This window comes from Staphylococcus sp. HMSC061G12, assembly GCF_001838465.1.
GTDB classification, from domain to species: Bacteria; Bacillota; Bacilli; order Staphylococcales; family Staphylococcaceae; genus Staphylococcus; species Staphylococcus simulans.
In genome coordinates this window covers 10279-67949 of sequence record NZ_KV837127.1, presented here as the reverse complement: position 1 = coordinate 67949, position 57671 = coordinate 10279, and the positions used below count along the sequence as shown (strand labels likewise).

General features: G+C 36.5%; 48 protein-coding genes and 1 pseudogene (1 of these 49 running past the window's edge). 33 read left to right on the top strand and 16 right to left on the bottom strand.

Annotated features, from left to right (window positions below; genetic code table 11):
- A protein-coding gene (locus HMPREF2937_RS08595) for an ABC transporter ATP-binding protein (protein WP_070864393.1) crosses the window boundary here: on the top strand, nucleotides 1-1575 show its 3' portion. The gene continues 213 nt to the left of window position 1, outside the view; the window shows 1575 of its 1788 coding nt (coding positions 214-1788); the start codon falls outside the window, past its left edge; the stop codon is at nucleotides 1573-1575.
- Nucleotides 1568-3349, top strand: coding sequence for an ABC transporter ATP-binding protein (locus HMPREF2937_RS08590; RefSeq protein ID WP_373879073.1), 1782 nt, complete (start codon nucleotides 1568-1570; stop codon nucleotides 3347-3349). The genes HMPREF2937_RS08595 and HMPREF2937_RS08590 overlap by 8 nt, the downstream gene beginning before the upstream one ends.
- Nucleotides 3350-3422: 73 nt before the next feature.
- On the opposite strand, the gene HMPREF2937_RS08585 is transcribed toward HMPREF2937_RS08590, so the two are convergent.
- Nucleotides 3423-3704, bottom strand: coding sequence for a GNAT family N-acetyltransferase (locus HMPREF2937_RS08585; protein WP_002479808.1), 282 nt, complete (start codon nucleotides 3702-3704; stop codon nucleotides 3423-3425).
- Nucleotides 3705-4047: 343 nt separating this feature from the next.
- On the opposite strand from HMPREF2937_RS08585, the gene HMPREF2937_RS08580 reads away from it, so the two are divergent.
- The 3 genes from HMPREF2937_RS08580 (at nucleotide 4048) to melB (ending at nucleotide 7850) form a co-directional block, all read left to right on the top strand.
- Entirely contained in the window at nucleotides 4048-5115 is a 1068-nt protein-coding gene (locus HMPREF2937_RS08580; protein WP_070864392.1) for a metal ABC transporter solute-binding protein, Zn/Mn family, read from the top strand.
- 158 nt (nucleotides 5116-5273) lie between these two features.
- The gene (locus tag HMPREF2937_RS08575) at nucleotides 5274-6167 is read left to right on the top strand and encodes a VOC family protein (RefSeq protein ID WP_070864391.1); all 894 of its coding nucleotides are present in this window, start codon (nucleotides 5274-5276) and stop codon (nucleotides 6165-6167) included.
- A 279-nt stretch (nucleotides 6168-6446) separates the two neighbouring features.
- Complete coding sequence (gene melB, locus HMPREF2937_RS08570) at nucleotides 6447-7850, top strand: melibiose:sodium transporter MelB (RefSeq protein ID WP_070848186.1); 1404 nt, start codon at nucleotides 6447-6449, stop codon at nucleotides 7848-7850.
- 93 nt (nucleotides 7851-7943) lie between these two features.
- Here the strand turns inward: melB and HMPREF2937_RS08565 are convergent, their stop codons facing one another.
- Complete coding sequence (locus HMPREF2937_RS08565; RefSeq protein ID WP_081600380.1) at nucleotides 7944-8804, bottom strand: AraC family transcriptional regulator; 861 nt, start codon at nucleotides 8802-8804, stop codon at nucleotides 7944-7946.
- An 87-nt stretch (nucleotides 8805-8891) separates the two neighbouring features.
- On the opposite strand from HMPREF2937_RS08565, the gene HMPREF2937_RS08560 reads away from it, so the two are divergent.
- A complete protein-coding gene (locus tag HMPREF2937_RS08560) occupies nucleotides 8892-11840 on the top strand; it encodes a glycoside hydrolase family 2 TIM barrel-domain containing protein (protein ID WP_070864390.1) in 2949 nt (982 codons plus the stop codon).
- A gap of 105 nt (nucleotides 11841-11945) precedes the next feature.
- Here the strand turns inward: HMPREF2937_RS08560 and HMPREF2937_RS08555 are convergent, their stop codons facing one another.
- Nucleotides 11946-13898: a fructose-bisphosphatase class III gene (locus tag HMPREF2937_RS08555; protein ID WP_002479802.1), complete on the bottom strand. Its 1953-nt coding sequence runs from the start codon at nucleotides 13896-13898 to the stop codon at nucleotides 11946-11948.
- Between the two features lie 198 nt (nucleotides 13899-14096).
- Here HMPREF2937_RS08555 and HMPREF2937_RS08550 point away from each other — a divergent pair, with 198 nt between their 5' ends.
- Together HMPREF2937_RS08550 and HMPREF2937_RS08545 are read left to right on the top strand one after the other, a co-directional pair.
- Nucleotides 14097-14954 (top strand): ABC transporter ATP-binding protein, encoded by an 858-nt coding sequence (locus HMPREF2937_RS08550; protein WP_070864389.1) that lies wholly within the window; start codon nucleotides 14097-14099, stop codon nucleotides 14952-14954.
- A complete protein-coding gene (locus tag HMPREF2937_RS08545) occupies nucleotides 14951-15613 on the top strand; it encodes an ABC-2 transporter permease (protein ID WP_070864388.1) in 663 nt (220 codons plus the stop codon). The genes HMPREF2937_RS08550 and HMPREF2937_RS08545 overlap by 4 nt, the downstream gene beginning before the upstream one ends.
- Before the next feature lie 74 nt (nucleotides 15614-15687).
- On the opposite strand, the gene HMPREF2937_RS08540 is transcribed toward HMPREF2937_RS08545, so the two are convergent.
- On the bottom strand, nucleotides 15688-16302 hold the full coding sequence (locus tag HMPREF2937_RS08540) for an undecaprenyl phosphate transporter UptA (protein ID WP_002479799.1): 615 nt from the start codon (nucleotides 16300-16302) through the stop codon (nucleotides 15688-15690).
- 350 nt (nucleotides 16303-16652) lie between these two features.
- Between HMPREF2937_RS08540 and HMPREF2937_RS08535 the strand changes: the two genes are divergently transcribed.
- The 5 genes from HMPREF2937_RS08535 (at nucleotide 16653) to HMPREF2937_RS08515 (ending at nucleotide 21698) form a co-directional block, all read left to right on the top strand.
- Nucleotides 16653-17927 (top strand): pyruvate MFS transporter, encoded by a 1275-nt coding sequence (locus HMPREF2937_RS08535; RefSeq protein ID WP_002479798.1) that lies wholly within the window; start codon nucleotides 16653-16655, stop codon nucleotides 17925-17927.
- Nucleotides 17928-18088: 161 nt separating this feature from the next.
- Nucleotides 18089-18391 carry a putative quinol monooxygenase gene (locus HMPREF2937_RS08530; RefSeq protein WP_002479797.1) on the top strand — a complete coding sequence of 101 codons (303 nt, stop codon included), beginning with the start codon at nucleotides 18089-18091 and terminating at the stop codon, nucleotides 18389-18391.
- A 94-nt stretch (nucleotides 18392-18485) separates the two neighbouring features.
- Nucleotides 18486-19193: an acetolactate decarboxylase gene (gene budA / locus HMPREF2937_RS08525; protein WP_031262481.1), complete on the top strand. Its 708-nt coding sequence runs from the start codon at nucleotides 18486-18488 to the stop codon at nucleotides 19191-19193.
- A 131-nt stretch (nucleotides 19194-19324) separates the two neighbouring features.
- Nucleotides 19325-21250: an FUSC family protein gene (locus HMPREF2937_RS08520; RefSeq protein WP_002479795.1), complete on the top strand. Its 1926-nt coding sequence runs from the start codon at nucleotides 19325-19327 to the stop codon at nucleotides 21248-21250.
- Between the two features lie 43 nt (nucleotides 21251-21293).
- Complete coding sequence (locus HMPREF2937_RS08515; protein WP_002479794.1) at nucleotides 21294-21698, top strand: DUF2188 domain-containing protein; 405 nt, start codon at nucleotides 21294-21296, stop codon at nucleotides 21696-21698.
- Between the two features lie 191 nt (nucleotides 21699-21889).
- Here the strand turns inward: HMPREF2937_RS08515 and HMPREF2937_RS08510 are convergent, their stop codons facing one another.
- Nucleotides 21890-23089, bottom strand: a complete 1200-nt coding sequence (locus HMPREF2937_RS08510; RefSeq protein WP_070864387.1) for a GTP-binding protein — start codon at nucleotides 23087-23089, stop codon at nucleotides 21890-21892.
- Between the two features lie 261 nt (nucleotides 23090-23350).
- On the opposite strand from HMPREF2937_RS08510, the gene HMPREF2937_RS08505 reads away from it, so the two are divergent.
- The 7 genes and pseudogenes from HMPREF2937_RS08505 to HMPREF2937_RS08475 all read left to right on the top strand — a co-directional run.
- Nucleotides 23351-24061 carry a GTP pyrophosphokinase gene (locus HMPREF2937_RS08505; protein ID WP_002479792.1) on the top strand — a complete coding sequence of 237 codons (711 nt, stop codon included), beginning with the start codon at nucleotides 23351-23353 and terminating at the stop codon, nucleotides 24059-24061.
- Nucleotides 24062-24662: 601 nt separating this feature from the next.
- Complete coding sequence (locus tag HMPREF2937_RS08500; protein ID WP_002479791.1) at nucleotides 24663-26762, top strand: AAA family ATPase; 2100 nt, start codon at nucleotides 24663-24665, stop codon at nucleotides 26760-26762.
- A 163-nt stretch (nucleotides 26763-26925) separates the two neighbouring features.
- Nucleotides 26926-27612, top strand: a complete 687-nt coding sequence (locus tag HMPREF2937_RS08495) for a GntR family transcriptional regulator (RefSeq protein WP_070864386.1) — start codon at nucleotides 26926-26928, stop codon at nucleotides 27610-27612.
- A 12-nt stretch (nucleotides 27613-27624) separates the two neighbouring features.
- Complete coding sequence (gene gntK / locus HMPREF2937_RS08490; RefSeq protein ID WP_070864385.1) at nucleotides 27625-29160, top strand: gluconokinase; 1536 nt, start codon at nucleotides 27625-27627, stop codon at nucleotides 29158-29160.
- 136 nt (nucleotides 29161-29296) lie between these two features.
- Nucleotides 29297-30658 (top strand): gluconate:H+ symporter, encoded by a 1362-nt coding sequence (locus HMPREF2937_RS08485; RefSeq protein WP_002479788.1) that lies wholly within the window; start codon nucleotides 29297-29299, stop codon nucleotides 30656-30658.
- A 70-nt stretch (nucleotides 30659-30728) separates the two neighbouring features.
- Nucleotides 30729-31508, top strand: a complete 780-nt coding sequence (locus HMPREF2937_RS08480; RefSeq protein ID WP_070864384.1) for a hypothetical protein — start codon at nucleotides 30729-30731, stop codon at nucleotides 31506-31508.
- Nucleotides 31509-31549: 41 nt separating this feature from the next.
- Nucleotides 31550-32806 (top strand): annotated as a pseudogene (locus HMPREF2937_RS08475) (acetylornithine deacetylase); the annotation flags it as partial.
- A 96-nt stretch (nucleotides 32807-32902) separates the two neighbouring features.
- On the opposite strand, the gene HMPREF2937_RS08470 reads toward HMPREF2937_RS08475, so the two are convergent.
- Both HMPREF2937_RS08470 and ppx read right to left on the bottom strand, forming a co-directional pair.
- Nucleotides 32903-35071, bottom strand: coding sequence for an RNA degradosome polyphosphate kinase (locus HMPREF2937_RS08470; RefSeq protein ID WP_070864382.1), 2169 nt, complete (start codon nucleotides 35069-35071; stop codon nucleotides 32903-32905).
- 206 nt (nucleotides 35072-35277) lie between these two features.
- On the bottom strand, nucleotides 35278-36807 hold the full coding sequence (gene ppx / locus HMPREF2937_RS08465) for an exopolyphosphatase (RefSeq protein WP_031262477.1): 1530 nt from the start codon (nucleotides 36805-36807) through the stop codon (nucleotides 35278-35280).
- A gap of 345 nt (nucleotides 36808-37152) precedes the next feature.
- Here ppx and HMPREF2937_RS08460 point away from each other — a divergent pair, with 345 nt between their 5' ends.
- The 6 genes from HMPREF2937_RS08460 to HMPREF2937_RS08435 all read left to right on the top strand — a co-directional run bounded on the left by HMPREF2937_RS08460 (nucleotide 37153) and on the right by HMPREF2937_RS08435 (nucleotide 42461).
- Nucleotides 37153-37614, top strand: a complete 462-nt coding sequence (locus tag HMPREF2937_RS08460) for a DUF1307 domain-containing protein (protein WP_002479783.1) — start codon at nucleotides 37153-37155, stop codon at nucleotides 37612-37614.
- Nucleotides 37615-37797: 183 nt separating this feature from the next.
- On the top strand, nucleotides 37798-38586 hold the full coding sequence (locus HMPREF2937_RS08455) for a CPBP family intramembrane glutamic endopeptidase (RefSeq protein ID WP_002479782.1): 789 nt from the start codon (nucleotides 37798-37800) through the stop codon (nucleotides 38584-38586).
- A 188-nt stretch (nucleotides 38587-38774) separates the two neighbouring features.
- Nucleotides 38775-39530, top strand: a complete 756-nt coding sequence (locus tag HMPREF2937_RS08450) for a CPBP family intramembrane glutamic endopeptidase (protein WP_070864381.1) — start codon at nucleotides 38775-38777, stop codon at nucleotides 39528-39530.
- A gap of 151 nt (nucleotides 39531-39681) precedes the next feature.
- Nucleotides 39682-40350, top strand: coding sequence for an ABC transporter ATP-binding protein (locus tag HMPREF2937_RS08445; RefSeq protein ID WP_023015085.1), 669 nt, complete (start codon nucleotides 39682-39684; stop codon nucleotides 40348-40350).
- The gene (gene fetB, locus HMPREF2937_RS08440; RefSeq protein ID WP_002479779.1) at nucleotides 40347-41126 is read left to right on the top strand and encodes an ABC transporter permease; all 780 of its coding nucleotides are present in this window, start codon (nucleotides 40347-40349) and stop codon (nucleotides 41124-41126) included. Before HMPREF2937_RS08445 ends, fetB begins: the two co-directional genes overlap by 4 nt.
- A 171-nt stretch (nucleotides 41127-41297) precedes the next feature.
- Nucleotides 41298-42461, top strand: a complete 1164-nt coding sequence (locus HMPREF2937_RS08435) for an MFS transporter (protein ID WP_070864380.1) — start codon at nucleotides 41298-41300, stop codon at nucleotides 42459-42461.
- A gap of 38 nt (nucleotides 42462-42499) precedes the next feature.
- Here HMPREF2937_RS08435 and HMPREF2937_RS08430 read toward each other — a convergent pair whose 3' ends face one another.
- Complete coding sequence (locus HMPREF2937_RS08430; protein WP_070864379.1) at nucleotides 42500-43879, bottom strand: carboxylesterase family protein; 1380 nt, start codon at nucleotides 43877-43879, stop codon at nucleotides 42500-42502.
- 82 nt (nucleotides 43880-43961) lie between these two features.
- Nucleotides 43962-45599 carry an APC family permease gene (locus HMPREF2937_RS08425; RefSeq protein WP_002479776.1) on the bottom strand — a complete coding sequence of 546 codons (1638 nt, stop codon included), beginning with the start codon at nucleotides 45597-45599 and terminating at the stop codon, nucleotides 43962-43964.
- 476 nt (nucleotides 45600-46075) lie between these two features.
- On the opposite strand from HMPREF2937_RS08425, the gene HMPREF2937_RS08420 reads away from it, so the two are divergent.
- From HMPREF2937_RS08420 to HMPREF2937_RS08395, 6 genes are all read left to right on the top strand, one after another.
- The gene (locus tag HMPREF2937_RS08420) at nucleotides 46076-46672 is read left to right on the top strand and encodes a YdeI/OmpD-associated family protein (RefSeq protein ID WP_070864378.1); all 597 of its coding nucleotides are present in this window, start codon (nucleotides 46076-46078) and stop codon (nucleotides 46670-46672) included.
- Nucleotides 46673-47139: 467 nt separating this feature from the next.
- Nucleotides 47140-48354, top strand: a complete 1215-nt coding sequence (locus HMPREF2937_RS08415) for a betaine/proline/choline family ABC transporter ATP-binding protein (protein ID WP_070864377.1) — start codon at nucleotides 47140-47142, stop codon at nucleotides 48352-48354.
- Complete coding sequence (locus HMPREF2937_RS08410; RefSeq protein ID WP_002479772.1) at nucleotides 48354-48983, top strand: ABC transporter permease; 630 nt, start codon at nucleotides 48354-48356, stop codon at nucleotides 48981-48983. Before HMPREF2937_RS08415 ends, HMPREF2937_RS08410 begins: the two co-directional genes overlap by 1 nt.
- A gap of 31 nt (nucleotides 48984-49014) precedes the next feature.
- Nucleotides 49015-49959 (top strand): osmoprotectant ABC transporter substrate-binding protein, encoded by a 945-nt coding sequence (locus HMPREF2937_RS08405; protein ID WP_002479771.1) that lies wholly within the window; start codon nucleotides 49015-49017, stop codon nucleotides 49957-49959.
- On the top strand, nucleotides 49959-50648 hold the full coding sequence (locus HMPREF2937_RS08400; protein ID WP_002479770.1) for an ABC transporter permease: 690 nt from the start codon (nucleotides 49959-49961) through the stop codon (nucleotides 50646-50648). The genes HMPREF2937_RS08405 and HMPREF2937_RS08400 overlap by 1 nt, the downstream gene beginning before the upstream one ends.
- A gap of 93 nt (nucleotides 50649-50741) precedes the next feature.
- A complete protein-coding gene (locus HMPREF2937_RS08395; protein ID WP_023015080.1) occupies nucleotides 50742-51509 on the top strand; it encodes an alpha/beta hydrolase in 768 nt (255 codons plus the stop codon).
- 113 nt (nucleotides 51510-51622) lie between these two features.
- Here the strand turns inward: HMPREF2937_RS08395 and HMPREF2937_RS08390 are convergent, their stop codons facing one another.
- The 7 genes from HMPREF2937_RS08390 to HMPREF2937_RS08360 all read right to left on the bottom strand — a co-directional run bounded on the left by HMPREF2937_RS08390 (nucleotide 51623) and on the right by HMPREF2937_RS08360 (nucleotide 57088).
- A complete protein-coding gene (locus tag HMPREF2937_RS08390; RefSeq protein WP_002479768.1) occupies nucleotides 51623-52165 on the bottom strand; it encodes a TetR/AcrR family transcriptional regulator in 543 nt (180 codons plus the stop codon).
- Nucleotide 52166: 1 nt separating this feature from the next.
- The gene (locus HMPREF2937_RS08385) at nucleotides 52167-52529 is read right to left on the bottom strand and encodes a DUF3147 family protein (protein ID WP_002479767.1); all 363 of its coding nucleotides are present in this window, start codon (nucleotides 52527-52529) and stop codon (nucleotides 52167-52169) included.
- A 19-nt stretch (nucleotides 52530-52548) separates the two neighbouring features.
- Nucleotides 52549-52908, bottom strand: a complete 360-nt coding sequence (locus HMPREF2937_RS08380) for a DUF3147 family protein (RefSeq protein WP_002479766.1) — start codon at nucleotides 52906-52908, stop codon at nucleotides 52549-52551.
- Nucleotides 52909-53142: 234 nt separating this feature from the next.
- A complete protein-coding gene (gene lrgB, locus HMPREF2937_RS08375; protein WP_002479765.1) occupies nucleotides 53143-53844 on the bottom strand; it encodes an antiholin-like protein LrgB in 702 nt (233 codons plus the stop codon).
- Nucleotides 53841-54302, bottom strand: coding sequence for an antiholin-like murein hydrolase modulator LrgA (gene lrgA / locus HMPREF2937_RS08370; protein ID WP_002479764.1), 462 nt, complete (start codon nucleotides 54300-54302; stop codon nucleotides 53841-53843). Before lrgA ends, lrgB begins: the two co-directional genes overlap by 4 nt.
- Before the next feature lie 249 nt (nucleotides 54303-54551).
- Nucleotides 54552-55322 carry a response regulator transcription factor LytR gene (locus tag HMPREF2937_RS08365; RefSeq protein ID WP_002479763.1) on the bottom strand — a complete coding sequence of 257 codons (771 nt, stop codon included), beginning with the start codon at nucleotides 55320-55322 and terminating at the stop codon, nucleotides 54552-54554.
- Nucleotides 55319-57088 (bottom strand): sensor histidine kinase, encoded by a 1770-nt coding sequence (locus HMPREF2937_RS08360; protein WP_070864376.1) that lies wholly within the window; start codon nucleotides 57086-57088, stop codon nucleotides 55319-55321. Before HMPREF2937_RS08360 ends, HMPREF2937_RS08365 begins: the two co-directional genes overlap by 4 nt.
- Nucleotides 57089-57332: 244 nt before the next feature.
- On the opposite strand from HMPREF2937_RS08360, the gene HMPREF2937_RS08355 reads away from it, so the two are divergent.
- The coding region (locus tag HMPREF2937_RS08355) for an MFS transporter (protein WP_142351426.1) at nucleotides 57333-57671 on the top strand (339 nt) is incomplete at its 3' end.

The following is a 57671-nucleotide window of genomic DNA, read 5'->3' as shown; positions in this document are numbered from 1 at the left end:
ATTCTACGCTACTCTTGGCGTGTTCTGATTTTTGGAACAAGTAATAAGCTAGGGAAGATTTTACGTAACCGTTTATATGAGAAATATACTTCTATGAGTCCATCTTTCTTCCAAAGACGTCGAACAGGTGACTTGATGGCCCATGCGACCAATGATATTAATGCTGTTCAAGGTGCTGCAGGTCCAGGGGTGTTAATGATTGGCGACTCTTTAATTACAGGAACATCAATTTTAATTACGATGGCACTGACAATCAACTGGAAATTGACGTTGATAATTATGCTGCCTTTACCTATTTTAGTCTTATTAACAAGTTATTATGGTCGTTTGATGAGCAAAGGCTTTAAAAAAGCACAAGCGGCATTCAGTCGTTTAAATGATAAGACACAAGAAAGTATTGCTGGTATTAAAGTTACTAAAACAATGGGTTATGAAAAAAGTGACCAAAAGGATTTTAAAGCTATCAGTGATGATGTGGTTCGAAAAAATTTAAAAGTTGCGCAAATTGATGCCTTATTCAGTCCAACGATTATGTTAGTGATTGGTACAAGTTACTTCCTTGCATTAGTGTTTGGGACATTTATGATTTTCAATCATACAATTACGTTGGGTCAGTTAATTACCGCAACAACGTATCTCGGTATGCTAGTATGGCCGTTACTTGCGTTAGGTTTCTTCTTTAATATTATTCAAAGAGGTCATGCATCCTATGAAAGAATTAGTGGTATTTTAGACACAGAAAATGAAATAGATTTAACTTATAAAGTAAATGGTTATCCATCAGGACCCATCACTTATCAAATTGAATCTTTTACTTTCCCGGGCAGTGAACTTCCTTCATTAAGAGATGTACACTTTACTATTGAAGAAGGTATGACTGTCGGTATAGTTGGGCGTACAAGTTCAGGAAAGAGTACGTTATTACGATTGTTAGTACGCGAATTTGATACGCAACGTCCTGAAGATATTACTTATGGCGGTATTCCAATCCGTGATTATGAAATCCAACATTTACGTGCAATGTTTGGTTATGTACCGCAAGACAACTTCTTATTCTCTACAACTATCCGAGAAAATATTGCCTTTGCGGTACCGAATAGTACAGAACAACAAATTCAACAAGCAGCTGAGACCAGCTATGTTCATCATGATATTTTAAATTTCCCTCAAGGGTATGACACGATTGTTGGAGAACGTGGTGTTTCATTATCAGGAGGCCAAAAACAACGTGTTTCTATTGCACGTGCAGTCATTTCGGATCCGCCTGTCTTGATGTTTGATGACTCTTTGTCAGCGGTTGATGCAGATACAGAAGAACATATTCTTAATAATATGAGAGACCAAAGACAAGGCAAAACGAATATTATTACTGCACATCGTATGAGTGCAGTGAGTCATGCGGATTTAATTATCGTGATGGATGAAGGTACAGTGGCAGAACAAGGGACACATGAACAATTGATGCGCAATCAAGGTTGGTATGCGAAAACTTATCAGTCACAACAATTACGCGACCAATTAACTAAAAAGTTAGATGAAGCGGCACATGAAGAGGAGGGTGATTATCATGGCTAGAAGACAGAAAATGCATGGTGATAATCAACTCAGTGCGCGTGATCAGTGGCATACATTAATGCGCTTGATGCGTTATACCTTTCCGTTTAAATGGTTGATTTTAGCTGCCTTTGTGATGCTTGGGATTTCCACAGCAGCAGGTGTGGCGGTGCCTTATATTGTGAAAGTGTTTATTGATGATTACTTAACACCAAGACACTTTCCACAACATGAAATCATTTGGATGATTGTTATCTTTATCGGCATTGAATTGATTGGTGCGATAACAACATATATTAACATTTATATGTTCCAAAACTTCGCATTTAAAATTATCCAACAATTACGTATTGATGCGTTTGATAAAATGGGCGAACTCGGCATGAAGTATTTTGATGAGGTGCCAAGTGGAAGTATCGTGTCACGATTAACGAATGACACAGAAGCTATCGTTAACATGTTTGTCGGGGTGTTTTCTTCCTTTATGATGGCATTATTTACAGTCATTTCAAGTTTTATTATGATGTTTATTCTAGATGTCAGACTTGCGTTAATGGCTTTATGTTTTATGCCGATTATTATCATTATTTTAGCTTTATATCGTAAATATGCTTCAATATTCTTTGCACAAGCACGTCAACGGTTATCTGATTTGAACGCGAAACTTGCCGAATCTATTGAAGGTATCCGTATGATTCAAGTCTTTAACCAAGAACGCAGACTACAAAAAGAATTTGATGAAATTAACGAAGAGCACTATCAATATAACTTGAAAACGATTCGCCTAGATGGTCTATTATTACGTCCAGCTATTGGTATGTTAAGTATCTTTGCGACAGTGATGATACTAAGTTATTTCGGATTATTAAGCTTCTCTTCGACTGTGACGGCAGGGGTTGTTTATGCGTTCGTACAATATATGCAGCGCTTCTTCGAACCTATTAACCAAGTCAGTCAAAATTTGAATATATTCCAACAAGCTATTGTCGCAGCTAACCGTGTCTTTACGTTACTAGATAACGACACATTAGAACCTAAACAAAATGAAATTGCTGATCATCATATCACAAAAGGTAAAATTGAATTTAAAGATGTAACCTTCAGTTATGATGGAGAACATAATGTATTAAAACATATTACATTTACTGCTGATCCTGGTGAAACAATAGCACTTGTTGGACATACAGGTTCTGGTAAAAGTACGATTATTAATTTATTTATGCGCTTTTATGAATTTCATCAAGGTGAAATTTTAATAGATGGTCAATCTATCAAATCAATTCCAAAGCAAGAATTGAAACAAAAAGTAGGACTAGTTCTGCAGGATCCGTTTATCTTCTATGGAACAGTTTTATCTAATATACGTTTATATCACCCAACAATGACATTCGAACAAGCAAAAGCTGCTGCAGAATTTGTGCATGCAGATCGCTTTATTGAACAACTGCCAGATCAATATGAGCATAAAGTAATAGAGAAGGGTAGTGCATTCTCTAGTGGTGAACGTCAGTTAATCGCATTTGCGAGAACGATGGCAATTGATCCTAAAATTCTTATTTTAGACGAAGCAACTGCTTTTATTGATTCTGAAACAGAAGAACAAATTCAAAATTCATTGAAAGATATGCGTAAAGGACGTACAACGCTCGCAATTGCACATCGATTGTCGACGATTCAAGATGCTAATCAAATTTTAGTGTTAAATCAAGGTGAGATAGTCGAACGGGGTACTCATGAAGAATTACTTGCGCAAAAAGGCATCTATTATAATATGTATTTGCTGCAAAATGGATAAAAGAATAAGCGTAACAAAAGAAGCACCTAAAGCCGTTTGAACTTTAGGTGCTTCTCTTTAGTTTATGTAAGTGTTATTCCTTACCAGCTAAGAATAGTTTAAACTCTGGGAATTGTTCAATCACACGTCTTGCGAATGAACAGCTCGCAGTGATTTTAAGTTGATTTGCATTCGCGTAATCTACTACTTTTTCAACGAGTTTCGTTCCGATACCTTGGCCGCCTAATTCATCACTGACAGCAGTATGGAAAATATCAATCACATTTTCTTGCTCATCTCTGAATTCAATGATGGCGCTCGGTGAACTTTCTTCCCCAATAAAGAACTTATGGTCGCCTTGCTTTAAATCTGTCATAGTTATAATCCCCTTTATCTATTTAATGTTACTCCTATGTAAATGGTACAAAACAAAGCGGGTCAGAAACAAGGGTTATTACAAAAATTATATGTTTTCTTTAATGTAAGCGTTTTCTTTAATTTATAAATTTACAAAATAATTAGCGTCAAATTAAAAAGAGTGCTTTTCTCTTTAATGTGTATATGAATAGTGAACCTAACTGTTTTTTAATTATAAAATATTAGGTTGAAAATTTCAGAATTCTGAGAATCTAAAAGATTTCATGAATACCATTGCAATTTAGTGTATTTAAGGGTATAGTTTAAAACATAATGATTACGATTTGGAGGGACCTTTTAAGATGAAAAAGACACTTTTCATAATGTTATCTTTAGTCTTAACAGTTGTATTAGCAGCTTGCGGTAATGGTGACAGCAGCAAAGACAGCGGTAATAAAGACAGTAAAGATGCTAAGTACAGCGAAAGCAATAAGATGAAAGTTAACACAACTGTATTCGCATTCCAAAGTTTTGCGGATCAAATCGGCGGTAAATATGCAGATGTGAAATCAATTTACCCACCAGGTACAGACTTACATAGTTTTGAACCAACACAAAAAGAAATCATGAACATTTCTAAAGGCGACTTATTTATTTATACAGACAAAGAAATGGACCCAGCAGCGGGTAAAATTGCGAAAACAATTAAAGACAACAAGAAAGTGCTTGAGTTAACAAAAGGCTTAGACAAAAACGCGATTCTTCCTGGTGAAGAACATGAGCATGAACACGAACATGAACATGGTGACCACGAAGAAGGTGAACACCACGAACACGGTGATCATGAAGAACACGGTGAACATGAAGAGCATGGTGATCACGAAGAACACCATCATCACCACGGCAAATACGATCCACATATTTGGTTAGATCCAGTAGCAGATAAAACATTTGCGAAAGAAATCAAAGATGAATTTGTGAAAAAAGACCCTGAGCACAAAGATTACTACGAAAAGAACTACAAAAAATTAGTTCAAGACATCTCAGATGTAGATAAAGAATTAAAAGACGTTTCTAAAAACAAAAAACGCGACAAAGTGATTATCTCTCACGATTCATTAGCTTACTTAGCTAAACGTTATGACTTCGAACAAGAAGGTATTAACGGCATGAACAACGATGAACCAACACAAAAAGAATTAATGGCTATCGTTTCTGATATCAAGAAAGAAAAACAACCATATGTATTATACGAACAAAACATCACTTCTAAAGTGACAGATATCATCAGAAAAGAAACTAACACGAAACCATTACCATTCCATAACTTATCAGTTTTAACAAAAGATGAATCAAAAGATAAAGATGTTACTTATCAATCATTAATGAAGAAAAACATCGAGTCACTGAAAAAAGCTTTAGACAACTAATGTGATTAACGTTTATGATACGCATTTCCGGTTAAATCGGAAGTGCGTATTTTTTTATTTACATGAAACAAAATAATGGTATAAAAATTATACTGGTGTTATAATGAGTTTAACAAAGTAAGTATAATAATTATACTGAATAAAGGAGGTTTCCATATATGGAAAATATTAAACGTATACATCATATTTCAGCAATTGTAGGTGACGCACAAGAGAACTTAGACTTCTATCGTAATGTACTTGGCTTACAATTGATTAAACAAACAGTAAACTTCGATGACCCAGGTGTTTATCACTTATACTTCTCAAGACAAGATGATGACAAACGTATGGTAATGACATTCTTTAACTGGCCAAACCAACATAAAGGTCGAGTGGGAAGCGGACAGGTTGGACGTATCGCATTCAGAATTCCTAAAGGCTCAATGGATGCTTGGGAAGCACATTTAAATGAACAAGGTATTGAAACTAAAATTTCTGGTTTATTCGACGAAGCAACATTAGAATTTAATGATGTGCATGGACTAGCTTTAGCATTAGTTGAAGGACAAGAAGAAGCTGAAGATAATGCTATTATAGGTTTCCACGGTACAGAACTATTATCTGCAGATCCAGCAGGTACTCGCAGTACATTAGTTGATGATATGGGATTAAGAGTTGTTAACGAAAACCCTTCTAAAATCCACTTAGAAACAGAAGGCGAAGAAAAACACCAAATCATTATGTCTGCACAACCATTGCCAAAAGGTTTATTCGGTGTAGGTACAGTGCATCATGTGGCTTGGTCTATCCCAACAGAAGCAGAACATTTAGAATGGCAAAAACACATGGAAGACCATGGTTACTTTGTGACAGAAGTTAAAGACCGTAACTACTTCAAAGCGATTTACTTCAAAGAAAAAGGTGACATCGTATTTGAAATGGCGACAGATGGTCCAGGTTTTGCGGTAGATGAGCCGAAAGATCAATTAGGTCAACATCTTCAATTACCGCCACAATACGAAGATAGACGCGAAGCTTTAACGCAAAATCTTAAACCATTGAAATTATAATATCAGTTATATAAAAGAACTCCTGTGCTTACTTATTTAGAGTAAGTGACAGGAGTTTTTTTCGTTTGAATAATGATAATAACAAGATGAGGAATTAATTTTTAAAGGTGCAAAGTGCCATAAATATTTTAACTTCGAAACATTTGGATATATAAAAGAAAGATTTGGATATTCTATTGTTTTCAGAAAAATGATAACGTTTACATGAATAGAAAATTAATTATTTGAAGGTACAAAGACAACACCAGAAATAACAATCTATAGATAGAGGTGAAAGGATTGGAAAGAAAATTAACGCGCTTTGAAAAGTATGCATTTGGATTCGGAACAGTAGGAAAGGACGCCATTTTTAATATTGTCAGTTTGTTTTTAATGTTCTATATTACGGACATTGTTGGACTCTCACCCGCATTCGTCGGAGTGTTGTTCTTCGCAGCACGTATTTGGGATGCGATTAACGACCCGATTATGGGCATGATTGTTGATAATACACACAACCGCTTCGGCAAATTCAAAACATGGCTCGTTATCGGTACATTAATTAACGCTGTCATCACAGTATTACTCTTCACAAACTTTGATTTCGCAGGCAACGGCATGTACATTTACATCTCAATCATGTACATCATATGGGGTATGACTTATACCATTATGGACATCCCATACTGGTCTTGGTTGCCAAACTTAACGAATAACCCACGTGAACGTGAAGAAGTTGCGGTAGTGCCACGTTTCTTTGCGAGCTTTGCGGCTTTTGTGATCGGAAGCTTCGGTTTAATGTTCATCCATAAATTAGACGATTTCTTAGGTCAACCGTTCAGAGGTGCAGGTATTTTTGCGCTTGCAATCATCTGTAGTATTACATTTATCATTACTATCGGTATTACAGTATTCTTCGTTCATGAAGACACTGAAATTGAAAGACAAAACGCAATTAAAGTCCGTTTTAAAGATATTTGGCGTATTCTCTTTAAAAACAAAGAGTTGCTTGCGGTAATTGGTGTAATCTTAGCATTCAACTTATGTGGACAAATGATTAACGCAATTATCTTGTATTACTTTAAATATGTGGCTGGCGTAGAAAGCTTATTCTCTGTCTTTAACACAATGATTCTTATGGAAATGGGTTCATTATTAATTTTCCCTTACTTAGTTAAGAAAGTCGGACGTAGTGCAGTATTCAACTACGCTGTATTTGGAATTATTATTGGTTTAGTAGTTATCTTGCTTGCAGGCTTTATTGCGCCACACGCAGCAATCTGGGTAATTATTGGCGGTGCATGTATCCGCTTCGGTACAGGTACACTTGTCGGAATCAACACAGTCGCGTTAGCTGACGTAATCGACTACAGTGAAGTGAAATTCGGTCAACGTAACGAAAGTGTCATCACATCAACACAAACATTCTTAGTAAAATTAGCACAAGCATTTGCGGGATTAAGTGTCGGTGTCGGTTTATCAATGATTGGTTATGTGCCAAATGTTGAACAAACAACAGATACAATCTGGGGTATCAGAATCGGTATGATTGGAGTACCAATCTTCTTTATCATCATTTGTAGTATTTTATATCATAAAGCCTTCAACTTAAAAGGCGATTTCTTACGTGATATTCAACAAACACTTGAATTTAAACGTAAAAGAGAAGGACGTCCGCCGATTCATAAAGAAGAAAAACTGTAACAATACAATAAGCAGTGTTAGAGACTTCATTCATAACTCTATCCACTGCTTTTGTTTTACAGCAACAAAAAAGTAGCTGCTTGATAGTTTCATTTATTCAGATTGCAATGCTTTTCTGGCCTTATAATTTTTGCGGTATTGCGTAGGTGGACAGTTAAAGTACTTAGAGAAAGCCTTGGAGAAAGCAAGTGACACATCATAATTAAGTTCATCTGCAATGGCTTGCACAGTTTTATTTGTGAATTTCAGCTGTTCAGCCGCAAAAGCCATACGAAGATCGGTGAGATATCTACTTGGTGAAGCGCCAAATTGCTTTTTGAAACGTTTATAGAGCTGACTACGGCTCATGTTTGCGACTTGAGCAGCATTATCAACAGTAGTATCTTTGCTTTTGAAGTTGTCATTGAAATATTCTAAAGCATCTTTTAAATCTGTTGCTTCACGTTGATCAGGAATTACAATTTCTTTTTGGTTTTGTTGTGTTAGGAAATATAACAATTCAAATAGTCTTATCTTTAGTAAGATATCGTGGGTGTCCTCAGGGGTATGGCTGTTTGCCAGAATGCAGATTTTAAAGATTAATTTAAACAGTGTTTCAGTGTTTTGATTTAAGAGGACGAATTCATCTGATAAAGAAGTACGTGTAATAAAGCTGATGGCATGCGTGCCGCTGAAGCCGACCCACATATAATGCCAAGGTGTTTCTCCTGTCGCATGATATTTGACATGCATGCCTTTGAGCAATAAGAAGACATCACCTTTCTTTAAATGGTAAGTCGTATCATTCACAGTAAAGGTGCCGGTTCCTTGTGTCACGATATGCAAGACAGCAGGTTTAGTGACTTCATATTCATAGCCGTTACCTACGTATAAGTTTTCTTTGCCGCATTCATCAACTTGGGCTTCGTAGCTTGTTTTTTTAAGTTTTGTCCAAAAGACTTGCACTTGTCTCACTCTCTTTCTCTCTATGATAGAGCCATTATAACACGTATATTTAACAAAATTATATAATTTTTGAAAAATACTTAGGAGGGTCATACCTTGAAATTAGATTTACACTATAACTTAGAACAATTACATGTTAATACATTACCTTATGCCGCTTATTTTATCCCAAAGCCGCAACAACACAATACTTCTGTAACACAGTTATCTGGTGACTGGAACTTCGGTTTCTTCAACAGTGTGGCAGAGTTCGAAGCAAGCCGTCATAAAGCGACACAAACTTTACCGGTACCGTCTGTGTGGAATTTACATGGATTTGACCAAACACAATATGTCAATATTAAATATCCAATCCCATTTGATCCGCCGTATGTACCAGAAGATAATCCATGTGGTTATTATGAACGCAACTTTACCATCGATTCTATCTATGACAATGACCATCAATTTGTGTTGAACTTTGACGGTGTCAGCAGTGCGTATTATGTATGGATCAATAATACATTTGTAGGCTACAGCCAAGTTTCACGCAGTGCGTCACGTTTTGATGTCACATCTTTTGTTCAAGAAGAGGACAATACGATTCAAGTATTAGTCGTTAAATATTCAGATGGTACGTATTTTGAAGATCAAGATATGTTTAGACATTCAGGTATCTTCAGAGATGTGTATATTGTAGAACGTCCTAACAATCGTATTGAAGATTATACGATTCAAACGACAGTCGATACAGCTGTACAAACAGGTGCAGTCCATTTAGATGTGACGCAAGTAAATGGTAAACCTGATTATACAGTAGCGCTGCTTGACCAAGAAGGTGGCGTCATTACTGAACAAAAAGGGACAAATGAAGATGTTTTAGTATTAAATGTAGAAAATGCTGCTTTTTGGAGTGCTGAAACACCTTACCTTTATACGCTAGTCATCACAACTGCGGATGAAGTTATCACTGAACAGGTCGGTTTACGTGAAGTTGAAATTAAAGATCAACAGTTATGGATTAATGGTAAATCTGTGAAATTGCGTGGGGCTAACTATCACGACAGTAACCCGGAAACGGGATATGTCTTAACTGAAGCGCAAATGCATGAAGATTTGACATTAATGAAACAAGCTAACTTTAATGCGATTCGTACAGCACACTATCCGAAAGCGCCTCGCTTCTATGAGTTAGCTGATGAATACGGGTTCTATGTGATGAGTGAAGCGGATTTAGAAACACATGGCGTAGTGCTGTTTTATGGAGATGAAAATACTAAAGACTTTAATATTATCGCTGATGATCCGCAATACGAAGCACCGATTTTAGATCGTATTGAAGCATCTATTGTGCCGCTACGCAACTTCTCATCTATTATTATGTGGTCATTAGGTAATGAATCTGGATATGGTGTCAATATTGAGAAAGCAGCTGAACTTGCGAAGGATTTAGATGCAACACGTCCAGTCCATTATGAAAGTGCCTTTTACGCAGAAGGTGGGGAAGATTTCTCTAAACTGGATATGATCAGTCGTATGTATCCGTCACCTGAAGAAATTAAAGAGCGTTATTTAGATAATCAAAATATTACACAACCCTTTATCTTATGCGAGTATGCACATGCGATGGGGAATTCACCAGGCGGTCTTTTAGAATATCATGAATTATTAGAAGCGTATCCAAGCTTTATTGGTGCGTTTGTTTGGGAATGGTGCGACCACGCAGTAAATATCAGTCAAGATGAAGCGCAACCAGTCTTTCGTTATGGCGGAGATTTCGGAGAAGATTTACATGACGGCAACTTCTGTGTAGATGGTATCGTGTCGCCAGATAGAACGCCGCACGAAGGTTATTATGAATTCCAACAAGTGAATCGTCCGGTGATTTTATCTCATTATGATAAACAGACGTTAACGTTTTATAATCGTCTCGATTTTATTGATGCAGATGAAGTCTTGCAATTACGTTTTACGATTACGACATTATCAGGTGAACAATATGAAGAGTATGCAGATTTAACAGGATTTGAACCGCATACTGAAATTTCTGTGGAACTGCAGACGTTTATTGATGAAGCGATTTTAAATCAAATCAGTGATATTTTAGTAGAGTATATTTCACTTAAAGATCAAACAATTTTAGGTCATGATCAAATCGTTCAAGAACGTTTGGAATTTGAAACAGTAACAGAGCATGAAGCTGCTTATCAAGTTTCAGTGGATGATACAGCGCATACTATTCACATTTCAGGAGAGAATAGTGACTATGCGTTTGATACACAAACTGCTTCATTAACACATGTTACACAAGCAGGTAAGCTCGTGCTACATGAACCTACTGCAATCCGTATTTGGCGTGCACCGACAGATAATGACATTAATATTCGTAAGCAATGGGAAGAAATGGGTTACGAACATGCGCATACGCGTGTATATGATTATTCGATTGTCGAATCTGAAGGCGGCGTAAGTATTCAATTCCAAATCAGTATTGTGCATAAACGTGTGCCGAAAATCTTAACGGGTACTTTAACTTGGTTAGTGCATGCGGATGGTAAGATTGAAGCGGATTTAGAACTTGAGAAGAATGCACGTATGCCGTTCTTACCGAGACTTGGCTTAGAATTCAAGTTATCAAATGACTATCAAAAATTAGCATACTATGGTCATGGACCCTTCAGCAGTTATGATGATAAGCAGCTTGCGAGTCATTTAGGTTACTTTGTTTCTACAGTCAATGATAATTTCTGGCCGCATATCAGACCGCAAGAAGACGGCAGTCACAATAATACAACGCATGTGACATTAAATAATACAACAACACAAGTTGCGTTTAACGCTGAAACACCATTTAGTTTCAATGCGAAACATTATTCAGATGCGCAACTTACAACAATAGAACATGCGGATCAATTACACTTAGATGGTTACACATATATTAATATCGATGTCGGTCAAAGTGGTATCGGTACAAACAGTTGTGGACCGGAATTACCAGAACGTTATCGTATGGATGATGCAGAGTATCACTTAAACTTTACATTGCAGTTCAATACATTATCTTAAATCCTAGTACACGAGACAAATCACAAGCTATAAAAATAAGATATAACCACAAAAAAGCAGAAGGTGACGTTTAATCAGTCAACCTTCTGCTTTTCTTTATGGTTATTAATCTGTATAGCGATGAGACATAAGTTCTTTTAAGTTGCGGATTTCTTCTTTGATGAATTGTCCTGTGTTCGTATCGCGGATACGTTTACGTTGAAGTTCTTTATCGACAAGACGTTTTGTAGATAATTCATCTGCACCGTAACGTAATACGTTTTCTTTCGTGTTGAAGTGTTGGTGTGCCACTAGCTGCATACCATAAGAGTTGTACAGTAACGTATAACCTGCAATACCTGTTGTAGATTGATACACTTTAGAGAAGCCGCCATCAATGACGATCATTTTACCGTCGGCTTTAATCGGATCTTCACCATCAATTTCTTTGACTGGTGTATGCCCGTTAATGATATGACCTTGTTCAGGATCTAAATCAAAGTCTTCTAAGAGTTTGCCTACAACTTTAGGATCTTCACGTAGTGAATAATATGGGTTCTTTTCTTCTTTATGAGTTGCTTTATCTTTAATGAAATAACGTTCGAATGTTGTCATGGCACGTTTTCCGAATAACGAAGAATATTTACCTGTCCATAAATACCAAACTAAGTCAGTTGCTAAATCGTCGGTAATATCTTTATTTCGGAATGCTTTACGCATATACATTTCGAATTGGTCTAATAATGGACGGCCAGCATAGAATGTGCCATCAATTTCCATGCCTTCCATATTGCCATGTTCATCAATCGGGATACAGCCGTGAATTAATAAATTACCGTTGTAAGGTAAGTAAAGTGAACCTTTATCCATTAAGAATGTCATATGACGTTTAAGCTTTTCTGATTCTTGTACAGAAACTAATAATTTATCAATGACCTCTTGTTCTTCTGGTAATAATTTAGCTGGGTCTTCTGGATCTACTGTCACGAAACATGTATCTGTTAATTCATGTGTTTGGCCATGTAATGTATACGTTAAGTTATCATAGTCAACATGTTCTAAGACTAAGCGTTCTTCCATTTCGAAAGAAGGACGACGTTTGATAATCGGCATTTCTAATTTGAATTGAATCATCGCAATGGCTTGATGAATTTTAGTGATTTGAAGTTGTTCTTGTTCAGATAAGTTAGAATCAGAACGTAGTTTTGGACGGAAAGCTGGGTTATCACCATAGTATTTTTCAGCTAAGTTTAATAATGGACGTAAATTGATACCGTAAGCATCTTCAACGATATTCAAGTTATCGTAACGTGCACAAATACGTAAGATGTTAGCTAGGCAGACACGAGAACCGGCATAGGCACCAATCCAAATCGCATCGTGGTTGCCCCATTGGATATCAACAGAATGATAGTTGATTAATGTTTCTACAATTTTTTCAGGTTCAGGACCACGATCATAAATATCACCGACAACATGTAAGTGATCTACGACTAGACGTTGAATTGTGTAAGATAAACCGATAATTAAATCGTCTGCTTGTTGAGTTTCGATGATTTGACGCATCAACGTATTGTAGTAAGGTGTTTTATTCTCAAGTTCGTTGGTTTTATAAAGTAACTCTTCGACAATATAAACAAACTTTTTAGGTAATGCTTTACGTAATTTAGAACGTGTATATTTTGAAGCGGAATATTGAACCATTTGAATCATTTGGTCAATACGTGTTTCATACCAACGGTTTAATGGCTCTTTTGTTTCGAAGCTGCTTTTAACCATTCTTAATTTATCTTCTGGATAATAAATTAAAGCAGTGAAATCGCTGATTTCTTGGTTCGACATTTTATCTTTGAAGATGTCGTTGACTTTCGTACGAACATTGCCTGAACCGTTACGTAAGACATGTTGGAAAGATTCATATTCTCCATGTAAGTCACTGACAAAGTGTTCTGTACCTTTTGGTAATTCTAAAATAGATTCTAGACTGATAATTTCTGATGCAAGTTGTTCTTCATGGTTGAATTTCTCTGCAAGTAAATCGAAATACTTATTTTTAAGTTCACGTTCGTTGGTAATCATTTGTGCCTCCTGGGTTTAATAATAATAGCGCTTACATTTGATTATTGTACTTTTTTAACAATTTTTCAATGGTGACGTTTTAAAAAACTGAAAAAATAATGTGTGGTTGGATTAAAAAGAGGGAGAATAGAGAAATAAACTAAATATTTGAATCAGCTATGTTAAAATAAAAATAACATAAAAATATCAGGAGGTCTTATGACACCATTATTATCAGTACATCATTTAACGAAACAGTTTTCTAATAGCCGCTTCTCCATCAATGATGTCTCCTTTCAAGTTGATCCAGGTGAAATTGTCGCTTTAATCGGCAAAAATGGTTCAGGCAAATCAACGTTAATTCGTATGATTGTGGGAGATTATCCTTTAACTAGCGGAGAAATCTATTTTTTCGGTCAACGTGTTTCACCTGAAGATACAGACTACAAAAATGACATGAGTGTTGTATTTGATTCCATGAATTTCACTAAAAATATGACCGTTGATAAGTTGAATCGTATGTTTCAAAAGGTGTTCCGCCATTTTGACAGTACTTTGTTTAATGATTATATCCAGCGTTTTGAACTGCCAGAAAAACAGGCAGTTAAATTCTTTTCAAGAGGTATGTCTATGAAACTCTCTATGGCAGTCGCATTGTCACACAAAAGTCGATTATTGATTTTAGACGAAGCGACAGCAGGATTGGACGCAGCAAGTCGTGATGAGATTCAAGATGAAATTGAAAAGTTCGTACATGATAGCAATCGTGGTGTGTTGATGACATCTCATATTGCGGAAGATATTGACCGCTTAGCGACAAAGTTAGTTTTTCTGAGACATGGCCAAGTTTATAAGCAAATTGACAAAGCAGCATTATTCAACAATTATGCACGTTTAACATGTGATGAAACAGAATTTGAAAAACTTGTAGACGAAGATGTGTTAGCAAAAAAACACTACTTAGGTGAAGTTCAAGCGATTGTGTTAAAAAATGAACGTACTTTATCTTTTGATTTAGAATCTATCAAGTACATTGATCAAGTCAGTAAAATAATCTTAAGAGGTGAAGACATATGAAGGGTTTAATTTATAGTCAGTATTATTCAACTCAGAAAGCATTGTGGATTTACCTAGGTATCGGTTTATTGTTAGGTATCGGGTTCACAGCTGTGGATTTAGAAGGGTTTCAACCGTTAATCAGTTTAATCATTTTAATGTTTTCTGTTTCAGCTGCGACTGATAATTTGAAAAATGAAGCAGCAGCGGGTTGGTATAAATATGCGATTACATTACCTGTCAGTCGCAAAGAAATTGTACAAGCACATTATGCATATTATTTTCTGTCTGCTGGATTAGGGTTAGCCATTGTTCTGTTTATTTTTGCAGGCAGATATCTATTAGGCTTCGGTACTATTACTGAATCCCTTTCAGCTATCATGTTAGGGATAGGAATTTGTTTGTTAGTGTCATTGTTTTATCCGTGTACTTATGTGGTTGGTGCAGATAAATCGAATATAATTCAAATGATTATCACAGGAATTATAGTAGTTACATATCTCGTGTATAACACTGTAACACTTATCATTGGCGGTTATATGTATGGCTCAGGTAATGATGCCATGCAACATACTGGTTTTGAACTGGGACGCATGTCTATCTTTCTTGTCTTTGCGTTAATACTTGCGCTGTTTGGTTACTTCATAGGTTTGAACAAGTTTAAAAATCAGAATTTCTAAAAAAGCAAAATAAATCATAACAAATAGATAAAGCACACTTCAAAAAAATGAAGTGTGCTTTATTTTCGTATTGTTTAGTTTTGTCTATGACGGCGTTTCGCAATGTAACGGTAAGCAAAGTATACTAACGCAATTGCGATAATAGCATACATGATATATGAGTATGTATGCATTACATTTAAAATATCGTGCCAGTTATCGCTTAACGATTTACCTAAATAGATTAAACCGAAGTTCCAAATTGTTGTGCCGACTAATGACAATGTCGCAAATGTGACGATGTTCATTTTGTTGACGCCTGCAGGAATAGTAATCAATACACGTAAGACTGGAACGAAGCGACAGATAAAGACTGCGATTGCACCGTATTTTTTAAACCAATTGTTGGCACGTTCAACGTCTTTACCTTTAAGTTTAATCCATTTACCGTATTTGTCTACGAAGCGGTAAAGTTTCTGTTCATTAACTAAGCTACAGATGTAATACAGAATCAATAGCCCCATAAATGAAGCGACTGTTGCGATAATCAATAGCAGCCAAATAGAAATATGTGATTTTGCGGCTAATACACCTGCGAAAGTCAGCACAATTTCTGAAGGCACGAAAGGCAGGATATTCTCAGCAAGAATTAAAATGAAAATTGCGAGATATCCCCAACGCGAAATAAAGTCAGTCAGTATTTGTTCCATGGTAATGCGATGACTCCTTTTTATGTACAAGTTTTATAATGTTTTAATTTTATTTAAAGAACACCTGTGGTTTTGTGTCCAAGCTATATTGTACTAAAAATAGAATTAAATAACATCTATTTATATACCCAGCATAAGCATGTCCAAATTTAAAAATCGTAAAAGTCAGGCGTAATCATGGTTTGTTCGAGGTGTTTTGTAAATAACGAAATAATATTGTGTAATTCATAGTGTTCAAATTTCTGTAAAAAAGTTATTGTGAACGGTTTCAAATAGTGGTAATATTTACTAGAACAACTTAGGTCATATGATGACCTAATGTATTTTGAACACAGAAAGTTGGGATATCTATGAGTGAAAGAAAGAGTAACGTACGATGGTTCTTCGCATTTGCGTTCTTTATTATTGGGGTTATTGCGTATATGGACAGATCTAACATCTCCTTAATTGCGGCACCAATGATGGAAGATTTACATATGACGAAGGCTCAGTTTGGTTTATTAGCAACATTCTTCTCAGCGGGCTATGCGATGATGCAAGTCCCATCCGGTATTCTTGCGGAAAAATTCGGACCGCGAAAAATGTTGACGATTGCGTTGATTTGGTGGAGTGCATTTACGATTTTAACTGGTTTAGTTAAGAACCACGGTTTATTATATACTGTGCGTTTCTTATTCGGTGTAGGGGAAGCGCCGATGTATCCATCGAACGCAGTATTCAACTCATATTGGTTTACTAAAAATGAAAAAGGGCGTGCATCTAGTGCGTTACTTGCAGGATCATATTTTGGTCCGGTTATCGCACCGATCGTGACAGTATGGATTGTAAGTTTATTTAACTGGCAAGCCGTATTCTATATCTTCGGGGCAGTTGGTTTTGTGATTGCGTTATTGTGGGTGATTATCGCAAAAGACTTACCTGAACAACATAAAATGGTTAACAATGCTGAAAAACGTTATATCATTCAAGGTCGTGACGTGGTTGATGCAGGTGAAAAACAATCTGCACCATGGAGCGCATTCTTTAAACATTTCAGTTTCTATGCGATTGCAGTTCAATATTTCGTAGTACAATTTATTGTTGGTTTATTCTTAATTTGGTTACCGACTTACGTAATGGAACAATATCATGTTAAATATACAGCATTAGGCTTATTGGCAGGGGTGCCATGGCTTGCGATGTTTATTTGTATCATGATTGCTGGTGCAATTTCAGATAGAATTTTACAAGCTGGCAAATCACGTTTTGTCGCTCGTGGTTCAATTGCGATTGTAGGTATGGTTGTCTTTAGTATTGGTTTATTATTCGCAATCCGCAGTGAAGTATTAGAAGTGAATATCGCTTGGTTAGCAGTATGCTTAAGCGGTATGGGTGTCACTACTGGTATGAGCTGGGCAGCAGCTGCTGACATCGGACGTAACTTCTCAGGTACAGTTTCAGGTTGGATGAACTTATGGGGTAACGTCGGTGCGATGTTAAGTCCATTAATCGCTGGTATTTTAGCTGATTTGATCGGTTGGACTTGGACATTACAATCATTAATTATTTTAGTTGCGATAGCTATATTAATGTGGTTCTTCGTTAAACCAGATAGTCCGCTTGTAGTCAATCGTTCTAAAATGTAAGCACAAGTATAAAATAAGATAGTAAATACAGGTCATGTTACGATGAATGAGAGAAAGGGTCTTATCAAGCGTAGCATGACCTTTTAATTTTATTATGGTTCGTTGAATTATTTTAGGGGAAAGAAAGTACTGGTAAAATATAGAAATTGGAGAGGGAAAATATGATTACAGTAATTGTTAAAACAAAAGTCAACGATATGAATTATGATAAATATACACAATTAATGGGACAATTAGTCGCAGCATCACAAGCTGAAGCATCAAATATCAGCTATGAACATTATGAAAATGCGAATATCCCAAATGCCTTTGCGATTATTGAACAATGGAGTTGTGAAGAAGGCTTTGAAAATCATAAGAAATCTGATCATTTCCAAGTGTATTGGCAAGAAATCGTACAACTTTGTCTAGATGAGCCAGAAATTATTGTCTTTGATAACCAAGAAACACTCACAGAAAATTAAGCAACAAATAAGGCAGGGCATGACTTTAGTGCTATAATAGGACATAAATAGACAAAGACATAAAGATGTCTGTCATGTCAAATCAGTAAGGAGAATGAAGAGTATGATTTACCAACATGGAACTTTGGCGACGTTAATGGCTGGAATGCTTCAAGGCACAGTATCTGTAGATGAGATGCTTGAACAAGGAGATATGGGCATCGGTACATTGACAGGTTGCGACGGTGAAGTCATTTTTATTAACGGTAACGCTTATCACGCAGATGAATACGGCGGTTTCAGACACTTAGACGGTCATGAGATGTTGCCGTTTGCGACCATTACGAAATTTGACCCTACACAGGCATTTGAAGTGTTGAATGTTACAACTCAAGATGAATTGTACGATCAAATTATGGAACGTATGAAGAGCCGCAACTTATTCTCAGCAATCCGTATCACAGGCAGTTTCAATCATGTCCATGTACGTATGATGCCGAAACAAGAGCCGCCATATACGCGATTAATGGAATCAGTGAATCGCCAACCAGAACACCATTATGATTATTTAAATGGTACAATTGTCGGTTTCTTCACACCTGAACTGTTCCACGGTGTTGGCTCAGCAGGATTCCATTTACATTTCGTGGACCAAGACCGTACAGTAGGCGGCCATATTTTAGGCTTTGAATTAGAACGAGGCAGTGTAGAAATTTCTGATGCAGAAACGTTCGAGCAACACTTCCCAACTAAAGATGAAGCATTCTTAGAAGCAGATATTGATTACGAAAATATCGATGAAGAAATCAGAATGGCAGAATAAGCGAAACAACATCCTAACGTCAGGATATAATACGCGGGTATTATGTTCTGACGTTTTTTATTTTCATATAGGACATAACCATCTGGTAAGTTAAAAGATAGATGACTTTAATATTTGAGAGGAGAAATGGTATGGCGCACTATATCAAGTCGCTATTTAAATTTAATAAACACAATGTGAATTACAGTAAAGGAATAAGACAAGGCTTATTGATGCTGACACCGTTGCTGTTAGGATATCTGTTAGGTTACTTCCAATTTGGTTTATTAATAGCGACAGGGACATTGGCTAACATTTATGTCTTTGGCGGATCTGATAAATCTAAATTACGTATTTTATGGTGGTGTGCTGTCGGGTTTGCGTTATGTATTACATTTGGAACACTGACAGTTGCAACACCGTTGCTGTTTGGAATATTGTTGCTGCTTGTTACTGTCGTAGCATACTACATATTCAGTGCTTTAGAAATTCCTGGTCCTTCAGCAACTTTCTTCATTGTAACGTTTGCGTTACCGATTAACATGCCGATTGCGCCGGAACAAGCATTGACACGTGGTGTTTTTGTATTTATCGGCGGTATCTTTGCGTTAGCAGTTGTAGCAATACTGTTAAAATTACAAGAGAAAAATACACAAGAGCGTGCCATTGAAGCGGAGTATCAAAGCTTATTAAAACTTGTTAAAGAATACGCAGACAGTGAGAAATTCAAGAAAAATACTGAGCAGTTGGTTAATCAGTTTAAATCTACAGATAAACAGCTGATTACTTCTTTTACTTCTAATAAGAAACAATCTGAACAATTACATCGTTTATATTTACTGCATAATAACGCAGAAGGTATCTTTGCTGAATTGTTAGAGTTGAAGACTAAAGAAGTCGAAACATTACCAGATGTTTTAATTGAAATGATGCAGTATATTGAACGAAGTGTTTCTTCAAGGTTAGAAGAACAAGAAATCATGCAGTGGAGAGAAAAAATCGAGCTGCCGGTTAGCTTTCAACGTTTAGAAAAACAGATTTATCGTACAGATGAAATCTTACATAGTCCGACAGGTCAAATTGAATACGAAGCGAATCTAAGACAACCATTATACGGACAACAGTTAAAATATAACTTAACATTAGATTCACTCGTATTAATGAATACTTTACGTTACAGCATGATTATGGGTGCCGCTATCTTTATCGCGTTGATGTTTGATTTTGATAAAGCGTATTGGATTCCATTAACAGCACATACGATATTGATAGGGACGAATACGATTCATAGTATGGAACGTGCCGTTGCCAGAACAATTGGTACGTTTATCGGGGTCCTCTTATTGACCGTTATTTTATCCCTTCACCCGCATATGATTGTTAGTATTATTGTACTTGCGTTAAGTGCAACGATTACTGAAGTCATTATCGGTGCGAATTATGCGATAGCGATGATTTTCATTACAACGCAAGTCATTATGTTGAACGGCCTTGCATCAGGCAAGTTATCTATTTTAATTGCTTTACCAAGGGTTGTAGATGTAGTCATCGGTGTGATTATCGCAGTCATTGGTCTCTTAATACTAGGCAGAAAAAATGCATCGCAAACATTACCAGATGCGATTGCTGAAGTGGTTCGTTATGAAATGTCTTTCTTCTATTATGTCTTCTCAAGAAATGAACATTTAGCAAAACAAGCACCGAAGTTCAGTGAATTAAAATTACGTATCAAACTAAGCAATATGAATAGTATGTACCAAAACGCACATGGTGAGTTATTTGCGGATAGTACAAAAATCAGTGCGTATTATCCAATTATCTTTGCGTTAGAAGAAATCAGCTTTATGTTATCAAGAGCGCAAAACAATCCAAAACCGCAAACGATTGATGATGTCGTTATGGGTCAGTATTTAATTGCGTTTGAAGGTATCGCGACGCACTTTGAACAACATGTACCGCTTTATCAAGGCACAGGCTTACCTTCTTTACCGCAATATACGAATATTCGCACTGCACTGTTGAATATCCAACAATATGCACGTTTAAGAAATTCAGATAAGATTGGAGATCCTCAATAAGTGGTATAGCAATATTAAGTGATATTGAAGAGGAGGGCGTTATATGCCTTGGACATTAGATGATTATCCAAATACTTGGAAGAACTTAGATAAGTTAGAACGTAAGAAAGCGATTGATATCGGTAATGCGATGTTAAAAGATGGTTATGACGAAGGTACATTGATTCCGATTGCGACAAAACAAGCTGAAGAATGGTATAAAAATGCGTCAAAAGAAGAACTTGATGAGTTGAAAAATAAAAATATTACAAGTCATCAAAAAGATAAAGACGCGCGTCCGGAATTAAATGAAAATGATGTAGAAGTCTATAAAGAAGATAACGAGTGGAAAGTCAGAACGCATGGTGCGAAACAAGCTGCAGATAGTTATGATAAGAAAGAAGAAGCGGTTAAACGTGCCAATGAAATCGCAGATAACCGTGGCACAAAAGTACATGTGAAATCTTAAATTAAGTGTACGATAATGATTATTTAAAACAGGACTTGGGTATTTTAAAAGTACCGATTCACAGTATGCAATATAATAAGAAACTGAGCGCGTTGCATAGTGAATCAAGGGAGCAACAGATACGTTATTATAGAAGAAAGCCTCTTAACAAATTGCGTTAAGAGGCTTTCGTTTGTCTAATATACTGTTGTTTATGCTTGTGTGATTTGCCATCCATAAGGTTCTGGTAGTTGAGACCAATCTTGATCGTATTCTTCTGTTGTTAGTAAGCATTCATCTAATGATTTTGTTAATGCTTCTTGGTCTAAGTCTGTACCGATAATCACAAATTGTGTATGGCGGTCGCCAAACTCAGGATCCCAGTTTTCACGCACATCTTCACGTTCATGCAAGATTTCACGTTGTTGTGCTTCAGACATTGCCGCAACCCAGAAAGTAACAGGATGGATAGAGACTGAAGAACCTGCTTGTGACATTAAGCACGCCACATGATTATATTGTGCTAACCAAACAATACCCTTAGCACGTACAATTGTATTAGGCATATTTTCTAACCACTTATGGAAACGTTCTGCGTGGAATGGCATACGACGTTCATATACAAATGAAGAAATACCGTATTCTTCTGTTTCTGGTGTATGTGTCGCATGGCCGCCTTCTGTTAATTCTTGAAGCCAGCCTGCAGAGTTTGATGCAGCTTCAAAGTCGAATAAGCCAGTGTTTAACACATCGCTCAGCTCAACCACTGAGTTTTGTGTACGGATGAATTTCGCAGTTGGTTGTAATTTGCGTAAAATACCTTCTAGTTTGTTTAATTCTTCTTCTGAAACTAAGTCTGTTTTGTTTAAGACTAAGATGTCACAGAATTCGACTTGGTCGATTAATAAGTCAGCGATAGTACGTTCATCTTCTTCACTTGTACCTTGATCACGGTCAACTAATAAATCTTCTGATTTGATGTCGTTGATGAAGCGGTTCGCATCAACAACAGTAACCATTGTGTCTAAACGGCAGATGCTTGTTAAATCGATACCAAGTTCTTCATCGATATATGAGAATGTTTGTGCGACAGGTACAGGTTCAGAAATTCCTGTTGATTCAATCACGATTTGATCAATGCCGCCACGTTTAACAATATTTTCAACTTCTTTTAATAAGTCTTCACGTAATGTACAGCAGATACAACCGTTAGAAAGTTCTACTAATTTTTCATCAGTACGTGAAATGCCCCCGCCTTCAATTACTAAGTCTTTATCAATATTCACTTCACTCATGTCATTAACAATGACCGCAATGCGTAAGCCTTCTCTATTTTGTAAGATATGGTTTAATAAAGTTGTTTTACCTGAACCAAGGTACCCACTCAGTACCGTTACTGGTATTTTAGCCATAAATAAATCCTCCTATTTATATATACACGCGTTTAATCGTAATTATTACGATTTATATTGTATAGAAAAAAAGAACGGTGCGCAAGGTGATGAACCTAAACTATGAATGTTTAAAAATAAAGAATTGTCTATTAAATATGCAGAGACTCGTTTTGTATCTTTTGAAAATTTATGCGCAAATATTCGTTTGTGAATTACAAATAATTAATTTTAACTACAAACTTCGTTATAATAAAGATGTCTGAAGAACGGGGGATTATTATGTATGTAGAGAGAAGAGAAACACTTAACCTTAATGCGCTTAAGGAAGATTTAAAACGTAATATCACAAAGTTTCAAGAACAAAATTATCGAATTGAAGAGCTCGTGGACTTTGTAAGCTTACATCATTTGTATGCATCAGCGTTAGAAGAAGTCAGTACGAAGTTGAGTATTTTAGATAATGACTTCCAAATCTTATATGAACATAATCCAATTCATCATATGGAACGACGTGTTAAAGAAATCAGCAGTTTAGTACGTAAGCTGGAAACAAGGGGATTGCCAGTAACGACTGACTCTGCACGTCAAAATATTACAGATATCGCTGGAATTCGTGTGGTATGTAATTATTTGGAAGATATTGAAGTCGTAGCTTCTTTATTATTAAGACAAGCTGATGTTAAATTATTAAAACGTAAAGATTATATAGAAAATCCTAAAGAGAATGGCTATCGCAGTTTACATCTTGTAGTATCAATACCGGTGTTCTTAACAGATACGGTTGAGTATGTACCAGTCGAAATTCAAATCCGTACGATTGGTATGGATATGTGGGCCAGCCTTGAACATAAATTACGTTATAAAAATGCGACAAATACAGAAGTTTATAAAGATACATTAAAAGAATGTGCTAAAGAGATCGAAACAGTAGAGTATAAGTTGCAGAAAATGCATGGAGACATTTTAAAACAGGTCAGCCATGAAGATTAATCGGAAAGAAGTTGAGTCTATGAAGATTCAACTTCTTTTTTTATGAAAAAATAAATGTAATGTACACAGAGATACTCAGATGGTTGGTAAATTAGTTATTTGGTATATTTAACCGAAAAAATCCAAAAAAACTTAAAAAACTTTGAAAAATGCATATTTAGTACTTGATTTATGCATAAATATGCGTTATAATTACATATGTAAGGTTGATAGAGGCGATAACTAAAGGAATTAAGTTATTTGACTTTAATTGACCAAATAATAATTATACAAATTTTAACTTGAAAACAAGACATGAAATTGCAAGGACACAATAGATAATGTAGAAGTAGAGAAATAAAAAGAACATGTAATATTAAAGTGTTTTGAATTTTTGACAAGGTGGGTATATTTGAAATGTAAGAAGTAGTTTATCTTGTCAACTAATTGAATATCCGAATTTAAAGCACTTATCTGTTAATAATATGACATGCACAGCGAAAAAAGTATTGTGTACTTGCCACAGGAAATAACATAAATGGAAGTGTAAAACAGTTATTTTAAGTCAGACAGAGATTCTTAAAATAATGGAGTTTTACCAATTAACGGAGGTTATGAATATATGAATAACGGATTTTTCGGAAATGAATTTGACTCAATTTTTAGAAGAATGATGCAAGATATGCAAAATGCAGATGGAAATAAAAAATATTATATTAATGGTCGTGAAGTATCACCTGAACAATTACAAGCATTACAACAACATCAAGGTGGTCACCCTTCACAACAAGTACAAAGTGCACAACCAGGACAAGCTGGCGGTGGACAAGGCGGCGAAGACTACTTAGAAAAAGTAGGCCGTAACTTAACTGAAGAAGCAAGACAAGGCTTATTAGATCCAGTAATCGGACGTGACAAAGAAGTTCAAGATACTGCAGAAGTATTAAGCCGTCGTAATAAAAACAACCCAATCTTAGTCGGTGAAGCTGGTGTAGGTAAATCAGCAATCGTTGAAGGATTGGCACAAGCAATTGTGAAAGGTAATGTACCAGCAGCAATTAAAGATAAAGAAATTATCTCAGTAAACATTTCTTCATTAGAAGCAGGTACTCAATACCGTGGTGCTTTCGAAGAAAACATCCAACAATTGTTAGACAGCGTTAAAGAAAGAAAAAATGTCATCTTATTCTTTGACGAAATTCACCAAATCATTGGATCAGGTTCTACTGGCGGAGATTCAGGCAGCAAAGGCTTATCTGATATTATCAAACCAGCATTGAGCCGTGGTGAAATTTCAGTTATCGGTGCAACTACTCAAGACGAATATAGAAACAACATCTTGAAAGACCCAGCTTTAGCACGTCGTTTCAACGAAGTAGTTGTTAAAGAACCATCAGCACAAGATACAATCAAAATCTTAGAAGGTGTTCGTGAAAAATTCGAAGAACACCACAATGTAACATTACCTGATGATGTATTGAAAGCTTGTGTAGACTTATCTATCCAATACGTGCCACAACGTTTATTACCGGATAAAGCATTAGATATCTTAGATATCACAGCTGCACACTTAGCTGCACAAAATCCTGTAGTAGACAAAGTGGAAGTTGAAAAAGAAATTAAAGAATTAGAAGATAAAAAATCTAAAGCAGTCAGCGAAGAAGCTTATTCTGATGCAGACAAATATCAAAAAGAAATCAAAGAATTACAAGACAGACTTGAATCAGGTCATGGTGAAGGTTCAACAGCAACTGTTCAAGATGTAGCAGACACTGTAGAACGTATGACTGGTATTCCGGTATCACAAATGGACGACAATGATATTGCTCGTTTGAAAAACATTTCTAAACGACTAAAAAGCAAAATCATTGGTCAAGATAAAGCGGTAGATATGGTAGCTCGTGCCATCCGTCGTAACCGTGCAGGTTTCGATGAAGGTAACAGACCAATCGGTAGCTTCTTATTCGTAGGTCCTACTGGTGTAGGTAAAACTGAATTAGCAAAACAATTATCAATCGACTTATTCGGTAATAAAGAAGCGCTTATTAAATTAGACATGAGTGAATACATGGACCGTACAGCTGTATCTAAATTGATTGGTACATCTGCTGGTTATGTAGGTTATGATGATAACTCTAATACTTTAACTGAAAAAGTTAGACGTAACCCTTACTCAGTCATCTTATTCGATGAAATCGAAAAAGCGAACCCACAAATCTTAACTTTATTACTACAAGTGATGGATGACGGTAACTTAACAGACGGTCAAGGTAATGTCGTGAACTTCAAAAATACAATCATCATCTGTACTTCAAACGCAGGTTTCGGTGATGAAGATGAAAAAGATCGCGAAGCATTAATGGACGACCTTAAAAAATTCTTCCGTCCAGAATTCCTTAACCGCTTCAACGGTATCGTAGAATTCGTTCATTTAGACAAAGATGCATTACAAGATATCATCAACTTATTATTAGATGATGTTGCTGATACACTTGATAAAAAAGGTATCTCACTTGAAGTAAGCCAAGATGCTAAAGATTGGTTAATTGATCAAGGTTACGATGCAGAACTTGGTGCACGTCCATTACGTCGTGTGGTTGAAAGAGAAATTCGTGATCGTATCACAGACTACTACCTAGAACACACAGATGTGAAAGATATCGAAGTAACACTTGATGGCGATGACATCTTAATCAACGGTGAAAAAGTAGATTCTCTATAATCCATCACGATTGAATAATTAAATCACATTTAAATTTCACGCTCTCATCTATAGAAATATGGATGAGGGCTTTTTTATTACTTTTTTTGTAAGCGATTGCAATCTTCGAAACTTTGTATTAATATACTTGTATACAAGTATGTAGAACGAAAAGAGGTGCGTGATGGAAAAACAATATCCGAAACAATGGTTAGCGAATATGACAACAGGGGAAACAGTTGCGGCTGAGTTACGTTTGAAGATTATCAATGGTGAATTGACATCAGACGATGCATTGACTGAAAATCAAGTCGCTAAACAATTCAATGTCAGTCGTTCTCCTGTGCGTGATGCGTTTAAATTATTGAAACAAGATCAATTGATTCGTTTAGAACGTATGGGGGCAGATGTCTTAACATTTGGAGAAGCTGAACGTCGTGAAGTGTATGATTTACGCATTATGATGGAATCTTTTGCGTTTGCGCGTATTAAAGATGAAGAACGTGCAGCGTTAGCTAAAACTATGCGTAAGCATTTAGAGATGATGAAAGTAGCGGTACAGTTTGAAGATGCAGAATCTTTTACTGAACATGATATTTTGTTCCATGAAGTGTTAATTCATGCGACGAAGCACCGTTATTTACTCAGCAGCTGGAATAATATTAAACCTATTTTATTGTGTTTAATCTTGTTGTCGATGCGAGAGAGAATGCAGACGGACCCTGATGATTTTGAAAGAATTCATGCCAACCACGAAGTATACGCACAAGCCGTTGAACATAACGATACGACATTATTACGCGATGCATTCCATCGTAATTTTGATGATGTCGGAGATTATATCAGCGCATTATTTTTAGAGAAGAAATAAGGAGGTCAAACCATGCAGTATATGATTGGAGTCGATATTGGCACAACGAGTACGAAAGCTGTTCTTTATGATGAAAATGGTCAATATTTGTTAAAACATAATATTGGTTACGACATGCAGACGCCAGATGTCGATACCTCTGAAGAAAATCCAGATGAAATCTTTGATGCCGTTTTAATGACGATTAAAGCAGTCATACGAGAAGGCAAAGTAGGACCAGATGATGTGAAGTTAATCGCATTCAGTGCACAAATGCATAGTTTAATTGCGATGGGCAACGAACAAAAACCATTAACACAAAGTATTACTTGGGCTGATAATCGCGCAAGTCGTCATGCTGAAGAAATTCGTCAACAACATCACGGACACGAAATCTATAAACGTACAGGGACACCGATTCATCCAATGTCTCCGTTATCTAAAATCTATTGGTTGAAAGATGAGCATCCAGAGATTTATCAACAAGCGACAAAATATATTGATATTAAAAGTTATGTCTTATACCAACTTTATGGACGCTATGTGATGGACCATTCTATCGCTTCAGCAACAGGTATGATGGACCTTGAAACATTGACATGGGATAAACCAGCATTAGATTTGCTTGGGATTACACCAGAACAATTACCAGAACTTGTGCCGACAACATATATCTTAAAAGGAATGAAACAACGCTATGCGACACTATTAGGTTTAAACAAAGAAATACCTGTAGTTATCGGCGCAAGTGATGGCGTATTGTCAAACTTAGGTGTGAACAGCTTCAAGAAAGGCGAAGTAGCGGTTACTATCGGTACATCAGGTGCGATTCGTACTGTGATTGATCATCCAAGAACAGATGAGAAAGAACGTATTTTCTGTTATGTCTTAGATGAAGGACAGTATGTGATTGGAGGTCCAGTAAATAATGGCGGTATTATTTTACGTTGGTTGCGTGATGAATTGCTTGCGAGTGAGGTAGAAACAGCGAAACGTCTTGGTGTCGATCCTTATGATGTTTTGACAAAAATCGCAAGCCGTGTAGAACCAGGTGCGAAAGGTCTGATTTTCCATCCTTATCTTGCAGGTGAACGTGCACCTTTATGGAATGCGGATGCAAGAGGTTCGTACTTTGGTTTAACGTTATCACACCAAAAAGAACATATGATTCGTGCAGCACTTGAAGGTATTTTATACAATCTGTATACCGTTTATCTTGCGTTAATTGAGATGATGGGTGAAACACCAACGGCCATTAAGGCAACAGGTGGTTTTGCGAAAAGTGAAATGTGGCGCCAAATGATGTCGGATATTTTTGACACGGATTTAATTGTACCTGAAAGTTATGAGAGCTCTTCTCTTGGTGCGTGTGTTCTAGGACTGAAAGCATTAGGAGAAATTGAAGACTTTTCAATTATCGAAGACATGGTCGGAACAACACATGCACATCAACCGAACCAAGAAGCGGTAGAGATTTATCAGCAATTGATTAGTATTTATATTGATTTGAGTCGTAGTTTGGCTCCGCAATATCGTAAGATCGCAGATTTCCAAAGAAAACATTTATAAAAACAAAAAGCCATGAGCCACTGAGAAAAAGCAGTTGAAGTGTCTACCCATAATTATTAAGCACTTCGGCTTTTTCTTTGACTACTGATGTAAACGCTGTCAGTATAGGTGCTCATGAGGAAAGCGAGGAAAAGTTATGTTTACAGAAATTTGGCCGTTAATCACGGTGGTCATTGGTATTTTAATTTTATTAGCACTCATTATTGTATTGAAGTTGAACACATTTATTTCCTTAATTATTACATCAATGGTCACTGCGTTGATGTTAGGTATGCCGTTAGATAAAGTCGTTGAAACCGTCGAAAAAGGTATGGGCAGCACGCTCGGACATATCGCAATTATCTTCGGTTTAGGTGCAATCTTAGGTAAGTTGCTCTCTGATGGTGGCGGTGCAACACGTATCGCAGATACCTTAATTGATAAATTTGGAGAGAAACATGTCCAATGGGCAATGGTTGTCGCTGCCTTTGTGATCGGGATTGCGTTGTTCTTCGAAGTTGGACTTGTACTATTAGTTCCTTTAGTCTTTACTCTAGCAAAACGTACGAAAGTATCTCCACTTAAAATAGGATTGCCGATGATTACTGCGTTATCTGTGACGCATGGCTTCTTGCCACCGCATCCTGGCCCAGTCGTTATCGCAAAAGAATTACATGCTTCATTAGGTGAAGTATTATTATATGGTTTCATTATCGCGATTCCAGTTACGATTATTGCAGGTCCGGTATTCGGTAAAATTGCACAAAAATTAACACCGACTGCTTATACAAGAGAAGGTGACATTTCATCATTAGGTGCACAAAAAGAATTTAAAGACTCAGAGATGCCGGGCTTTGGTATCAGTGTGTTAACTGCGACACTTCCTGTTATTTTGATGTTAATCGCTACAGTTGTTCAATTGATTACAGGGAATGTAGACAATTCTAAAAATGCGTTTATCGGTATTATCAACTTTATCGGCACAGCTGATACAGCGATGTTGATCGCGGTACTCTTTGCGATGGTTACAATGGGTATCCGACAAGGCCGCAACAACAAAGCGATTATGCAGTCTGTAACAGATGCGATTTATCCGATCGGTATGATGATCTTGATTATCGGTGGCGGCGGTACGTTTAAACAAGTACTGATTGATGGCGGTGTCGGTGATACAATTGCGAAGATGTTCGAAGGCTCAACGATGTCTCCGATTTTACTGGCATGGATTGTTGCGGCAGTTCTACGTCTTGCGTTAGGTTCTGCGACAGTTGCGGCAATTTCAACAACAGGTATTGTATTACCGTTGCTTCAAGCCAGTGATGTCAATGTCGCATTAGTTGTGCTTGCGATTGGTGCCGGTAGTGTAATTTTATCTCACGTTAACGATGCAGGATTCTGGATGTTTAAAGAGTACTTCGGCTTAACAATTAAAGAAACATTCTTAACTTGGTCATTACTTGAAACGATTATTTCTGTTTCAGGACTTATCTTTATTTTATTCTTAAGTTTATTTGTATAGATTTAGAACGCACGTGTCTTTCATTAGATGCGTGCTTTTTTGTTATAGTAAAGATGAAGAGGTGAAGACCATGACACGCATTGTGATAATAGAAGATATTTCGCTTACCGCAAAATACATATTAGAGACTTTGAATCCGGGACACTATGAAATTGTTGTTGTATATGATTCAAATCGAGAACCTGATCAATACCCAGGTATAATTTATCAACCAATGGATTATTTAGACTTAGCACATTGGCAGAAATACATAGAAAAAGAAGATATCGTGCTGATGAATGCATTGCCTGAAATGTTTGGAGATGGTTTGTGGCATGGTAAGCCTCATGTCCTACGTCAATTAATTAAAGATTATGTATGTGCGGCTGGACCACTTGAAGTGATTGAGTATCATGACATTATCGCATATCAAAAAGTGAAGACGAAACAAGCTGCGTCACTTCAACAAATGTCGGTATCTCAAGACTATACAGCTCATCAAAGTATTATTGCTTATGCGCATTACTTAAAGAAAATGTCTTTGGGTCTTATTCAAGTGAAAGGACAACCTGAACGCTTTGATATTCACTTACTCAATATGAAACGTCCTTTGATTGCGATGAAGCAAGTGCCATTAACACATGGTGTCAAACTTACGCTTCAAGCAAACAGCTTGTTGTATCAACCTAAAAGTAACGCCTCAGCTTTTTATTTTATTCAAAAGCAACAATCGCTTTATACCTGTTTAACGCATTTTACGCCGTGTTTACCTTGGCGCGTTTATCAATCTACACAAGCAGTGATACATGAATGGGTGATGCGAGGATTTCGCAGTTATTTAAGACGCTTAAATCAGGGTAACGAGAAGTGAAACAAACATAAAACAAACAATCACATTTAGAAAGGAAGAGGAACATGGAACGTCGCTTATTTGAATTGTTGAAATGGTTAGTGGAACATTCTACAGAAAGTCCACCAGCACGTAATACAGATCCGTTGCAAATAGAAATACAGAATTACTTAGAAGGATTAGGCTTTGAAGTCAAACGTGAGCCTTTATATGAGAATGACAGTATAGTGGTTGGTGTATTAGCGGGTGAAAATAAGGATGCACCGAAGTTGATATTAAACGGTCATGTAGATGTCGCAAATGTAGAAGATCCTAAACATTGGCAATATCCGCCATTTAAATTAACTGAAGTAGATGATGCAGTGTATGGTCGAGGTGTCAGTGATATGAAAGGCGGCATGGCTTCGCTCTTTTATGTCTTAGAACAACTGCACGCACAAGGATTAAAACCAGAAGGTGACATCATTGTACAATCGGTTGTGGGAGAAGAAGTCGGAGAAGCAGGTACTAAGACGGCATGTGAATTAAGTCCTAAAGCTGACTTGGCATTAGTATTAGATACAAGTGATTCACAAGCGTTAGGGCAAGGTGGCGTGATTACCGGCTGGATTACAATTCAAAGTAAAACAACAATTCATGATGGTGCACGCAGCCAAATGGTACATGCAGGCGGTGGCCTGCATGGAGCGAGTGCGATTGAAAAGATGGCTAAAATCATTACAGCGTTAAAAGAGCTAGAACAACATTGGGCAGTTATGAAATATTATCCAGATATGCCTGCAGGTGCTAATACGATTAATCCAGCGGTTATTGAAGGCGGTCGAAATCCTGCCTTTATCGCAGATACTTGTCGTTTATGGATCACAGTTCATTTCTTACCGGATGAAGATTATCATGAAGTGATTAAAGAAGTTGAAGCGTATTTAAATCGTGTGACTGAAGCGGACGTCTGGTTAAAAGATAATCCACTTCAATTTGAATGGGGCGGTACTTCTATGATTGAAGACCAAGGTGAAATCTTCCCAAGCTTCACACTGCCAGTAGAACATGAAGGTTTCAAAACCTTAGCAAAAGCCCATGAAACCATTCATCACACACCGCTTGAGACAGGCATGTCCACAACAGTGACAGATGGTGGTTGGCTTGATGATTACGGTATTCCGACGATATTGTATGGTCCGGGATTATTAACAGAAGCACATAGTGTGGATGAGAAAATCAATAAACAAGATCTAACGGAGTATAGTGCGGTATTATTGGAATTCTTAAAAGATTGGTATCAACATCCTCAGTCAGCATCAACCATGAAAAAGCAGTAGGCAGAAGAAAATGGAAAATAGAAATGAATAAATGAAAAGACCCGCGGCTTGCGGGTCTTTGCTTATTTCTCACACTTTATTGATATGCGACTTATCTTAAGATTTAAATGTATTTTTTAAACGTGAAATCCAATTACGTCTTGGTTGAGACGTACCCTTGGGACGCGCCTCAGTAAATGGTGTTTTGTGTTTGATAGCTTTCGCTAATTCAACTGCTTGATGCATCAAGTAAAGTTGTGAATTTAAAGGCAGTTGATTGTTGTTAACGTAATGGTAGACGCCATTCTTATCTTGATAACGACCTTTTTGGTTATCAGATAATTGTAAGTTCACAAAGTTTAATAAGCGTTCTCTGATTTTCGCATCATGAACAGGGAATAAAATTTCTACACGTTTAATCATGTTACGTGTCATCGCATCTGCAGATGATAAATAGATTTTTTCATCTCCATTGTTATGGAAGTAGTAGATACGAGAATGTTCTAAGAAACGACCTACAATACTTACAACTTCAATATTGTCGCTCACGCCTGGAACACCAGGTTTCAAGCAGCAGATACCACGGATAATCAATTGAATTTTAACACCTGCTTGTGATGCTTCAAATAACTTTTTGATAATCGTTTTATCTGTTAAAGAGTTCATTTTCATAATGATATGACCATTGCCATATTCTTGATGATTTTTGATTTCAGTTTCGATACGTTCTACGAATACATCACGAATATCAAACGGTGCTACAATCAATTCATTGTAGTGAGGTTTGATTGAATAACCGCTTAAGTAATTGAAGAAGTTAATCGCATCTTCAGCAATACCTTTATGTGTTGTGATGATACCCATATCTGTATAGATTTCCGCTGTTTTATCGTTATAGTTACCAGTACCTAAGTGTACAAATGGTACAAGACGACCTTTTAAGCGTTTAACCACTAATGTAATTTTACTGTGTGTTTTCAGATGTGTCATACCATAAATTACATGACAACCTGCATCTTCTAACATACGTGCCCAATGGACGTTGTTTTCTTCATCGAAGCGGGCTTTCAATTCAACAAGAACAGTGACTTGTTTACCTTGTTCCGCCGCATATTTCAAACTTTTGATAATCGGTGAATCTTTGCTGACACGATACAATGTTTGTTTAATCGCGATTGTATCAGGATCTTCAGCAGCTTCACGGATGAAGTCGACAATCGGTTCAAATGATTCGTATGGGTGATGGAAGAAAATGTCACGTTTTAACGCTAAATCATAGACATCATTGTAACCTAATGATTCAGGAATTTGTGGTGTATAACGGTCATAACGTAAGTTTGGCAGTTGTGGTGTTAAATAACCAACTAAACCAAATACCATTGTTAAATCTAATGGGCCATCCACAAAGTAAACATCATCGTCATGAATTTCTAATTGTTCTTTTAGACCTTCAATGTCTAATTCATTTGTATTACGTGAATCAACTTCTAGACGTACAGCTGAACCGCTTTTACGCATTTTCAAGAAACGTTCGATTTCGATTAATAAATCTTCAGCACCGTCTTCATGAATCGTTAAGTCAGCATTACGTGTAATACGGAATGTGAAAGTTTTTCTGATGTCATAGCCTTGGAAGAGGAATTCAATGAAATAATCGATAACATCCTCAACCATTAAAACGTATTGTTTATCTTCATCTTTTAAAATCATGAAACGATCAATTAGTGATGGAATTTGAACAATTGCTGTATTTGTTGTTTCATCAGTATCTAATTCTACAAAGATATTCAAACTTTTATTAACAAGCTTCGGGAATGGATGATATGCATCAATGCCCAGTGGTGTTAACGTCGGTAAAATATTATTTTTGAATTCTTGTTCTAATTCATTTTGTAACGTTTCATTTAAATCTTGTGGTTTGGTAGTAATCACATTATATTCGCGTAAACGATTCGTCAATTCGTTATAGCGTTCGTACTGTAAATCAACAAGTGGCGTATTTTTTTCTTTTATAGCAGCCAGTTGTTGTCTAGGTGTCATTTGAGATTTGTTCTCGGGTTTGTTGAAGTTCATTTTAACTTGGTCTTGCAGCCCAGCTACGCGGACCATAAAGAACTCGTCTAAGTTAGATGCGAAAATCGCAATAAAATTTAATTGTTCTAATAAAGGATTTGTTTTGTCGCTCGCTTCTTGTAAGACACGATAGTTGAAGTCGAGCCAGCTTAATTCTCGGTTATTGTAAAACTCTGGTTTGTTGAGATCTTTTTCAACGACTTGATTTTCCATAATGACCACCCCATGGTAAGTAAATAGACTTTATTTAAATAAAAAAATTGAAATGACTATGTTCTGTGATGTCATTCAGAGATGTCAGTAATTGCAATTTAAATTTTATATTGAACGCTCAAGTGCAACTTGTTGTATAACTTATTTCATTGTATACAAATGCTTAAATCCACAGAAACATCCATTTGTAACTTAACACATTAATGTTAAGATTTTGTAAAGTTTATTGATACTTTTCCTTTTAATACTTTTTCTAAGTGTTTCTTTTGACGGTTTGCTTGATATTCTTCTGCAATCGGATGACCGGTGTAATAGGCATTTAAAGTATAATGCTCTTTATCATTTTTCACGAGTTCAATACGTTTGATTGGATTGGTATGTGACACATTCAAGGCATCGATGAATTTTAAAATACCGCCAAGAGATTGTAAGTCGCTTAGTTGGTCACTGTTCAACCAACCGGTTTCATCATTATAGAATTTTAATAAGCTTTTATTTTTAAAGCTTGCCATTAACGCTAATTGAACACGATCATGGTGACTAAAACCATCAATCATTGAGTTTGAGATAATGTAATACGTATGTTGTGATGCTGAATCGGCATCAATGAAACGACCTAAATAATAAATATAAGCCGCTTGTTTAAAAAGGCGTTGGTCTTTCTCAGATAACTTGATAATGTCCTGTTCTTTTAATTGATCTAATAAGTCACCAGCTAAAACGACACGTTGTTTGGCACCTACACCTTCATGTTTATAGGTGTTAGACAATTGATATAATGCACGGTTACGAACGTTAAAACGATCAAAAGCATCTTTGATCTTTTGGTTGAGTTGATACATCACATAACCTTCACGTAAACCTTTTCTAGAGAAAGTGAATTGTGTCGCATCCACTTGTTTGAATAATGCTTTAAAGACAGCGACAGCAGGTAGAATGATATCAACACGGTCACGACTTAAGCCGTCTAAGTTTGTTAAGTCGTCACGTGAACTGTCTTCAATTAAATCAAAAACTTGATTTAAGTCATCGCCCGTCATGGTATAACAATGCACGCCGCCAATAGGGTAAGCGACTTCAGATTGATGGATACGTGCTACGTTACGTGCAGAACCGCCGACACCGACTAAAGCTACTTTTTGGTTATTGATCCAATCAAGTGAACCAAAGGCTTTGTCTAAGAATTTCTGCATTTTTTTAATCGCATCTTTGTCATTATGATCTTTACCTTCAAAGAATTTACGAGATAAAGTAACGACACCGAATGGGAAACTGTGAGAATGAATTAACTCTTTTCCTTTAAATAACGTAACTTCAGTAGAACCACCACCGATATCGACAGAAAGTCCATCTACAATGGCAGTAGAGTTAATAATCGCATAGAAACCATAATAAGCTTCATCTAATTCTGGAACAATAGATAGTTTCATACCGATTTTTTTCTTCACTTGTTTTAAAATGTCGTCTCTGTTTTTCGACTGACGAATTGCAGCTGTCGCAATCGGATGCAGTTCGTCTACTTTATATTCATCTGCGACTTTTTTAAAGCTTTGTAATGCTGAAATTAAGACATGGACACCTTCATCGTTCATTGTTAAGTCATCTTCTAAATATTGACTTAAACGTGCAGGTGTTTTTATATTTTGTATTTCCGTAAGGCCTGTTTTACTATCGTATTCAAACACAACTAATCTAATGGTGTTTGAACCGATATCGATTAATCCAATGCGTTTCATGAGAACCCCCTCTGATTGCTTAGAAGCAGTCAGCAGACGATTAATCAATTTCTGTCCTGGTAAAATCATATGACTAACTCCTTCTTTTAGAAAAAATGAGAACGCTTAATGCCTGATATGACAACAAGAGTCACATTCTTTACTCACTTTAATTTTATCACAAAACATTACATTCTACATTAACTGTATAGACTAAAATGATAGTAATATTCATTATTTTGAACAAGCAATCGCGTACACTTTAAATTTTCAAATAGGACATAAAAAATAGATAATAGAGATACGTGGAAATGAAAAAAGGTGGTATAATAATTTTATTAAATGGATAAGGAAAGAGGGAACGATATGAAACGCAGCCTTCTCTTTATGGGGATAATTATGTTGAGTCTTTTCGTCTTAGCAGCTTGTGAAAAAGAACAATCCAAAACATATCAAGGCGAATTAGCAGGGGCAGATGTTATTGATACTTTAACTTATAAAGGCGATAAAATGGTTAAACAATCAATGATTATGACAATTAAGTACGACGAAAATGGACTTTCGAAAAGTGATGCTGAAAATATTTTAGCTAAACAAGAAAAAGTGTTCGAAGGTTTAAAAGGTGTTAAATACAAAAAAGATATCAAAGAAGACAAAGCAGTTCAGAAAGTAGACATTGATTATAAAGAAGCGGATTTAAAACAGTTATCACATAGAGTCGGTGTGACTGGGCCAAAAGAAGGCAATGACTACGTCGATGTTAAATCTGTAGAACGATCATTGAAAAAATCTGGTTTAACTGTTAAAAAACCACTCAGCGAAGAATAATCTCATCATAAAAACAGCAAGTCATTTCAGTGTGATTTGTTGTTTTTTTATTAAACATTAAGAATGAATTTTTGAAAATATACACAAAAATCACATTAAATAAACGAGTGATATGTTATAATCTTGTTTTGAAACGAAAGCAAGCAGTTAACGTATAAGTAGCTGCTTAGAAAAGGTGATATCGTGAATGAAAACGAACAACGTCCATTAGCTCAAACACAAGATAATCCTTATCAGTCAAATCGTGTAATGAAACGAGATTTTTGGTTGATTCCGCTGTTCTTCCTTGTGATTCCATTAATTACTGCACTAGTGATGTTTCCATTACGTTTAATATATGAAAGCCAATTTGGTGATTTAACAAGGCATACATTTATATTGTTGAATGTGATCGGCAGTTTAGTAGGTCAAATAGTGGTAGTACTGATTTATTACTTGATGCATCGAAAATATATCATACCAATTGCGAAAGCACGTTTTGCGAAAGTAAAACGCTACGCTTGGGTGTTGCTTCTTACATACTTAGCGATGTCTGTCGCACAAGCAATCTATGGTGGATTGATGTTATTACTACCGAAACATCTACAATTTGATAATACACAAAACCAAATGATTCTTCTTCAACTCTTTGATAATCCTTGGGCATGGCCAGTTTTATTTATTGATATTGTGATTTTGACACCGATTATAGAAGAATTGATATTCCGTCATTTAATTATCCATGAACTTGGTAAGAAAATCGGATATACAGCTGGTGCTATTTTATCCATTATTATATTTGCGGGTATTCATGTAACAGGGGCTGTCTCGCCATTTGAATTCGGTGTATATGCGATCATGGCAGGTGCATTAGTCTTTGTTTATATGTATTCACGTCGTAATTTAGCGGTATCTATTGCTTTTCATATGATTATTAATGGTATTGGCTTTATCGGCATTGTTGGTCAGTTCATTATGGATAAATTTTCATAATATAAAAGCATAATCAAACATTCTAAAGGCTGCATATGCAGTCTTTTTTCATTTCCTAGGAAATAATTAAATTAAATCGCGCATTATATAGACTTTGATGGTTAAGATAAGTTTTTAACGTTTTATGATTTATTTATGCAAATCTGGTTCAGTTTTGTACAATAAAGAAAACAACAAGAGGTGACAACATGACACAAACAACAAAGATACTAGAAAATCCTTTTGACTCAACTAAAGTTATGAAACGTGATTTCTTCCTATTTCCGTTATCTTTCTTCTTATTATTTGGTGCGGCAGTACTACTGCAACTTGTGCTTGGTCTTTATTATGGTGCCACTAATCGAGAAGTTCCGATGATAAAGTATGAAGAGTTTGGCGGCATCGCACAAGATGTATCAAGTTTAGGTTTGTTATTCATTTTCTACTTAATGCATAGACGTTATCTGATACCTATCGCGAAAGAGAGGATCAGGCGTGCATTTAAACTATGGTATCTAATTATTGGCGGAGGTATTGTGGTTTTCACTTTAAATGCCAGTATAGGATACCTTATGGAACACGTGTTACACCTAGATAATACGCAAAACCAAGCTATGATTGAAGCTATGTTTGAACATCAATGGTTATGGCCATTCTTATTTATCAGCATTGTTGTCCTCGCGCCAATTGTAGAGGAGCTTTTATACAGACATGTGATTATTCATGAGCTCGGTAAGAAAATCGGCAATGTTCTAGCAACACTATTATCCATTATTTTGTTCGCAGGTATACATATGATGTATGCGACTTCTATATATGAAGCTTTACCTTATGTGATGATGGGTACGGTCTTTTCTATTGTTTATTTGATGAGTCGAAAAAACTTAGCGGTTGCGATTTTGCTTCATGCCTTCAACAACGCAATCGGCTTTATTTTAATTTTCTTAAGTCATAGATATGCATGAACACTGACTAAGTATAAAGTCAGTGTTTTTATTCTATACTTAGATAATTGTCATATTTTTCAAAATTGAAATATGTTAAATTGTATAAGAAAGGGAATAGTAAGGTGATGGATAATGTCATCTCTCTAGATTGAAGAAAAGGAGCAGTAGTATGGCGATTTTAGAATTAAAAGATGTGTGCTACAAAGCGGATAAACGTCTGATTATTGACCATTTAGACTTAACGGTTAAAAAAGGCGAAAAAATCGCAGTTGTAGGACCGTCCGGCAGCGGGAAAAGTACGCTGTTTCATTTGTTGTGTGATTTAATCAGTCCGACGAGCGGTCATATGTATTATAACGGCAAGGAATACGATGCGTATGAGCCGGAAACATTACGTCAACGTATCAGTTATATGCCGCAAGAAACAGATTTATTTGATCGTACAATCGGAGAAAATTTAGCGTTTCCTTCTATTGCGCGAAATGACAAATTCGATAAAGACAGAGCGTTAAAACTATTATCAGAATTTGGTTTAGGTCATTATGATTTAGACACTAACGTTGAGTTTTTATCTGGAGGAGAACGTCAGCGTATCTGTTTAGCGCGTCAGTTGATGTACATACCAGATGTTTTATTATTAGATGAGGCCACAAGTGCTTTAGATGCGGATAATACCGAGAAAGCAGAAGATGTTATTTTTGGCTTAGCGAAAGATGAAGGGGTATCAATTATGTGGATTACCCATAGCTATGACCAAAGTATGTCACACTTTGACCGTCGTGTGGATATTGTCGATGGTAAAGTCAATAAAGATAAGAAAGGGGTAATTGATGTATGAGTACAACAGCCTTAGCTCTGACGGCACTGTTATTAATTATCCCGATTGCAGTCTCTATTAAAGAGAAATTAAACATAGCAAAAGATTTAATCATCGCATCGATTCGTGCAGTGATTCAGTTAGTCATCTTAGGTTACATTCTGCATTTCATATTTGATTTGGATGAACCGTGGATTTTAATTTTATTCGTCTTAATCATTATTATTAACGCGTCATGGAATACAATCAGTCGTGCATCTAAAGTGATGCACCATGTCTTTTGGATTTCATTTGTATCTATCTTTATCGGTACCGCAATTCCATTAGCCGTGATTGTCTTTGTGGGCGCTATTAAATTTACCGGCAATGAATTGATTCCTATCGCAGGGATGCTTGCGAATAATGGATTAATTGCGATTAACCTTGCGTATCAAAACTTAGATCGTGCTTTTGTAAAAGAATACGGTACAATCGAATGTAAACTTGCATTAGCCGCAACACCGAAGTTAGCGTCTAAATCAGCAGTAAGAGAAAGTATTAAACTTGCGATTGTCCCGACGATTGATTCAGTGAAAACATATGGTTTAGTTTCTATTCCAGGGATGATGACAGGTATGATTATTAGTGGCGTGGACCCGCTTCAAGCCATCAAATTCCAACTCTTAGTTGTCTTTATCCATACCACTGCGACAATCACAACAGCACTCATCGCAACATATCTAAGTTATAAACAATTCTTTAACCATCGTCATCAACTCATCGGCAGTATGATGGAAGATGAAGACGATGATAACTAAATCTACAATAAACAGAGCTGTAAAGCTGGGAAACTATTTCTGCTTTACAGCTCTGTTTTTTTAGCGAATATTGAAAAATAAATTCATACACTTACATTTTGATTTCAATTCAACTATAATGGAAAGGTTGAAAATATTAATTTTACATACAAAAGAGAGGAGGCAAAGAGAATGTCAGTTATGAGAATAGTGACGTTTATTATCAGTGTGTTTATTGTCGGCATGGTCGAAATGATGGTTGCTGGGATAATGAATTTAATGAGCGCGGATTTACATGTTTCAGAAGCGTGGATTGGCCAATTAGTGACGTTATACGCAGTTACTTTCGCCGTTTGCGGCCCGATTCTAGTCAAAGTTACTAATCGTTTCAGTGCTAAAACAGTATTACTTTGGACTATTGCGGTCTTTGTCTTCGGTAATGCATTAATTGCGGTATCACCGAATTTCACATTACTGATTATCGGACGTATTATTTCTTCAGCTGCCGCAGCTTTGATTATTGTTAAAATTTTAGCGCTGACAGCTATGCTGACGGCACCACAGAACCGCGGTAAAATGATTGGTATTGTGTATTCAGGGTTCAGCGGTGCGAATGTCTTCGGCGTACCGATCGGAACGATGCTTGGAGGATGGCTCGGTTGGCGCGCGACGTTCGTTTTTATTATCGTGGTTAGTGTCGTAGCTGCTTTCTTAATGATGCGTTACTTACCGACACCTGCTGAACTGTCCACTGCGTCAGGTGATACATCTGATACGTCGTCACAATACAAAATTTTAAACCGTGCAGAAATCATTAAATATTTAGCAGTGACCTTTATGTTGCTGACTGCGAATTCAATTACGTTTGTCTACATTAATCCGTTGATGCTGACAAATGGTTATGACATTCAATTTGTCTCTATTATTTTATTAGTAAATGGAATTGCCGGAACTTTAGGGACATCCATGGGTGGTTTCCTTGCAGATAAATTAACTAGTAAGACTTGGTTATTAATTGCCGCAATTGCGTTTACGTTATCTTTAGCCGCAGTTAACTGGTTTATTACGAATTCTATCATCATTGTATTAATCATCTTTATTTGGAATATCATGGAATGGAGTACTAACCCAGCCGTACAAAGTGGTTTGATCGACCACGTGAAAGGCGACGCGAGCCAAGTGCTCAGCTGGAATATGTCTAGTTTGAACGCAGGTATTGCAGCGGGCGGTATGATTGGTGGCTTAATCGTCTCAAATATCGGTGTACATGCGGTTGCTTATAGTTCAAGTATCTTAGGCATTTTGATTGTATTAATTGTCTTAAGTATTAAACAAACACAAAAGCCGCAAATATAAACAAAACGCTTAATCCAATTTTGGGTTAAGCGTTTTTCTTATTCGAAAATATAAGCATCTTCAATTGTTGTATAAACAGACCAATCCACATGACCTTCTGTCACAAATTTGCCTAGTGTGTCCATCATCCGTTGCATCAAAGTATGTGTATGAGGCGTTATAGGAAGATGATGAGCATGTAAAATATCTGTATGTCCGAACCAAAAAACAACATCTAATATATGATAAGGTGTTTTAAAATTTCGAGCTGTTGGTGCACTCCAATTAAAACAGTAGAGCCATTTCTTCTTAAATTGATAATGATCTAACCAACGTAAGGCTGGTTGTTTAAATTCATAATAGGTGATTGCTTCTGACTGGCCCTTGCCAGTAGTGATATCAAAGGCAGTTGTATCAACGGTTATATTGTTATTTTGCATGACTTCTAAAAAGCGCTCAGGTGCTAACTTGCGTGATTCATTACGGATATAACAATCACCTTCTTGTTCAGTGAAACCCACTAACACAGGCCACTTGTCAGGGGTTGTATCTACCATAGTGGATTCATCAAAGATAGGACTGTAAATTAATTCTAAACCTTTAGAAGGTCCGTACTGCGCTAAATCTTCTTCTAGCGCATGCATCATTTGATGTGTTGAGAGTGCTGCTAAGTTGGTAGTATCATAAAGTTTTGTGACTGTGTTCAGAAAATGTTGCGCAGTGTTTTGACTGTGTTGTACCTCATCAAAACGTAATGGGCCACTCATTAAGACCGCTTTATGAAAAAGAGGTTGTGCTGCTTTTAGATGCATTAATGCTTGAATACTCATGGCACCTGCAGACTGTCCACATAAAGTGATGTTGTTAGAATCCCCGCCGAAGTCTTCGATGAATTGGTTGACCCATAATAATGCGGTGAATTGATCGGATAAGCCGCAGTTCATATCGTAATCTTCATGAATTGCATTAAAATTCAAATAGCCGAGTGCACCTAAACGATAGTTGAACGTAACGACAATGACTTGCGCATGTTCAGCGAATGCTTGTGGGTTATAAAGTTCAGCTGAACCGTGACCATTGAGATAACCGCCGCCATAAAACCAAATCATAACTGGTAATTTTTGATTGAAAGAAGCGGTGATGGGTTTCCAAATATTTAAATATAAGCAATCTTCACTTTGAAGTTCAATCTGAGGCACTTGTATGTCTTCAGGATGTGTAGAGAAAAACGCTTCAAGTTTATTAAAGGGTTGGGGCGGAATGGCTTTAAATTGATCAGCATGTAAAGGTTCTGACCATGTTGTCTTAAGTTCAGCATGTTTAAAGCGTCTTTCGTTAATGGGCGGATAAGCGTAAGGAATACCAAAATACGTTTCACAGTGTTGTTTAATTTGTCCGATAATCGTGCCTGCTTTTGTGTGTCTTGTAATAGATGTCATCATACTCGCTCCTTTCTTCTAATTTAGCATAAAAAAAGAAACAGCTGAGAGACATAACATCTGTTCAGCTGTTTCATATCATTTATTGTGATGAAGTTTTAGCTTCTGCTTGGCTAGAAATATCTTTTTCTAAAGTTTGGTTGATTTCTACTGCGTTCTTATAATACTTACTTTCAAAGTAACTGCCGATACCGATTTTATAGAAGACTAAAGCGACGATAATGATGACTATAAAGTCATATGGATAATGAATCCAGTTAATACCGTTAAAGTCTTTACTGCCGATAAAGGATAGTCCAGAAAGTACAAGTAAATAGATAATCAACCATAGACTGCCGCGCAATTGATTGCGAGTATTTTCCCAGTTTAATTTGTATTCATAAAAGAAGTACATCGGTAAACCTAGAATAATGATAAAGATAACTTTCGCAGTCGTCGGCCACATTGCCCAATAAATCGCAAGTGACGTTAAGGCGAACGATAAAGGTGCCGCTATTTTCAAGAAGCGTGCTTTAAATGGACGATGAAGTTTTGGTCCCATCTTTCTTAAAGCCATCGCTGTTGTCGGCCCTGTTAAATACGCAACTAATGTTGAGGTTGCGATCACGGTTGCGAGTGTACCCCAAGATCTGAATAACGTCACCATAACCATTGCTAGAATGGCATTGACAATAATTGCGACTCTTGGAATATTATATTGTTTGTTGATACGGCCTAAAATTTTAGGAATATGTCCATTTTTCTCCATAGCGCTTAATACACGACCTGTTGAAGCAACGAATGAGACCCCAGTTCCAAATGGTGAAACGAATGCTTCAATGTATAGTAAAATCGCTAGCCAATTCAAGTTTAATAGGATGGCTAAGTCAGCGAAAGGTGAGTTGAATTGAATACCTTTCCAGCCTTTATCAGCGACCATATTTTCAGGCATAGATGTAATAAACACACTTTGTAGAACAACATATAATAACGCAGTTAATGATAAACAAATCACGATACCGCGTAAAATGTTTTTCTCTGGTTTTTCAATCTCAGCACCCATGTTGATAATGGTTTGGAACGCGTTGAATGAAAAGATAATCCCTGATACTGTAACTGCTGCAAATATCGGTGCAGTACCATAAGGAATGAAACTGCTTAATGAATGACCATAGTTTCCTGGGTGGAAACCTGATAGTAATAATAAGATGACTGTTAATGTCGGTACACCTAATTTAAAGAATGAGATTAAACTTGTAAAAGATGTAAGAACTTTCACTGACCAATAGTTTAACAGTGAAAAGATAATAATAATGACATATACAGCGAATAAACCAATATTACTGATTGTACCGTCTTTCATCAGAACACTTGTGAACTTTGCCCACTCCCAAGGCCAAGAACTCATGTATTGTACAGCAGATACGGCTTCAATCGGGATAATCGTAACTAAAGCAACCCAGTTCGCCCAAGAAGCGATAAAGCCGAGTAATGAACCGTGTGTATATTGTGCATAGTTGCTCATCCCGCCAGATTGCGGCAGCATTGTCGCGACTTCGATATAGTTATATGCGACTAAACTGATGATGATGAAACCAATCACCCATGAAAAGATTGCTGCAGGACCTGCAACAGATGAAGCTTCCCATGCCCCGAACAGCCAACCTGAACCGATTAATGAACCAAGTCCAAGTAACACAAGCTGTGACAGGCTGATTTTACCACTATTAGTTTGTTTCATAGTAAAACTCCTAAGTTTCAGAGAACATGCTCTCTTTATTTGTAAAGCAAAATAAGCTTGCTTCATTTTTAAATCAGGCAAACCTAACTCATGATAGAACATTATACGGAAAATTCAGATGACGTCAACAGGAAAAGGACAGGTTTATATTTTATGAATGAAAACGCATGAAAATACGATATAACAGTGATTTTTGTATATTCATTAATGGTGATAATACTTAAAAAACTGTCGTGGCGCATTTTCTTGTTTTAATATATTTAATGATTATGCATAGAGAAAAAGTAGAAAACAAATTAAAATGCAAGAAAATCATCGCTTATAATCAAGACAATCAATGACAACTCTGGAATGAGAAAGAAAAAGAGAAAAATAAGTGAATGAGTGTTTTAGAATACAAAAAGTGTAAAATTGAGGATTAGAAAAATAGATAAATGGCTATGGTATATTAAGCCTGTAAAAAAAGGAGCACAACAATGACAAAGAACAGATTAAATGATAAAGCAGAAGCATATTTCACACGTGCGCAGGAGTGGCATGATGAATATAAAGCACTACGTGCTATTATCTTGAAAAATGAAGAATTAACAGAGGATTACAAATGGATGCACCCATGTTATACCTTGAATGATAAAAATGTGGTGTTGATTCATGGTTTCAAAGATTATTGTGCATTATTGTTTCATAAGGGTGCTTTAATGAAGGATCCAGAACATAAGTTGATTCAACAAACTAAAAATGTACAAGCAGCAAGACAATTACGTTTTACATCACTTGCTCAAATCGAAGCAGAATCAGAAATGATTGCAGCTTATGTGGATGAAGCAGTGGAAATTGAACGTTCTGGTAAAAAGGTCGAAATGAAAAAGACTGAGGAGTATGACATGCCGCAAGAATTACAAGCAGCGTTGGAAGCGGACGAACAGTTAAATGAAGCATTTAACAATCTTACTCCTGGGCGTCAACGCCAGTATATGTATTTTATCGGCCAAGCCAAACGGGAAGCTACAAGAAAAGCACGTGTTAAAAAATACAAAGCTCAAATTTTAGCAGGTAAAGGTATGAATGATTAGTCGTTTTAAGTAATTTAGTTACGCGGTAGGGATTAAATATTGATTTAATCCACTCTAAATTATGAAATTTTAAAAATATGTCAATTTTTTTCAAAAAATTTCGCGATTAATCCGACCAAATGGTTTAGTTTGTGTTATAGTTATAAAGTACACTATTAATCAAGTAAGTCGAAGATACAATTTTTAATTTATTGTATTGAACAAAAGAACAGACACTGTTGAACAGCGCTGTATTATAACGTAGTTGAGGTGAAGGTTGCAGCGCAACCGAATCTAAAGCAATTAACAAGTCATTTGCGACTTTGTTTAGAAACTTATCCGTTAAGTTATTGAAACATTGGGCAAGTGATTTTTTTATTGACTGCTTTTAGTGTGTGTACAGAGAACAATAGACAGACTGTTCTTTACTCACAACTTAGAACTTACTTTAGGCTTAAACAAATTCGATAAAGAAAGGAATTACTTTAATGCTTAGTATTAAGAACTTATCTAAGGTTTACCCTGGAGGTAAAAAAGCGGTAGATGATATCTCGCTTGATATTCAATCAGGGGAATTTGTTGCATTTATTGGTACAAGTGGTAGTGGTAAAACAACTGCTTTACGTATGATCAATCGTATGATTGAAGCAACGAAAGGACAAATTACGATTGATAGCAAAGATGTCAGAAAGATGAATGCGGTAGAATTACGCCGCAGCATTGGTTATGTGATTCAACAAATCGGTTTAATGCCGCACATGACAATCAAAGAAAACATTGTACTGGTTCCAAAATTATTAAAATGGCCAGAAGAAAAGAAAGATAAAAAAGCACGTGAGTTAATTAAATTAGTTGACTTACCAGAAGAATACTTAGATCGTTATCCATCTGAATTATCAGGCGGACAACAACAACGTATCGGGGTTGTACGTGCTTTAGCAGCTGAACAAGACATTATCTTAATGGACGAACCGTTCGGTGCTTTAGACCCGATTACACGTGATACATTACAAGACTTAGTTAAAGAGTTACAACAAAAACTAGGTAAAACATTTGTTTTCGTTACACATGATATGGATGAAGCAATCAAACTTGCAGATAAGATTTGTATTATGTCTGAAGGTAAAGTCGTTCAATTCGACACACCAGATAATATTTTACGTCATCCAGCGAATGACTTCGTACGTGATTTCATCGGTCAAAACCGCTTGATTCAAGACCGTCCGAATATGCGTACAGTAGAAGATGCGATGATTAAACCAATTACAGTTCGTGCAGACGATTCATTAAACCATGCGGTTGATGTGATGCGTCGCCATCGTATCGATACAATCTTTGTAGTAACTAACCAAGACAGATTCTTAGGTTACATGGACATTGAAGATATCAATCAAGGATTACGTGCAGGTAAAGAACTGATTGATACAATGCAACGTGATATTTATCGCGTAAACGTGAATAGTAAATTACAAGACACAGTACGTACTATTTTAAAACGTAACGTACGTAACGTGCCGGTGGTTGATGATCACGACACATTAGTCGGCTTAATCACACGTGCCAACTTAGTAGATATTGTTTATGACAGCATTTGGGGTGAAGGTGCTGAAGAAGCGCTACAAGAATCTGAAGCATCAGGTATTAAAGAAGCACCGGTAGAAATGGATCACGAAAAAACGTCGGATGCAGGAGTTGAGCGATAATGAAAGAATTCCTTCAAGAATATGGCGGCGAACTGATTCAAAAGACGGGCGAACATTTCTTTATTTCTATTGTTGCGCTTCTCATCGCTATCGTCGTAGCAGTGCCGATCGGTATTTTGTTAGCTAAAACTAAAAAAGCAGCAAGTATTGTATTAACAACAGCAGGTGTGCTGCAAACGATTCCGACACTTGCAGTATTAGCCATTATGATTCCAATTTTCGGTGTAGGTAAAACACCAGCAATTATCGCATTGTTTGTGTATATCTTATTACCGATTTTAAATAACACTGTATTAGGTGTTCAAAATATCAATCCAGATGTTCGCCAAGCAGCGATCAGTATGGGAATGACAAAATTCCAATTGATGAAAGATGTTGAGATGCCTTTAGCATTACCGTTAATTCTAAGTGGTATCCGCTTATCAAGTGTGTATGTTATCAGTTGGGCAACACTTGCAAGTTATGTAGGTGCAGGCGGTTTAGGAGACTTCGTCTTCAACGGATTGAACTTATATAACCCAATCATGATTGTGAGTGCTGCAGTACTTGTTACAGCATTAGCATTAATTGTCGATTACGTACTACGCGCAGTAGAAAAATGGGCAGTACCAAAAGGCTTAAAAGCATAAAATATCCAGATAGGGAGGACATTGGAACTTTATGAAACAGATAAAAAAATACTTGATTCTGATGGTGACTTGTCTTGTTGTATTATCTGGATGCAGTCTGCCTGGTTTAGGCGGTGGTCGTGCAGATGATGATTCAGTAGAAATTACATCACTTGCAACAAGTGAGTCTCAAATCATGTCACATATGGTGCGCTTAATGATTGAGCACGAAACAAAAGATAAAATCAAACCGACATTAATTAATAATATGGGTTCAAGTACCATCCAACATAACGCGTTGATGAACGGTGACGCGAATGTTTCAGGTACACGTTATACAGGTACGGACTTAGTCGGTGCTTTAGGTGAAGATCCAATTAAGGATCCTAAAAAAGCAATGAAAGTGACACAAGAAGGATTCGATAAAAAATTTAATCAAAAATTCTTTGATTCTTACGGTTTTGATAACACGTACGCTTTCATGGTGACAAAAGAAACAGCAGAAAAATATGACTTAGAAACAGTTTCTGACTTAAAGAAACATGAAAAAGAGTTACGCTTAGGTGTAGATAGTTCTTGGTTGAACCGTAAAGGTGACGGTTATCCAGGATTCAAAAAAGAGTACGGCATTAGTTTTAATACTGTACGTCCAATGCAAATCGGTTTAGTTTACGATGCATTGAAAAGTAAAAAACTAGATGTTGCATTAGGTTATTCAACTGATGGACGTATCGCGGCATATGACTTGAAAGTATTAAAAGACGATAGAAAATTCTTCCCGCCATATGATGCGAGTCCAGTTGCTAAAAAAGATTTATTAAAGAAACATCCTGAAATTAATACAGCATTGAAAAAATTAGAAGGCAAAATTTCAACAGAAGAAATGCAGCATTTGAACTATGAAGCAGACGGACAAGGTAAAGAGCCTGCAGTCGTAGCCGAAGAGTTCTTACAAAAACATAATTATTTCGAAGATAAGAAAGGCGGGCAAAAATAATGAAAGGTAATTTATTCCAACAGCTGATTGAATACTATTCATTGAACGCCGGTTATCTGTGGGGACTTTTCTTCCAACACTTACTCATGTCAGTTTATGGCGTCATCTTTGCTGCGATTGTCGGAATTCCAATTGGTATTCTGATTTCAAGATTCGGCAAATTATCTAAGACTGTCATTACTATTGCGAACATCATTCAAACAGTTCCTGTTATCGCAATGTTAGCCATTCTGATGTTAGTCATGGGATTAGGTCCAACAACAGTTGTAGTCACTGTATTCTTATATGCCTTATTACCGATTATTCAGAACACATACTCAGGTATTATCGGTGTCGATGCCAATATCAAAGATGCTGGTAAAGGTATGGGTATGACAGGTAATCAAGTATTGCGTATGATTGAATTACCACTAGCTTTATCAGTGATTATCGGTGGCTTACGTATCGCATTAGTTGTCGCAATTGGTGTTGTAGCGGTTGGTTCATTCATCGGTGCACCGACACTGGGTGATATTATCATCCGTGGTACAAACGCGACAGACGGCACAACATTCATTCTTGCAGGTGCGATTCCAATTGCTTTAATTGCAGTCATCATCGATATTGTTTTAAGATTCTTAGAAAAACGTCTCGACCCTGTGAAGAAAAGAAAACCGAAAGGTCCACTACCTCAAGGTGTAGATGGATAATTAAATTAGAAGGTATCGCATGCAAGATGATTTCATCTGATATGCGATACCTTTATCATTGGTATTGAAACTAATCATAAGGAGGAACTTATTATGGCATGGTTACAAGTTAATTATGATTCAATCACATTAGGTAAAGAACAACGCTTTAATGCGTTTTTACCAGAAGAACCTTCACAATTTGAAACAGGTAAACCCGCAAAAGAATTACCTGTGCTTTTATTACTACATGGTTTATCAAGCGATGAAACATCTTATTTAAGATTTACAAGTTTAGAACGTTATGCGAAAGAACGTCAAATCGCAGTGATTATGCCAGCAGGCGATCACAGTGGTTATGCGAATATGGGTTATGGTCATAATTATTATGATTATGTATTAGAAGTATTTGATTATGCGCTTCAAATCTTACCGTTATCTAAACGTCGTGAAGACCACTTTATCGCAGGTCATTCTATGGGTGGTTATGGCACAATCAAATATGCATTAACACAAACAGAGCGCTTTTCTAAAGCAGCACCATTATCTGCGGTCTTTACACCTGACTGGTTGATGAATATAGATTGGCATGACTTCTCTAAACATGCGATATTAGGAGAGAAAACAGCGGCTAGAGGAACAGAACTTGACCCTTATTACTTGGTAGATCAAGCAATAGAAAAAGGATTAGATATTCCTGAATTATTGATTATGTGCGGTACAGAAGACGATTTATACCAAGACAACCGTGATTTCATCAGTTATTTAGATGACAAAAAAATCGCATATCAATTCGAAGATGGCCCAGGTAAACATGATTATGCTTACTGGGATAAAGCAATTGAATATGCATTAGATTGGTTCTTAAAAGATAGAAAATAATATAGAAATCAGCGAAATAGAAACACAGTGATAAAAAAATTCCCCTCAAACTCAAAAATAGGTTTGAGGGGATTTTTTATATCATTTTCTATTCTTGTTAAACAGCTGAAAGGTTAAGAAGGGCGATAGGCATCAATCACAGTATTTAACATGTTATAGATATATTCATCTGTAAGCACTTCAGGTTTAATTAAGATATTAAAATAAATCGGTGAGAAGATTAAATCAATAAACATATCTTGATGTTCCTCTGGTATATAAGGTGCGCTGACTTGTTTTAACATCTGACGATATTGGTTGAAATAATCTTCCATAAAGTGATTGCGCAAGTCATTCTCTTCATTGGTTAATAAGATTTGAATGACTGCTTTACCTAATGGTGTTTTATAAAGACGTGTGATTTTAATCAAAGTGGCATATAAATCTTCAAAGAAATCACCTTGAAGTGTGACATCAGAATGTGCCTTGTTTAAAAACATATCAATAATCATACTGTCTTTATCTTTCCAACGACGATAAATAGTCGCCTTTGAAATCTGTGTATTTTCAGCTAATTCATCTATAGTAATAGAATTATAGGATTCACGTTCTAACATTTTGCCTAACTCATCAAAAATCCTTATATTTATCTTCGGATCTTTTGGTCTGCCTGCCATATTAATGACCTCGTTTCAAATGTGCTAGTTTCTCTACTATCTCAAAAATGATGATTGCGCTCAAGAACCATGCAATTAAACCAACGAAAATACTGAGAATCCAGTTGTTTGTCCAAACTAACATCAACCAAGTAGCTAAGATGTTGAATAAAACACCTGTCATACCGAATACTGCACCATTACTGACATGAGCTGCAACTTTGTCACCATATTGGATACCAGAAGCAATTAAAGCGATTAAGAATACAGCTGGAAATACTGCGAAGATACCGCCGAATTCTTTCCATGGAATAATAACAGATACTATATAACTCAAGCAGACGGACATGCCGCCGGCTAAAAATTTAACCAATAGCATTTTCATTTTTTATTCAAACCTCCGATTAAATATGTTTCAGTGCTAGGATGATACAAGATAAAACAAACCAGCAGGCGATAGAGAATACTGCGCCTTTTCTATATCCGATATGTTTTACCGCGATTGCTGTTAAAGCGACACTGATAATACAGCCGATAATACCGATAACAGCACCAGCACTTAAGTGGATAGATTCATAAACTAATTTATTGCCGGAAAAGTCAACAGATAATGTGACTAAGGCAGCTAAATAAACAGCTGGGAAAGTAGAAAAGATACCACCCAATTTGCCGCCGAGTTTTGACGCGATAACAGTCGCCAAAGTAACAGCCAATCCACCGAATATAAAGCGGATGATCAAGCTTATTAATGAAATGCCGAACATAATGAAAATTCATCCCAACCTATATAGTTTTAAAACGAAACGTATCGTTTACTAATAGTGTAATACGCACATATTTTCTTGTAAACAGGATACAACTCTTCATAATTGAACATTTAATGAAAACTTTAAATTAAAACGCTTACATTTAATTCATGTTAATAAATCAAAAAAATAGAGACAGGTCATCCTGTCTCTAAACGAATGGAAAATTAAAGCTGTGGTAGGTAAGAGGTCTTACAATAAAATTGTTGCTAAGAAAGGAACGATTGCGACAACGATGACACCCACTAATACAACCGCGATGCTCGCCATTGAAGTTTCTGTTTCACCAAGTTCTTGTGCTGCAGAAACACCGAGTGTATGGCCACTTGTTCCTAACGCTAGTCCACGTGCAATCGGATTATCAATGTGGAAGAAGCGTAATAGTTTATTACCTAATGCATAAATAATGACTGCGTTTAAAATCACTGCTAAAGATGTTAATTCTTTTACGCCGCCGATACCATCTGATACAGGTAAAGCGATGGCAGTTGTCGCAGCTTGCGGAATCATTGATGCCACAATACCGCTTCCGAATTGGAATAATTTAGCGAATGCATAGATACCGAAGATTGCGATGACTGTACCTAATGCAATACCGCTGAAAATTTTAACCCAATATTTTTTAAGTACGTCACGTTTTTTATACAACGGAATCGCAAAACAGATAGTTGCAGGTTCTAAGAAGAAGTTGATAATGTCTCCGCCGATTTTATAGTTTTCATAACTGATCCCAGTTACCTTTAAAAACGCAATCCCAAAGACCATACTGACAAATAATGGTGCTAATAAGAAGAAACCATTGGTCTTTTTAAAGAAGTATGTGGCAACTAAGAAAGGAATCACAGATAACAAGATACCAAAATACGGTGTGTTAATGCCTAAATGTTCAATCATACATGATCCTCCGCAACTCTATTGTGATGTTTGACTGAATGTTGTTCAGATTTACGTTTAATAGGTGAACCCTTTACTAATATTTGAGAAACAAATCCAGTACAAAGTAGTAATAAAACAGTTGAAATAATAATCAACAAGATAATTAATATCGGACTCTTGCTTAAAATACCAAGTGAGTTGATGACTGAAATACCAGCCGGTACGAATAGGAAACCGATATTGTTTGTCAGCGCAGTTCCCACGCCTTCAACTTCACCGAGTTTAATGATGCCTGTTGAAAGTGCGATGAACATCAATACTAAACCAATCACTGATGCCGGCATTGGAATAGGGATGAAACTTTCGATAATTTTTGAAATTAATAAAATGATACTGATGACAAGGACTTGATGTAAGAATGAATACGCTTTTGCTGTTTTGCTTGTTTTTTTAACGTTTGCTTGTGCTTTTTCCATCGTGGATTGCCTCCGTTCGTTTCTTTATCTTGTCTCTAGTTTAAGACGAAAAAACGAGATTGTGTGCGTTTTCACGATGAGATGCGAGTATTCGTATGCGAGTTGCACTAATCAGAAGTTGAAATTCAGAGTAATATTTCTGGAATGTAAGCGAAGCAATCTGAGTTGCTGAAAAGTAGAATTGAAATACAAAAAAGCCTAGTTTCTTGTAAAGTGGAAACTAGGCTTTTGTCGTTTGATTGATTAGAGTTACTCTAACCCAATAGTTTGTTTAAATGCTTTCATATAAGAACGACTGACTTGTACTTTGAGATCATTGGTCATAGTAACTTGATACGTATAATTGAACCAAGGTTCTACAGTTTGAATATGTGCTTTGTTGATAATGGTCGCGCGGTGAATACGAATAAATTGTTTCTCATCTAAACGCTTTGCGTAATTATTCATAGGTTCTGATGTTTCATAATCATGGGTTAATGTATGCAGCGTTGTTCTTTTATTATTTACTGTTAACGCGATAATATCTTTTTGATTCAACACATAGATACGTTCATCTACTTCAATCGGTAAGACTTCAGGTGCCTTGTCTGTGGATTTTTGTTTCTGTTGTTGATGGTTCGTCTCTTCTGATTTAACTTCAGTTTCTGTTTTTGTATGAGTTTGCAGTTGAGCAGCCACGCGGGCAACTGCCGCGTCAATACGCGCTTGTTCAAACGGCTTCAGTATATAATCTGTCGCATTCAGTTCAAAGGCTTTTACCGCAAAGTTGTCATGTGCTGTCGCAAAGATAATATAAGGAGGCTGACGCATTTTCTTAATTTTTTCAGCTAAATCCAATCCGCTTTCATCCATCAGATGAATGTCTAAAAAGATGACATCATACGTATCGTATAATAATTTTTCTAAGGTTTCTGAGATTGTTTCAGCTTCTTCTATTTTGTCGAATTGACCATTTTGTGTCAGTAAGTAATTTAATTCATTACGTGCTAATGGCTCATCATCTACGATTAAAGTTTTCAAATCAATTGACCTCCTTTGTCACTTTGTGTGCGATATGGAATGGCACAACGGACTGTTGTTCCATCTTCATTAGAATTAATTTTCAACATAGACATTGGTCCATATAGACCCGATAATCTCAAATTCAAGTTTTCTAACGCACTGCCTGTACCGCCAGATTCAGAATGTACAATGGCTTTGCCGATATAAGGCATTTTGTTTTTAGGAATGCCCATACCATTATCTTTAACAGTGAGATATAAGTAATGTGCTTCGAGTTTTACTGTAACTTTGACATTGTTGTTAGAACGACGATTTCTAAACGCATGACGAATAGCGTTTTCGACCAAGACTTGGATGATAAACGGTGGTAAGAGTGCATGCTGTGCTGCTGGATCAATGTCAAAGTCGATGTTGAAGCGGTTAGGGAAGCGTGCTTGTTCTAATGAAAGATAAGCTTCAACTTGTTGTAATTCTTTATCAAGCGTAATGGTGTTATTGCGTGCACCTTGTAAGTTTGAACGGAAGAATTGGCTCAGTTGCAGTAATAAATTACGCGCTTTTTCACTATCAATTCTGACTAAAGCAGAAATTGTATTAATCGCATTAAAGAAGAAATGCGGATTAACTTGCGCTTGTAATGACTTGATTTCAGCGTCTTTTAATAACTTGCTTTGTGTTTCTGCTTGGCCAAGTTCCAGCTGACTTGAGAAAATATTGGCTAGACCTGTGGCTAATTGCTTTTCCACAAAGGTTAATCGATGTGCATCTGTAAAATACAGTTTTAACGTACCGACTACTTTGTCTTTAATATGAAGCGGAATCACTATGGCGGCTTCTAATGGACAATTCGGATGGTGACATCCGATTTCTTCACGTGAATGTGCTTCTTTGATTTTTCCACTTTGAATCACCGTTTTAGATAAATCTGTAATAATCGCTTTTTGCGGCACATGATGATCACTGCCTGCACCGACATGGGCTAAAATATCATGGCGATTGGTAATCGCAACCGCTTGGACTTGCATTAAATCCTTAATGATTTGTGCGGCTTTAAAAGCAGATGCTTCAGTCAAACCTTCTCTGAAGTAAGGTAAAGTTTCATTAGCCAGTTGTAAGACATCATGAGTTTGAACTCCACGCATTTGTTCTTCTTGTTTAATTGTAGAAATAATAATAGATAAGAAAATTGCGGTACCGATACTGTTCATTAAAGTCATTGGAATCGCAATGAAACTCACAAGCGACCAAGCATGACCAGAATGTTCAGCAAACAACAGAATACATGTCATTTGAATGACTTCTAATAACGCACCGACAATGACACCTAAGAAAATAGGAGGGTAGCGTCGTGCTTTTAAATAGTAACGGCCGACATAGCCTGACACAAGCGCAATTAAGATAGAAGATACGAAATATGTAAAAGCATTCGCACCACCGATATAAAATCGATAGATACCTGAGATAATCCCTACAACTAAAGCGACACCAGGTCCGCCGACGAGTCCTGAAACACCGATAGTCAACACACGTGTATTTGCGAGTGAAGTATCAGGAGCTAAATGAGTATAGAGTTGACCTGATAAAATTTGCGAATCTCTAATCACGACACCCGTTACGTTAGAGAGCAAAGCAAAGATGACAAACATAATCGCAAGCTGCCATTTCGCACGCCAAGTTTCTCGATGATGCATCAAATTCTTGAAATAATTGAAGTTCATCAAGAGGTAAGCGAGCAAAATAATCAAGCCGACACGTTCGAGTAAAAGCATAAATAAGTTGAGCATTGAAATCACCTGTAATGTTCGAATTTTGTGACAACATAACCATAATTAATTATATTCTATACTATTGATGTAAAGTAACACTTATATTTAAGCGAAATCGCATGTATTTATAGAATTTAAGTTGAAATTGTTGTAAGATATTTCATATATTGAAAATGATAGGTTTAGTTTATATTGCTATTGTAGCATAAGCTAAATCGCTATTTTTTTCGATTTTTTTGCAGGGGTATAGGAGGAATTAAATATGACAGCAACAAGACCGTTCAAAGGTGACAACAGATTGTTGTTAGGTATCATTCTTGGGGTCATCACATTCTGGCTGTTCGCACAGTCTGTATTGAATGTGGTACCGACACTTCAAGAATCCTTTAGTTCAAATGCAGGAACGATCAATATTGCGGTCAGCTTGACAGCGTTATTCTCTGGTTTGTTCGTTGTGGGGGCCGGAAGTATCGCAGATAAAATCGGGCGTGTCAAGATGACGTATATTGGATTAATCCTCAGTGTCGTGGGCTCACTGTTGATTATTGTTTCCAATTTATCAGCATTATTGATTATCGGTCGAATCATTCAAGGTTTTTCT

Excerpts from the sequence above, each read along its gene's own strand:
- HMPREF2937_RS08590 (WP_373879073.1), top strand. The coding sequence starts at position 1,568 with ATGGCTAGAAGACAGAAAATGCATGGTGATAATCAACTCAGTGCGCGT.
- HMPREF2937_RS08585 (WP_002479808.1), bottom strand. The coding sequence starts at position 3,704 with ATGACAGATTTAAAGCAAGGCGACCATAAGTTCTTTATTGGGGAAGAA.
- HMPREF2937_RS08580 (WP_070864392.1), top strand. The coding sequence starts at position 4,048 with ATGAAAAAGACACTTTTCATAATGTTATCTTTAGTCTTAACAGTTGTA.
- HMPREF2937_RS08575 (WP_070864391.1), top strand. The coding sequence starts at position 5,274 with ATGGAAAATATTAAACGTATACATCATATTTCAGCAATTGTAGGTGAC.
- HMPREF2937_RS08555 (WP_002479802.1), bottom strand. The coding sequence starts at position 13,898 with ATGATTACCAACGAACGTGAACTTAAAAATAAGTATTTCGATTTACTT.
- HMPREF2937_RS08550 (WP_070864389.1), top strand. The coding sequence starts at position 14,097 with ATGACACCATTATTATCAGTACATCATTTAACGAAACAGTTTTCTAAT.
- HMPREF2937_RS08545 (WP_070864388.1), top strand. The coding sequence starts at position 14,951 with ATGAAGGGTTTAATTTATAGTCAGTATTATTCAACTCAGAAAGCATTG.
- HMPREF2937_RS08540 (WP_002479799.1), bottom strand. The coding sequence starts at position 16,302 with ATGGAACAAATACTGACTGACTTTATTTCGCGTTGGGGATATCTCGCA.
- HMPREF2937_RS08535 (WP_002479798.1), top strand. The coding sequence starts at position 16,653 with ATGAGTGAAAGAAAGAGTAACGTACGATGGTTCTTCGCATTTGCGTTC.
- HMPREF2937_RS08530 (WP_002479797.1), top strand. The coding sequence starts at position 18,089 with ATGATTACAGTAATTGTTAAAACAAAAGTCAACGATATGAATTATGAT.
- budA (WP_031262481.1), top strand. The coding sequence starts at position 18,486 with ATGAAGAGTATGATTTACCAACATGGAACTTTGGCGACGTTAATGGCT.
- HMPREF2937_RS08520 (WP_002479795.1), top strand. The coding sequence starts at position 19,325 with ATGGCGCACTATATCAAGTCGCTATTTAAATTTAATAAACACAATGTG.
- HMPREF2937_RS08515 (WP_002479794.1), top strand. The coding sequence starts at position 21,294 with ATGCCTTGGACATTAGATGATTATCCAAATACTTGGAAGAACTTAGAT.
- HMPREF2937_RS08510 (WP_070864387.1), bottom strand. The coding sequence starts at position 23,089 with ATGGCTAAAATACCAGTAACGGTACTGAGTGGGTACCTTGGTTCAGGT.
- HMPREF2937_RS08505 (WP_002479792.1), top strand. The coding sequence starts at position 23,351 with ATGTATGTAGAGAGAAGAGAAACACTTAACCTTAATGCGCTTAAGGAA.
- HMPREF2937_RS08500 (WP_002479791.1), top strand. The coding sequence starts at position 24,663 with ATGAATAACGGATTTTTCGGAAATGAATTTGACTCAATTTTTAGAAGA.
- HMPREF2937_RS08495 (WP_070864386.1), top strand. The coding sequence starts at position 26,926 with ATGGAAAAACAATATCCGAAACAATGGTTAGCGAATATGACAACAGGG.
- gntK (WP_070864385.1), top strand. The coding sequence starts at position 27,625 with ATGCAGTATATGATTGGAGTCGATATTGGCACAACGAGTACGAAAGCT.
- HMPREF2937_RS08485 (WP_002479788.1), top strand. The coding sequence starts at position 29,297 with ATGTTTACAGAAATTTGGCCGTTAATCACGGTGGTCATTGGTATTTTA.
- HMPREF2937_RS08480 (WP_070864384.1), top strand. The coding sequence starts at position 30,729 with ATGACACGCATTGTGATAATAGAAGATATTTCGCTTACCGCAAAATAC.
- HMPREF2937_RS08470 (WP_070864382.1), bottom strand. The coding sequence starts at position 35,071 with ATGGAAAATCAAGTCGTTGAAAAAGATCTCAACAAACCAGAGTTTTAC.
- ppx (WP_031262477.1), bottom strand. The coding sequence starts at position 36,807 with ATGAAACGCATTGGATTAATCGATATCGGTTCAAACACCATTAGATTA.
- HMPREF2937_RS08460 (WP_002479783.1), top strand. The coding sequence starts at position 37,153 with ATGAAACGCAGCCTTCTCTTTATGGGGATAATTATGTTGAGTCTTTTC.
- HMPREF2937_RS08450 (WP_070864381.1), top strand. The coding sequence starts at position 38,775 with ATGACACAAACAACAAAGATACTAGAAAATCCTTTTGACTCAACTAAA.
- HMPREF2937_RS08445 (WP_023015085.1), top strand. The coding sequence starts at position 39,682 with ATGGCGATTTTAGAATTAAAAGATGTGTGCTACAAAGCGGATAAACGT.
- fetB (WP_002479779.1), top strand. The coding sequence starts at position 40,347 with ATGAGTACAACAGCCTTAGCTCTGACGGCACTGTTATTAATTATCCCG.
- HMPREF2937_RS08435 (WP_070864380.1), top strand. The coding sequence starts at position 41,298 with ATGTCAGTTATGAGAATAGTGACGTTTATTATCAGTGTGTTTATTGTC.
- HMPREF2937_RS08430 (WP_070864379.1), bottom strand. The coding sequence starts at position 43,879 with ATGACATCTATTACAAGACACACAAAAGCAGGCACGATTATCGGACAA.
- HMPREF2937_RS08425 (WP_002479776.1), bottom strand. The coding sequence starts at position 45,599 with ATGAAACAAACTAATAGTGGTAAAATCAGCCTGTCACAGCTTGTGTTA.
- HMPREF2937_RS08420 (WP_070864378.1), top strand. The coding sequence starts at position 46,076 with ATGACAAAGAACAGATTAAATGATAAAGCAGAAGCATATTTCACACGT.
- HMPREF2937_RS08415 (WP_070864377.1), top strand. The coding sequence starts at position 47,140 with ATGCTTAGTATTAAGAACTTATCTAAGGTTTACCCTGGAGGTAAAAAA.
- HMPREF2937_RS08410 (WP_002479772.1), top strand. The coding sequence starts at position 48,354 with ATGAAAGAATTCCTTCAAGAATATGGCGGCGAACTGATTCAAAAGACG.
- HMPREF2937_RS08405 (WP_002479771.1), top strand. The coding sequence starts at position 49,015 with ATGAAACAGATAAAAAAATACTTGATTCTGATGGTGACTTGTCTTGTT.
- HMPREF2937_RS08400 (WP_002479770.1), top strand. The coding sequence starts at position 49,959 with ATGAAAGGTAATTTATTCCAACAGCTGATTGAATACTATTCATTGAAC.
- HMPREF2937_RS08395 (WP_023015080.1), top strand. The coding sequence starts at position 50,742 with ATGGCATGGTTACAAGTTAATTATGATTCAATCACATTAGGTAAAGAA.
- HMPREF2937_RS08390 (WP_002479768.1), bottom strand. The coding sequence starts at position 52,165 with ATGGCAGGCAGACCAAAAGATCCGAAGATAAATATAAGGATTTTTGAT.
- HMPREF2937_RS08385 (WP_002479767.1), bottom strand. The coding sequence starts at position 52,529 with ATGAAAATGCTATTGGTTAAATTTTTAGCCGGCGGCATGTCCGTCTGC.
- HMPREF2937_RS08380 (WP_002479766.1), bottom strand. The coding sequence starts at position 52,908 with ATGTTCGGCATTTCATTAATAAGCTTGATCATCCGCTTTATATTCGGT.
- lrgB (WP_002479765.1), bottom strand. The coding sequence starts at position 53,844 with ATGATTGAACATTTAGGCATTAACACACCGTATTTTGGTATCTTGTTA.
- lrgA (WP_002479764.1), bottom strand. The coding sequence starts at position 54,302 with ATGGAAAAAGCACAAGCAAACGTTAAAAAAACAAGCAAAACAGCAAAA.
- HMPREF2937_RS08360 (WP_070864376.1), bottom strand. The coding sequence starts at position 57,088 with ATGCTCAACTTATTTATGCTTTTACTCGAACGTGTCGGCTTGATTATT.